General features: G+C 74.4%; 59 protein-coding genes and 1 riboswitch (1 of these 60 cut by a window edge). Of the genes, 31 read left to right on the top strand and 28 right to left on the bottom strand.

All coding sequences use genetic code 11. The annotated features are described in order from the left end of the window. The first annotated feature begins 100 nt into the window (after positions 1 to 100). The 5 genes from paaA (at position 101) to paaE (ending at position 4024) form a co-directional block, all read left to right on the top strand. The gene (paaA, locus tag HL189_RS18625; protein ID WP_369135216.1) at positions 101 to 1066 is read left to right on the top strand and encodes a 1,2-phenylacetyl-CoA epoxidase subunit PaaA; all 966 of its coding nucleotides are present in this window, start codon (positions 101 to 103) and stop codon (positions 1064 to 1066) included. Continuing rightward, positions 1063 to 1428: a 1,2-phenylacetyl-CoA epoxidase subunit PaaB gene (gene paaB / locus HL189_RS18630; protein ID WP_369135217.1), complete on the top strand. Its 366-nt coding sequence runs from the start codon at positions 1063 to 1065 to the stop codon at positions 1426 to 1428. The genes paaA and paaB overlap by 4 nt, the downstream gene beginning before the upstream one ends. Positions 1429 to 1533: 105 nt before the next feature. Then, on the top strand, positions 1534 to 2442 hold the full coding sequence (gene paaC / locus HL189_RS18635; RefSeq protein ID WP_369135218.1) for a 1,2-phenylacetyl-CoA epoxidase subunit PaaC: 909 nt from the start codon (positions 1534 to 1536) through the stop codon (positions 2440 to 2442). Positions 2443 to 2450: 8 nt separating this feature from the next. Continuing rightward, entirely contained in the window at positions 2451 to 2957 is a 507-nt protein-coding gene (gene paaD / locus HL189_RS18640) for a 1,2-phenylacetyl-CoA epoxidase subunit PaaD (RefSeq protein ID WP_369135219.1), read from the top strand. Then, positions 2957 to 4024 carry a 1,2-phenylacetyl-CoA epoxidase subunit PaaE gene (gene paaE / locus HL189_RS18645; RefSeq protein ID WP_369135220.1) on the top strand — a complete coding sequence of 356 codons (1068 nt, stop codon included), beginning with the start codon at positions 2957 to 2959 and terminating at the stop codon, positions 4022 to 4024. The genes paaD and paaE overlap by 1 nt, the downstream gene beginning before the upstream one ends. 24 nt (positions 4025 to 4048) lie before the next feature. On the opposite strand, the gene HL189_RS18650 is transcribed toward paaE, so the two are convergent. The 3 genes from HL189_RS18650 to HL189_RS18660 all read right to left on the bottom strand — a co-directional run bounded on the left by HL189_RS18650 (position 4049) and on the right by HL189_RS18660 (position 4983). Next, positions 4049 to 4276: a hypothetical protein gene (locus HL189_RS18650; RefSeq protein ID WP_369135221.1), complete on the bottom strand. Its 228-nt coding sequence runs from the start codon at positions 4274 to 4276 to the stop codon at positions 4049 to 4051. A 102-nt stretch (positions 4277 to 4378) separates the two neighbouring features. After that, a complete protein-coding gene (locus HL189_RS18655) occupies positions 4379 to 4651 on the bottom strand; it encodes a hypothetical protein (RefSeq protein WP_369135222.1) in 273 nt (90 codons plus the stop codon). Continuing rightward, positions 4648 to 4983: an STAS domain-containing protein gene (locus HL189_RS18660; RefSeq protein ID WP_369135223.1), complete on the bottom strand. Its 336-nt coding sequence runs from the start codon at positions 4981 to 4983 to the stop codon at positions 4648 to 4650. Before HL189_RS18660 ends, HL189_RS18655 begins: the two co-directional genes overlap by 4 nt. Positions 4984 to 5115: 132 nt before the next feature. Here HL189_RS18660 and HL189_RS18665 point away from each other — a divergent pair, with 132 nt between their 5' ends. Genes HL189_RS18665 through HL189_RS18675 form a run of 3 tightly spaced genes read left to right on the top strand, consistent with a single transcriptional unit; the run spans position 5116 to position 7810 of the window. Next, entirely contained in the window at positions 5116 to 5841 is a 726-nt protein-coding gene (locus tag HL189_RS18665) for a response regulator transcription factor (protein ID WP_369135224.1), read from the top strand. Next, positions 5838 to 7208: a sensor histidine kinase gene (locus HL189_RS18670; protein WP_369135225.1), complete on the top strand. Its 1371-nt coding sequence runs from the start codon at positions 5838 to 5840 to the stop codon at positions 7206 to 7208. The genes HL189_RS18665 and HL189_RS18670 overlap by 4 nt, the downstream gene beginning before the upstream one ends. Next, entirely contained in the window at positions 7205 to 7810 is a 606-nt protein-coding gene (locus HL189_RS18675; RefSeq protein WP_369135226.1) for a GerMN domain-containing protein, read from the top strand. The genes HL189_RS18670 and HL189_RS18675 overlap by 4 nt, the downstream gene beginning before the upstream one ends. On the opposite strand, the gene HL189_RS18680 is transcribed toward HL189_RS18675, so the two are convergent. Further along, entirely contained in the window at positions 7777 to 8052 is a 276-nt protein-coding gene (locus HL189_RS18680; RefSeq protein WP_369135227.1) for a hypothetical protein, read from the bottom strand. The genes HL189_RS18675 and HL189_RS18680 overlap by 34 nt on opposite strands. Before the next feature lie 183 nt (positions 8053 to 8235). On the opposite strand from HL189_RS18680, the gene HL189_RS18685 reads away from it, so the two are divergent. Next, complete coding sequence (locus HL189_RS18685; protein ID WP_369135340.1) at positions 8236 to 9795, top strand: cation:proton antiporter; 1560 nt, start codon at positions 8236 to 8238, stop codon at positions 9793 to 9795. Positions 9796 to 9798: 3 nt separating this feature from the next. Here the strand turns inward: HL189_RS18685 and chrA are convergent, their stop codons facing one another. The 6 genes from chrA to HL189_RS18715 form a co-directional block, all read right to left on the bottom strand. Continuing rightward, positions 9799 to 11184, bottom strand: a complete 1386-nt coding sequence (gene chrA / locus HL189_RS18690; RefSeq protein ID WP_369135228.1) for a chromate efflux transporter — start codon at positions 11182 to 11184, stop codon at positions 9799 to 9801. A 22-nt stretch (positions 11185 to 11206) separates the two neighbouring features. Then, the gene (locus tag HL189_RS18695) at positions 11207 to 11638 is read right to left on the bottom strand and encodes a chromate resistance protein ChrB domain-containing protein (RefSeq protein WP_369135229.1); all 432 of its coding nucleotides are present in this window, start codon (positions 11636 to 11638) and stop codon (positions 11207 to 11209) included. Then, the gene (locus HL189_RS18700) at positions 11635 to 12126 is read right to left on the bottom strand and encodes a Chromate resistance protein ChrB (protein WP_369135230.1); all 492 of its coding nucleotides are present in this window, start codon (positions 12124 to 12126) and stop codon (positions 11635 to 11637) included. The genes HL189_RS18695 and HL189_RS18700 overlap by 4 nt, the downstream gene beginning before the upstream one ends. 83 nt (positions 12127 to 12209) lie before the next feature. After that, positions 12210 to 12509 carry a DUF1905 domain-containing protein gene (locus HL189_RS18705; RefSeq protein ID WP_369135231.1) on the bottom strand — a complete coding sequence of 100 codons (300 nt, stop codon included), beginning with the start codon at positions 12507 to 12509 and terminating at the stop codon, positions 12210 to 12212. Positions 12510 to 12536: 27 nt separating this feature from the next. Next, positions 12537 to 13535, bottom strand: coding sequence for an SMP-30/gluconolactonase/LRE family protein (locus tag HL189_RS18710; RefSeq protein WP_369135232.1), 999 nt, complete (start codon positions 13533 to 13535; stop codon positions 12537 to 12539). Between the two features lie 65 nt (positions 13536 to 13600). Continuing rightward, the gene (locus HL189_RS18715; RefSeq protein ID WP_369135233.1) at positions 13601 to 14581 is read right to left on the bottom strand and encodes a sulfotransferase; all 981 of its coding nucleotides are present in this window, start codon (positions 14579 to 14581) and stop codon (positions 13601 to 13603) included. Positions 14582 to 14622: 41 nt separating this feature from the next. Between HL189_RS18715 and HL189_RS18720 the strand changes: the two genes are divergently transcribed. From HL189_RS18720 to fdhA, 5 genes are all read left to right on the top strand, one after another. Next, the gene (locus HL189_RS18720; RefSeq protein ID WP_369135234.1) at positions 14623 to 15546 is read left to right on the top strand and encodes a hypothetical protein; all 924 of its coding nucleotides are present in this window, start codon (positions 14623 to 14625) and stop codon (positions 15544 to 15546) included. A 520-nt stretch (positions 15547 to 16066) separates the two neighbouring features. Beyond that, a riboswitch (SAM riboswitch) is annotated at positions 16067 to 16178 on the bottom strand. Between the two features lie 80 nt (positions 16179 to 16258). Beyond that, the gene (locus HL189_RS18725; RefSeq protein WP_369135235.1) at positions 16259 to 16426 is read left to right on the top strand and encodes a hypothetical protein; all 168 of its coding nucleotides are present in this window, start codon (positions 16259 to 16261) and stop codon (positions 16424 to 16426) included. A 127-nt stretch (positions 16427 to 16553) separates the two neighbouring features. Further along, the gene (locus HL189_RS18730; protein ID WP_369135236.1) at positions 16554 to 16781 is read left to right on the top strand and encodes a DUF1918 domain-containing protein; all 228 of its coding nucleotides are present in this window, start codon (positions 16554 to 16556) and stop codon (positions 16779 to 16781) included. A 44-nt stretch (positions 16782 to 16825) separates the two neighbouring features. Next, complete coding sequence (locus HL189_RS18735; RefSeq protein ID WP_369135237.1) at positions 16826 to 17785, top strand: universal stress protein; 960 nt, start codon at positions 16826 to 16828, stop codon at positions 17783 to 17785. 159 nt (positions 17786 to 17944) lie between these two features. After that, positions 17945 to 19171, top strand: a complete 1227-nt coding sequence (fdhA, locus tag HL189_RS18740; protein WP_369135238.1) for a formaldehyde dehydrogenase, glutathione-independent — start codon at positions 17945 to 17947, stop codon at positions 19169 to 19171. A gap of 117 nt (positions 19172 to 19288) precedes the next feature. Here the strand turns inward: fdhA and HL189_RS18745 are convergent, their stop codons facing one another. Next, positions 19289 to 19687, bottom strand: coding sequence for a hypothetical protein (locus HL189_RS18745; RefSeq protein WP_369135239.1), 399 nt, complete (start codon positions 19685 to 19687; stop codon positions 19289 to 19291). Between the two features lie 114 nt (positions 19688 to 19801). On the opposite strand from HL189_RS18745, the gene pdxY reads away from it, so the two are divergent. Then, positions 19802 to 20671: a pyridoxal kinase PdxY gene (gene pdxY / locus HL189_RS18750; RefSeq protein ID WP_369135240.1), complete on the top strand. Its 870-nt coding sequence runs from the start codon at positions 19802 to 19804 to the stop codon at positions 20669 to 20671. Between the two features lie 2 nt (positions 20672 to 20673). Then, a complete protein-coding gene (locus tag HL189_RS18755; protein WP_369135241.1) occupies positions 20674 to 21153 on the top strand; it encodes a heme-degrading domain-containing protein in 480 nt (159 codons plus the stop codon). 34 nt (positions 21154 to 21187) lie between these two features. On the opposite strand, the gene HL189_RS18760 is transcribed toward HL189_RS18755, so the two are convergent. Together HL189_RS18760 and HL189_RS18765 are read right to left on the bottom strand one after the other, a co-directional pair. Further along, positions 21188 to 21322 (bottom strand): hypothetical protein, encoded by a 135-nt coding sequence (locus HL189_RS18760; RefSeq protein ID WP_369135242.1) that lies wholly within the window; start codon positions 21320 to 21322, stop codon positions 21188 to 21190. Positions 21323 to 21390: 68 nt separating this feature from the next. Next, a complete protein-coding gene (locus HL189_RS18765; protein ID WP_369135243.1) occupies positions 21391 to 22485 on the bottom strand; it encodes a ScyD/ScyE family protein in 1095 nt (364 codons plus the stop codon). A gap of 186 nt (positions 22486 to 22671) precedes the next feature. Here HL189_RS18765 and HL189_RS18770 point away from each other — a divergent pair, with 186 nt between their 5' ends. The 3 genes from HL189_RS18770 to HL189_RS18780 all read left to right on the top strand — a co-directional run bounded on the left by HL189_RS18770 (position 22672) and on the right by HL189_RS18780 (position 25066). Then, on the top strand, positions 22672 to 23502 hold the full coding sequence (locus HL189_RS18770; RefSeq protein ID WP_369135244.1) for a pentapeptide repeat-containing protein: 831 nt from the start codon (positions 22672 to 22674) through the stop codon (positions 23500 to 23502). Positions 23503 to 23546: 44 nt separating this feature from the next. After that, entirely contained in the window at positions 23547 to 24584 is a 1038-nt protein-coding gene (mgrA, locus tag HL189_RS18775; RefSeq protein ID WP_369135245.1) for an L-glyceraldehyde 3-phosphate reductase, read from the top strand. Between the two features lie 89 nt (positions 24585 to 24673). Further along, positions 24674 to 25066 carry a VOC family protein gene (locus HL189_RS18780; protein ID WP_369135246.1) on the top strand — a complete coding sequence of 131 codons (393 nt, stop codon included), beginning with the start codon at positions 24674 to 24676 and terminating at the stop codon, positions 25064 to 25066. A gap of 42 nt (positions 25067 to 25108) precedes the next feature. Here the strand turns inward: HL189_RS18780 and HL189_RS18785 are convergent, their stop codons facing one another. The 6 genes from HL189_RS18785 to HL189_RS18810 form a co-directional block, all read right to left on the bottom strand. Beyond that, a complete protein-coding gene (locus tag HL189_RS18785; RefSeq protein WP_369135247.1) occupies positions 25109 to 26056 on the bottom strand; it encodes a zinc-binding alcohol dehydrogenase family protein in 948 nt (315 codons plus the stop codon). Next, complete coding sequence (locus HL189_RS18790) at positions 26053 to 27477, bottom strand: NADP-dependent succinic semialdehyde dehydrogenase (RefSeq protein ID WP_369135248.1); 1425 nt, start codon at positions 27475 to 27477, stop codon at positions 26053 to 26055. The genes HL189_RS18785 and HL189_RS18790 overlap by 4 nt, the downstream gene beginning before the upstream one ends. Positions 27478 to 27828: 351 nt before the next feature. Next, positions 27829 to 28179, bottom strand: a complete 351-nt coding sequence (locus HL189_RS18795) for a hypothetical protein (RefSeq protein WP_369135249.1) — start codon at positions 28177 to 28179, stop codon at positions 27829 to 27831. A gap of 14 nt (positions 28180 to 28193) precedes the next feature. Then, entirely contained in the window at positions 28194 to 29189 is a 996-nt protein-coding gene (locus tag HL189_RS18800; protein ID WP_369135250.1) for a cytochrome d ubiquinol oxidase subunit II, read from the bottom strand. Continuing rightward, complete coding sequence (locus HL189_RS18805; protein WP_369135251.1) at positions 29186 to 30610, bottom strand: cytochrome ubiquinol oxidase subunit I; 1425 nt, start codon at positions 30608 to 30610, stop codon at positions 29186 to 29188. The genes HL189_RS18800 and HL189_RS18805 overlap by 4 nt, the downstream gene beginning before the upstream one ends. A 218-nt stretch (positions 30611 to 30828) precedes the next feature. Beyond that, positions 30829 to 31662, bottom strand: a complete 834-nt coding sequence (locus HL189_RS18810; protein WP_369135252.1) for a hypothetical protein — start codon at positions 31660 to 31662, stop codon at positions 30829 to 30831. A gap of 132 nt (positions 31663 to 31794) precedes the next feature. Between HL189_RS18810 and HL189_RS18815 the strand changes: the two genes are divergently transcribed. Further along, entirely contained in the window at positions 31795 to 33486 is a 1692-nt protein-coding gene (locus HL189_RS18815; protein ID WP_369135253.1) for an amidase, read from the top strand. A 33-nt stretch (positions 33487 to 33519) separates the two neighbouring features. On the opposite strand, the gene HL189_RS18820 is transcribed toward HL189_RS18815, so the two are convergent. Further along, complete coding sequence (locus HL189_RS18820) at positions 33520 to 34968, bottom strand: mannitol dehydrogenase family protein (protein ID WP_369135254.1); 1449 nt, start codon at positions 34966 to 34968, stop codon at positions 33520 to 33522. Positions 34969 to 35027: 59 nt separating this feature from the next. On the opposite strand from HL189_RS18820, the gene HL189_RS18825 reads away from it, so the two are divergent. Beyond that, positions 35028 to 35294 carry a hypothetical protein gene (locus tag HL189_RS18825; RefSeq protein ID WP_369135255.1) on the top strand — a complete coding sequence of 89 codons (267 nt, stop codon included), beginning with the start codon at positions 35028 to 35030 and terminating at the stop codon, positions 35292 to 35294. On the opposite strand, the gene HL189_RS18830 is transcribed toward HL189_RS18825, so the two are convergent. Beyond that, positions 35269 to 35685, bottom strand: coding sequence for a hypothetical protein (locus HL189_RS18830; protein WP_369135256.1), 417 nt, complete (start codon positions 35683 to 35685; stop codon positions 35269 to 35271). The two genes, HL189_RS18825 and HL189_RS18830, sit on opposite strands and share 26 nt — an antisense overlap. A 237-nt stretch (positions 35686 to 35922) precedes the next feature. Here HL189_RS18830 and HL189_RS18835 point away from each other — a divergent pair, with 237 nt between their 5' ends. Beyond that, complete coding sequence (locus HL189_RS18835; RefSeq protein WP_369135257.1) at positions 35923 to 37098, top strand: acyl-CoA dehydrogenase family protein; 1176 nt, start codon at positions 35923 to 35925, stop codon at positions 37096 to 37098. Between the two features lie 7 nt (positions 37099 to 37105). Beyond that, positions 37106 to 38239 carry an acyl-CoA dehydrogenase family protein gene (locus HL189_RS18840; protein ID WP_369135258.1) on the top strand — a complete coding sequence of 378 codons (1134 nt, stop codon included), beginning with the start codon at positions 37106 to 37108 and terminating at the stop codon, positions 38237 to 38239. 37 nt (positions 38240 to 38276) lie between these two features. On the opposite strand, the gene HL189_RS18845 is transcribed toward HL189_RS18840, so the two are convergent. Then, on the bottom strand, positions 38277 to 38567 hold the full coding sequence (locus HL189_RS18845; protein ID WP_369135259.1) for a hypothetical protein: 291 nt from the start codon (positions 38565 to 38567) through the stop codon (positions 38277 to 38279). Between the two features lie 230 nt (positions 38568 to 38797). Here HL189_RS18845 and HL189_RS18850 point away from each other — a divergent pair, with 230 nt between their 5' ends. The 6 genes from HL189_RS18850 to HL189_RS18875 all read left to right on the top strand — a co-directional run bounded on the left by HL189_RS18850 (position 38798) and on the right by HL189_RS18875 (position 43507). Continuing rightward, entirely contained in the window at positions 38798 to 39952 is a 1155-nt protein-coding gene (locus HL189_RS18850) for an LLM class flavin-dependent oxidoreductase (RefSeq protein WP_369135260.1), read from the top strand. Beyond that, positions 39949 to 40569, top strand: coding sequence for an FMN reductase (locus tag HL189_RS18855; RefSeq protein ID WP_369135261.1), 621 nt, complete (start codon positions 39949 to 39951; stop codon positions 40567 to 40569). The genes HL189_RS18850 and HL189_RS18855 overlap by 4 nt, the downstream gene beginning before the upstream one ends. Positions 40570 to 40705: 136 nt before the next feature. After that, on the top strand, positions 40706 to 41215 hold the full coding sequence (locus HL189_RS18860) for a hypothetical protein (RefSeq protein ID WP_369135262.1): 510 nt from the start codon (positions 40706 to 40708) through the stop codon (positions 41213 to 41215). Between the two features lie 60 nt (positions 41216 to 41275). Next, positions 41276 to 41785, top strand: coding sequence for a sigma-70 family RNA polymerase sigma factor (locus tag HL189_RS18865; RefSeq protein ID WP_369135263.1), 510 nt, complete (start codon positions 41276 to 41278; stop codon positions 41783 to 41785). Then, entirely contained in the window at positions 41782 to 42549 is a 768-nt protein-coding gene (locus HL189_RS18870) for an anti-sigma factor (RefSeq protein ID WP_369135264.1), read from the top strand. Before HL189_RS18865 ends, HL189_RS18870 begins: the two co-directional genes overlap by 4 nt. A 31-nt stretch (positions 42550 to 42580) precedes the next feature. After that, a complete protein-coding gene (locus tag HL189_RS18875; protein ID WP_369135265.1) occupies positions 42581 to 43507 on the top strand; it encodes a maleylpyruvate isomerase N-terminal domain-containing protein in 927 nt (308 codons plus the stop codon). A 251-nt stretch (positions 43508 to 43758) separates the two neighbouring features. Here HL189_RS18875 and HL189_RS18880 read toward each other — a convergent pair whose 3' ends face one another. Genes HL189_RS18880 through HL189_RS18890 form a run of 3 tightly spaced genes read right to left on the bottom strand, consistent with a single transcriptional unit; the run spans position 43759 to position 48748 of the window. Next, complete coding sequence (locus HL189_RS18880; RefSeq protein WP_369135266.1) at positions 43759 to 45972, bottom strand: thiamine pyrophosphate-dependent enzyme; 2214 nt, start codon at positions 45970 to 45972, stop codon at positions 43759 to 43761. Positions 45973 to 46028: 56 nt separating this feature from the next. Then, the gene (locus HL189_RS18885) at positions 46029 to 47558 is read right to left on the bottom strand and encodes an aldehyde dehydrogenase family protein (protein ID WP_369135267.1); all 1530 of its coding nucleotides are present in this window, start codon (positions 47556 to 47558) and stop codon (positions 46029 to 46031) included. 23 nt (positions 47559 to 47581) lie between these two features. Further along, positions 47582 to 48748, bottom strand: coding sequence for an NAD(P)/FAD-dependent oxidoreductase (locus HL189_RS18890; protein ID WP_369135268.1), 1167 nt, complete (start codon positions 48746 to 48748; stop codon positions 47582 to 47584). A gap of 106 nt (positions 48749 to 48854) precedes the next feature. On the opposite strand from HL189_RS18890, the gene HL189_RS18895 reads away from it, so the two are divergent. Beyond that, positions 48855 to 49769, top strand: coding sequence for a LysR family transcriptional regulator (locus tag HL189_RS18895; RefSeq protein ID WP_369135269.1), 915 nt, complete (start codon positions 48855 to 48857; stop codon positions 49767 to 49769). A 646-nt stretch (positions 49770 to 50415) separates the two neighbouring features. On the opposite strand, the gene HL189_RS18900 is transcribed toward HL189_RS18895, so the two are convergent. The 3 genes from HL189_RS18900 to HL189_RS18910 form a co-directional block, all read right to left on the bottom strand. Beyond that, positions 50416 to 51261, bottom strand: coding sequence for a metallophosphoesterase (locus tag HL189_RS18900; protein ID WP_369135270.1), 846 nt, complete (start codon positions 51259 to 51261; stop codon positions 50416 to 50418). 545 nt (positions 51262 to 51806) lie between these two features. Beyond that, entirely contained in the window at positions 51807 to 52223 is a 417-nt protein-coding gene (locus HL189_RS18905; protein WP_369135271.1) for a hotdog domain-containing protein, read from the bottom strand. Positions 52224 to 52260: 37 nt separating this feature from the next. Continuing rightward, positions 52261 to 54324 (bottom strand): acetate--CoA ligase family protein, encoded by a 2064-nt coding sequence (locus HL189_RS18910; RefSeq protein ID WP_369135272.1) that lies wholly within the window; start codon positions 54322 to 54324, stop codon positions 52261 to 52263. 118 nt (positions 54325 to 54442) lie between these two features. Between HL189_RS18910 and HL189_RS18915 the strand changes: the two genes are divergently transcribed. Further along, on the top strand, positions 54443 to 55323 hold the 5' portion of the coding sequence (locus HL189_RS18915) for an acryloyl-CoA reductase (protein ID WP_369135273.1). It continues 115 nt past the right edge of the window; 881 of the gene's 996 nt are visible here — the first part of the coding sequence; the start codon lies at positions 54443 to 54445; the stop codon falls past the right edge of the window.

Consider the following 55323-nt stretch of genomic DNA (forward strand, 5'->3'; position numbering starts at 1 on the left):
CGGGCCTGGGGAACACTATCAAGCGCGCCTTGCCCCGGCGCCGTCCCGCCCGGCACACTCGTTACTGACCGGACGGTCAGTCTCGATCGACGGAGGACCCGTGCCCGCACCCACCCTGGAGCGCACCGCACCGGACGAGGCCGCCCTGCAGGCCCACTTCGACGCGACCATCGCGGCCGACCACCGGGTCGAACCGCGCGACTGGATGCCGGAGGGCTACCGGAAGACCCTCATCCGGCAGATCGCGCAGCACGCGCACTCGGAGATCATCGGGATGCAGCCCGAGGGCGACTGGCTGCTGGCCGCGCCCAGCCTGCGGCGCAAGGCCATCCTGCTGGCGAAGGTGCAGGACGAGGCCGGGCACGGGCTCTACCTCTACTCGGCGGCGGAGACCCTCGGCGCCGACCGGGCCGACCTGACCGACAAGCTGATCGAGCGGAAGCAGAAGTACAGCTCCATCTTCAACTACCCGACGCTCAGCTACGCCGACGTCGGGGTGATCGGCTGGCTGGTCGACGGCGCGGCGATCTGCAACCAGGTGCCGCTGTGCCGGTCCAGCTACGGGCCCTACGCCCGGGCGATGATCCGGATCTGCAAGGAGGAGTCGTTCCACCAGCGGCAGGGCTACGAGCTGCTGCTGACGATGATGCGCGGCACCCCCGAGCAGCGGGCGATGGTGCAGGACGCCGTCGACCGGTGGTGGTGGCCCTCGCTGATGATGTTCGGCCCGCCGGACGCCGACAGCCCCAACTCGGCGCAGTCGATGGCCTGGGGGATCAAGCGGCACAGCAACGACGAGCTGCGCCAGCGGTTCGTGGACATGACCGTGCCGCAGGCGGAGGTGCTCGGCGTGACGCTGCCGGACCCCGAGCTGGCGCTGGACCCGGCCACCGGCCGGCACCGGTTCGGCGCGATCGACTGGGACGAGTTCAAGCGGGTGCTCGCCGGGGGCGGCCCCATGAACGACGAGCGGATCCGCCGCCGCCGCGCGGCCCGCGACGACAACGCCTGGGTCACCGAGGCCGCCACCGCCTACGCGGCCAAGCACGCGGGGACGGCGGCATGACCGACGTGACGGCCGAGGGCGGCCACGGCGCCGTCCCCACCGGACCTGAGGTGCCGGTGCAGACCCGGCGGTCGGCGGTGCGCCGGGACTGGCCGCTGTACGAGGTGTTCGTGCGCGGCAAGCGCGGCCTCAACCACGTGCACGTCGGCTCGCTGCACGCGCCCGACGCCGAGATGGCGGTCGACGCCGCCCGCGACCTCTACACCCGGCGCAACGAGGGCGTGAGCATCTGGGTCGTCCGGGCCGCGGACATCACCGCGTCCAGCCCGGACGAGAAGGACCCGCTGTTCGCCCCGAGCGGCGACAAGGTCTACCGCCACCCGACGTTCTACGAGATCCCGGACGACGTCCCCCACATGTAGGACCCCCAGAAGGACCCCCTCTCCCCCCACCCTCCTCGTACCTCGGAGGACGGGGCCCTGAGAGGGGGCCGCGGCTGGGCACGACTCATGAGAGGTTCCGCTGGCATGGGGCACGAGGAGACCGTCTACGAGGCGCTGGTGAACGCGCACGAGGAGGGGCACTGGGCCTTCGGGACCGGGTTCGACGACCCGCTGGCCGGTGTGGACACCACCGTGCCCGCCGGCGTCGACCCCGCCGACCTGGGCACCTACTGCCTGATGCTCGGTGACGACGCGCTCGTGCTGGCCCAACGGCTCACCCAGTGGATCACCCACGCGCCCGAGCTGGAGGAGGAGGTCGCGTTCGGCAACGTCGCCCTCGACCTGCTCGGCCAGGCCCGGCTGCTGCTGGCCCGCGCCGGGTCGGTGGGCGTGCTGGGCCGGTCCCGGCAGCACGCCACCGCGTCGATCCCGGACGAGGACGCCCTGGCCTACTTCCGCGACCCCGACGAGTTCCGCAGCACCGGCCTGGTCGAGGCGCCCGACGGCGACTTCGCGCAGACGGTCCTCCGCCTGCTGGTCGCGGCCACCGTGCGCCTGGCGGTGTTCGACCGGCTGCGCGGCTCCCGCGACCCGGTGCTCGCCGCGATCGCCGCCAAGGGCGTCAACGAGCTGACCTACCACCGCGACCACGCGGCCCGCTGGGTGCTCCGGCTGGGCGACGGCACCGCGGAGTCCCACCGCCGCGCGCAGTCCGGGGCGGACGCCGTCTGGCCGCTGATGGCCGACGTCTTCTCCCCCACCGACGTCGAGCGCCGGCTCACCGCGGCCGGGGTGGCCGTCGACCCCGCCGAGGTCCGCGACGAGGTCCGCGACGTGCTCACCACCGTGCTCGAGCGGGCCACCCTGCGGGTGCCGGCCTGGCCGGCCGACGCCGCCCCCCGCGGCCGGGCGGGCGAGCACGGCCCGGAGCTGACCGAGCTGCTGGCCGAGCTGCAGGGCCTCGCCCGCGCGCACCCGACGGCGACCTGGTGAGGGCGGAAGTGGCCACTTCCGCCCCGGTGGACCCGCGCGCCGTGGCCGCGACGGTCACCGACCCGGAGCTGCCCGCGCTGACCCTGGCCGACCTGGGCGTGCTCCGCGACGTCCGCGACGAGGACGGCGTCGTGGTCGTGGAGATCACCCCGACCTACAGCGGCTGCCCGGCGATGGGCGTGATGCGCGCGGACCTCCTGCACGCCCTGCACGCGGCGGGCTTCGACCGCGTCGAGGTCCGCACCGTCCTCGCCCCGGCGTGGAGCACCGACCGGATCACCGCGGAGGGCCGCCGGAAGCTCGCCGCGGCCGGCATCGCCCCGCCCGGGCCGGCGCCGGTGCGCAGACCCGGCCCGGTGCCGCTCGACCTGGGCCCGCCCCGCCGGGCGGCCGGCTGCCCGCTGTGCGGCTCGCCGGACACCGAGCAGGTGTCGGAGTTCGGCGCCACGGCCTGCAAGGCCCTGCGCCGCTGCCGCGCCTGCGGGGAGCCGTTCGAACACGTGAAGGAGATCTAGTGCGGGCACGTCCGCGCTTCCACCCGCTGCGGGTCGCCCGGGTGGACCCGCTCACCGACGACGCGGTCGCCGTGACCTTCGACGTCCCGGCCGCGCTGGCCGACGAGTACGCGTTCCGGCCCGGCCAGGCGCTGACCCTGCGCCGGCTGGACGACGACGGCCGCGACGAGCGCCGCTCCTACTCCATCTGCGCGCCCGTCGGCGCCCCGCCGCGGGTGGGGGTCCGCGAGGTGCCGGGCGGCTTCTTCTCCCGGTGGCTGGTGCGCGACGTGCGGCCCGGCGACGAGATCGAGGTGCTGCCGCCGTCCGGCACGTTCACCGCCGACCTGTCCACCCCCGGCGACCACGTGTTCGTCGTGGCCGGTTCCGGGATCACCCCGGCGCTGTCGCTGGCCGGCACGGTGCTGCGCGACGGCGAGTCGACGGTGACGGTGTTCTACGGCAACCGCCGCACCAACACGGTGATGTTCGCCGACGAGCTGGCCGACCTGAAGGACCGGCACGGTCCCCGGCTGAACCTCGTGCACGTGCTCTCCCGCGAAGCGCGGGACACCGAGCTCACCACCGGCCGGCTCGACGGTGAGCGGCTGCGCACCCTGGTGGACGCCTTCGTCGACCCGCCGGCGGTCGACCACTGGTGGCTGTGCGGCCCGCACGGCATGGTGACCGCGGCCCGCGAGGTGCTCGCCGGGCTCGGCGTGCCCGCCGAGCGGGTGCACCAGGAGCTGTTCTACGTCGACGACGTCCCGCCCGCGCCGGTCCGCGGGGACGACGCCGCGCTGGCGGGTCCCGGGGTGGAGGTCACCGTCGTCCTGGACGGGCGGACGACGACGCTCACCCTCCCGCGCGACGAGCCGGTGCTCGACTCGGCGCAGCGGGTGCGCAGCGACCTGCCGTTCGCCTGCAAGGGCGGGGTCTGCGGCACCTGCCGGGCCCGGGTCACCGCCGGCGAGGTGGCGATGCGGCGCAACTACGCGCTCGAGCCCGCCGAGGTGGCGGCGGGGTACGTGCTGACCTGCCAGTCCGTGCCGGTCACCGACGCGGTGACGGTCGACTTCGACGCCTGAGCGGTCGGCACCCCGCCGGAGGTCTCAGGCGGCGAGCTCGGCGCAGCGGTCGCAGACCCGCGGAGCCCGCGTCGAGGGCGGCCACAGCCCGGCGGTCGTGCCGGAGGCGACCTCCCGGTTGCACAGCGTGGCGGAGTCCGCGAGCGGCGCCGCGTGCAGCTCGTCGGGCAGCTCGGGGGTGTGCGGTGCGACGGTCACCCACGGGGTAGCCGGCCGCCAGGCGCGGACGATCACGTGCTCGGTGGTGGTCATGGGACCAGCCTGCCGTCCAGCTCCGGTACCGCCCGGTACCGCCCGGAGCGTGTCCGCGCTCACCCGTCACACGGGACCCGGCGGGAACACCGGCGCCGGTGGTCACGCGACGGCGACGCCCGGCGCGTGCAGGACCACGAGTTCCGCGGTCATCGACTCCTGCACCGACCGGAGGGCCCGCAGCCCCGCGTCGTCGACGGTGTCCACCCCCGCGAGGTCGAGGGTGATCCGGGCGTGACCACGGTCCTGGAGGGCGAGCGCGACGCCGCGGAGCAGGTCCACACCCTGCTCGGTCAGCTGCCCACCGGCCCCCACCGTCCCGGCTCCGCGGTCGACGACCTCCAGCCGGGCGACGGCTCCCTGCGCCGCGGTCATGCCACCCTCCGGCTCCGGCGCGGCTGGACCTCCAGGACGTGGGTCAGCCCGGTCCGCCGCAGCACGTCCTCGACCCGCCGGTCGGGGCTGCGCAGGACGACGGCCCCACCGCGCGCCCGGCAGATCCGGTGCGCCCACAGGAAGCTGGCCAGCGCCGGGCTCGCCAGCGAGGTCACCCGGCTCAGGTCCACGACGATGCGGCGCGAGCCGGCCAGCACGGCCTGGTGCAGCAGCCAGCGGACGTCGGCCAGGCCGTCGGCGAGCATCGGCTGGCTGAGCCGCACCACGCGCTCGTCGTCCACGGGATCGGCCACCAGGGTCGCGGTCGTCATCAGGGCTCCCTCCGGCGTCGACTCGGGCACGTCCAGCATCGGCGGCCCAGGTGACGGTCGGACGTGCCGTTGCTTTGCGATCTCGTGACGGGCAGGTGGCGGGCCGGGGACGGCGACCCGCCCGGTGGCAGCATGGGGTCCGTGCCGCCGCGCCTGCTGGTCGTCGAGGACGACGACCACATCCGCACGGCGCTGCGGTGGGCCCTGGAGGACGAGGGCTACCTGGTCGAGGAGGCCGTCGACGGCGAGGACGCGTGCCGCCAGGTGGCCGCCGCTCCGCCGGACCTGATGATCGTGGACCTGATGCTCGGCGGGGTGGACGGATTCGCCGTGGTGCGGGAGGTCCGTCTCCGCCACGACCTGCCGATCATCGTGGTCAGCGCCCGGGCGGACACCCACGACATCGTCGGCGCGCTGGAGGCCGGCGCGGACGACTACGTGACCAAGCCGTTCCAGGTCAAGGAGATCACCGCCCGGCTGCGGGCCCTGCGCCGGCGGGCCGGCGCCGGCTCCCGTGCCGGCGCCGGGCAGCCGGGTCCACGGGAGGTGGTGCTCGACCGGTCGGCCGAGGCCCCGCTGGTCCTGTGCGAGGAGCGTGGCACCGTGCACCGCGGGGACCGGCAGCTGCACCTGACGCTCACCGAGTTCCGGCTGCTCTGCGAGCTGGCGGCCGCCCCCGGACGGGTGCTCAGCCGGCAGGACCTGCTGCGCCGGGTGTGGGAGCACGGGTTCTTCGGGGACGAGCGGATCGTCGACGTCCACGTCCGCCGGCTGCGGACCAAGGTGGAGCGCGACGCCGGCGACCCGCGGATCGTCGTCACCGTCCGGGGGCTGGGGTACCGGCTGGACCCGCAGTGAGGTGGGGGCTCCGACCACGGGGCCTGCGGGCGCGGATCGTGCTGGGCTTCGCGGTGGGGGCCCTGCTGGTCTCCGCCGTCCTGGTGGTCACCACGTTCGTGCTCGCCCGCAACTACCTGCTCGACCAGCGGGAGCGCGCGGCGACCCGGCTCGCGTTCGTCGACGCGGCCCAGCTGGCGAGCCGGCTGTCCACGGCCGGGGTGGAGGTCGGTGACGTGCTCGGCGACCTGGTGCCCTCCAGCGGGTCGGACGTCGTCGTCCGCAGCGGCGACGCCTGGTACTCCTCGAGCCTGGACGTCGGCGCCCGCGACGTGCCCACCGCCCTCCAGGAGCTGGTGGCCGGCGGGGCGGCGGGCACCGCGCGGACGGACTCGCCGGCCGGGCCCCGGGTGGTCGTCGGCGTCCACCTGGCCGGCCCGGACGTCGACTTCTACGAGCTCTCGCCGCTCACCGAGCTCGAGCTCTCGCTGCGCACCCTGGCCGGCGTGCTGGGCCTGGGGGCCGCCACCGCCACGGCCGCCGGCGCCGCGTTCGGCGTGTGGGCGAGCCGCCGGGCGGTCCAGCCGCTGGAGCAGGTCGCCGTCGCCGCCACCCGGATCGCCGGCGGCGAGCTGACCACCCGGCTGCCCGGCACCGCGGACCCGGACCTGCTGGCCATCGTCGGCAGCTTCAACAGCATGGTGGACGCGCTCGCCGCCCGGATCGACCGGGACGCCCGCTTCGTGGGCGACGTCAGCCACGAGCTGCGGAGCCCGCTCACCAGCCTGATGACGAGCGTGGAGGTCCTCGGCAGCCGGCGGGAGGAGCTGTCGCCGCGCGGGCGGCGGGCCCTGGAGCTGGTCGAGTCGGAGCTCGACCGGTTCCGGCGGACCCTGGACGACCTGCTGGAGCTGGCCCGCCTGGACGACGCCCCGGACGACGCGCCGGACCCGGTGAGCGTCAGCGCGGTGGTGCGGGAGGTGCTGGCCCGCACCGGCCGCCCGGGCGGGCTGCTGTCCGCGGACCCGGACGCCGACACCGCGGTCCGGGCGGACAAGAACCGGCTGGAGCGGGCGGTGCGCAACCTCCTGGACAACGCCGACCGGCACGCCGGTGGGCCGTGCGCGGTGGAGGTGCTGTGCCGGGACGCGACCGTGGTGGTGCACGTCGACGACGCCGGCCCCGGGGTTCCCGCTGCCGACCGGGAACGGGTCTTCGAGCGGTTCGTCCGCGGCCCGCGCGCGGCTCGCGGCTCCTTGCCGGGTGCCGGCCTCGGGCTCGCGATCGTGGCCGAGTCGGCGGCCCAGCTCGGCGGCGCGGCCTGGTGCTCGGCGAGTCCGCAGGGCGGCGCCCGGTTCAGCCTGGCGCTGCCGCGGGAGACGAGGTGACCGGGCGACGGCCCGCGGCCGCCGTCCTGCTCGCCGCCCAGCTGGCCCTCACGGCGTGCGGCGTGCCGACCGGTGGCGCACCCGAGACGATCCCGGCCACGGAGGTCCCGGCCGCGCTGACCTCCACGAGCCCGCCGGGAGCGCCCACGGACACGGCGCCGCCGGGCCTGGACCAGCCCCGGCTGTTCTTCGTCGGGGCGGAGGAGGTCCTGGTGCCACGGGGGCGGGACGTCGCCGGCGCGACGCTCGCCGACCGGCTGGGGGCGCTGCTCGACGAGCTGGCGGCCGGGCCGACGCCGACCGAGCGCGGGAACCAGCTGGCGACGGCGCTCCCGCTGGACGTCCGGCTGTCGGTCGCGGACCTCAGCGACGGCACGGCGACGCTCGCGATCGCCGGCGACGACGACTCCCCCGGGGGGCGGGACAGCCGGCGCGCGGTGGCGCAGCTGGTGCTGACGGCGACGAGCCTGGCCGGCGTGGAACGGGTGCTGCTCACCCAGGACGGCTCGCCGGTGGAGGCGCCGCTCGCCTCGGGTGAGCTGACCTCCCGACCGTTGACCGCCGCGGACTACGCGGAGTTCCTGACCGCGCCGCCGTCCTGAGCCGGCGGCGGCACCTCCGCGACCGGCACCACCCAGGCCAGTCCGCGCCGCTCCCGGTAGTCGTACAGCTCGTCCCGCGGCGGGAGCGGATGGCCTGCCGGGCAGCGCAGCGTGCCGACCTCACCCACGTACACGGGTCCGGGACGGTGGTCGACGGCACAGCGGCCGGCCCGTTCCACCAGACGGCTGTGGCACCGGGGGCAGTGCAGGTTGTGCACGGACTGGATCCAGACGGTCACCATGGGTCCAGGGTGCCCAGGGCCTGCAGGCGCTGCGCGGCGATCGCACCGCGTGGGGCGATCCGTCACAGGATCGCAAAGGGGCCGGCCCGCTCGAGCCACCGTGGCCGACCGACAGCCCGCCTGCCGACCGTCGAGCGGCGGTCCGGGAGACCGGGTTCGACGGGTGCCGAGACGATCCTCCTGCTGGTCCTCGGCGCCGTCGCCGCGATCATCGCCGTGCACTGGGTGGCCGAGCGGACCGGTCTCCCGGCGGCCGCGCTGCTCACCCTGGTCGGCATCGCGTACGCGCTGCTGCCCGGCCCCAACGTGAGCCTCGACCCGGACCTGGCGCTCACCCTGATCCTGCCGCCGCTGCTGTACAGCGCGGCACTGCACTCCTCGCTGTCGGCGATCCGCCGCAGCCTGCGCACGGTGGTCAGCCTGTCGGTGCTGCTCGTGCTGGTCACCGCGCTGGTGATCGGCGTGGGCTTCGAGCTGTTCGTCGCCGGCGCGACGCTGGCGGCCGGGATCGCGCTGGGCGCCGCGGTGGCACCGCCGGACCCGGTGGCCGCGCTCGCCGTCGGCCGCAAGGTCGGACTGCCGCCCCGGCTGCTCACGCTCATCCAGGGCGAGGGGCTGCTCAACGACGCGACGGCGCTGACCATCCTCACCGTGGCCGTGGCGGCCGCCACCGGCGAGGGCTACTCCACCCCGGACGCCATCGGCGAGTTCGTGATGGCCGCGGTCGGCGGCGTGCTCGCCGGCGTCGCGGTCTCCTACGGCGTCCGGCCGCTCCGCCGGCTGCGCCACGACCCGCTGTCCGCCAACGCGATCTCGCTGGCCACGCCCTTCGTCGCCGGCCTGGTCATCGGGCACAACAACCCGAGCTGGGCGTCCGGCGCCGGCCGGCTGCAGACCGACGCCGTCTGGCGGCTGGTGGACTTCCTGCTCGAGGGGATCGTCTTCCTGCTCATCGGGCAGCAGCTGCCCCAGGTCGTGCGCGGCCTGGGCCAGTACGAGACCTCCACCGTGGTCATCGCGGTGGGCATCACCCTCGCCGGGGTGCTGGTGCTCCGCCCGCTGTGGCTGCTGCTCACCGAGTCCCTCCCCCGCTGGGCGCACAGCCGGCTGGGCGGCAGCGGGGACGGCGGCGGCACCGGCGGCGGCCGGCTCACCGGCCGGGAGATCATCGTCCTCAGCTGGTCGGGCACCCCCGGTGTGATCAGCCTGGCGGCGATCTTCAGCTTGCCGCTGGTCACCGACACCGGCGCGCCGTTCCCGGACCGCGACCTGCTGCTGTTCTGCGCCTTCGTCGCGGTCCTGGTCACCCTGGTCGGCCAGGGGCTGACCTTCGCCCCGCTGGTCCGGGCGCTGGGCTGCCGCGCCGACCAGGCCGACCAGGCCCGGCTGCGCAACGAGGCCCGGATCGCCGCGGCCGAGGCCGGGCTGGCCCGGCTGGACCAGATGCAGGCCGACGAGCACGACGACGTCGACGACCAGGTGCTGGCCGGGCTGCGCGCCCAGCTGGAGACCCGGCTGCGGCGCTACCGGCAGCGGCTGGACGTGCTCAGCACCGCGGCCGACGGCGAGATCCCGCTGTCCCCGCAGTACGAGGCGGCGGTGCGGCTGCGCCGGGCGGTGATCCTCTCGCAGCGGGAGGAGCTGCTGCACCTGCGGGACGTGGGCCGGCTCCCCGACGACGGGCTCCGGGTGCTGGAGCGCGAGCTGGACCACGAGGAGAACCTGCTGCCCAGCGCCCGCTGACGCTCACTTCACCGGCAGCCCGGCGAGCCCGGCGACCAGTCCGAGCGCGGCGCAGACCGCCAGGGTGCGCAGCACCGACCAGCGGAGCCGGAACAGCAGGACCGCGGCCACCAGCGCGATGACCAGGGGCACCGGCCGCAGCGTGGTGAGGTCGGGCAGTTCGAACGACAGGGGGCCGCTGTCGACGGCGACGGTGCCGGAGAAGAGCGTGTGGACGGCGAAGTAGACGCCGAGGTTGGCGATGACGCCGACGACGGCGGCGGTGATGCCGCTCAGCGCCGCCGACAGCGACCGGTTGCCGCGCAGGCGCTCCATGTACGGCGCACCGAGGAACACGAACAGGAAGCTGGGCACGAACGTCACCCAGGTGACCAGCAGCGAGGCCAGCACGGCTGCCGCCCACGGGTCGAGGGCGCCGGGGTTCCGGTAGGCGCCGAGGAAGGCGACGAACTGCACCACCATGATCAGCGGGCCGGGCGTCGTCTCGGCCAGCGCCAGACCGCGGACCATCTCCCGCGGGCCCAGCCAGCCGTGGACCTCGACGGCCTGCTGGGCGACGTAGGCGAGCACGGCGTAGGCGCCGCCGAAGGTGACCACCGCGGCGCCGGAGAAGAACAGGCCCTGCTCGGTGAAGACACTGCCCGCGCCGGTCAGCAGGGCGACCACCGCGACGGGCAGTCCCCAGACGAGCAGCCCGACCAGCAGCACCTTCAGGGTGCGGCCGGCGGTAGGGGCCTCGTGGTGCAGCACGTCGTCGGAGATGACCGGGGGCGGGCCGGCGTCAGGACCGTCGGCGGGCTTCTTGCGCGGCAGCGCGGACGGTCGCCAGCGGCCCAGCGCCCAGCCCGCGATGCCAGCGAGGGCCACCACGATGGGGAAGGGCACGCCGAACAGCGCCAGCGCGGCGAACGACGCCACTGCGAGAACGATCAGGCCCCGGCTGTCGAGCGCCTTCTTCGCCACCCGGATGACGGCCTGCACGACGATCGACAGCACCGCGGCGGCGAGCCCGGTGAACACCGCGGTGATCGCGGTGGTGCTGCCGAAGGCGACGTAGACCGCCGAGAGCGCCAGCAGGGCGACCACGCCAGGCAGGACGAACAGGCCGCCGGCAACCAGACCGCCGCGGGTGCCGTGCAGCAGCCAGCCGACGTAGGTGGCCAGCTGCTGGGCCTCCGGGCCGGGCAGCAGCGTGCAGTAGTTCAGCGCGTGCAGGAACCGGCGCTGGCCGATCCACCGCTTCTCGTCGACGAGGGTGCGCTGCATGACCGCGATCTGGCCGGCCGGTCCCCCGAAGGTCTGCAGCGAGATGAGGAACCAGGCCCGCACCGCCGTGCCGAACGGCACGGTCGTGACGGCGGGACCGGTCGGCGGGGCGTCGCTGCTCACGGGATCTCCCTCGGGCGCGGGGTCAGGCGGGCTCGCGGCCGAGCAGCAGCCGGCGGCGGCGGAACTCGTAGAGGCCGTCGAAGACCGCGGCGGAGACGACGAGGGTCTGCTCGTCGGTCCCGGTCATCGACAGGCCGCGCAGCACGACGTCCAGGCCGGGGGCCTCGGGGGCGTCGAACCGCTCGTCGTCCAGGTCGGCCTCGTGCACGATCTCGGCGATCTGCCACAGCACCGGGTCGGTCAGCTCGTACCGGCGCAGCACGGTCTCGAACGTGCAGTCCCCGCCGGAGTGGCCCAGCTCGACGCCGCGCATGTCGAACGGGGTCGCGTCCGCGGGCACGTCGGCCGGGTCGGCCACGAAGACGAACTCCGCCGCCGGGTCGATGAACCGGCGGATCAGCCAGGCGCAGGCCGCGCGGTCGATGTGCACACCGGCCCGGGTCGCCCACCTCATACCGGGGCCCCCGTGGCGTCCCGGTCGACGGCGGCGGCCAGCTCCCTCAGCACCGCGGCGGCCTCCTCGCGTTCGGCGGGCGGGAAGAAATCGCGCCGGCCGACCGCCCGCCACTCCGCCCGGCACCGCCGGAGCACCCGGGTCCGGCCCGCCGGGTCCCCGGCGAGCGCCTCCCGGCAGTCGACGACGAGGGCGCGGTACTCCTCGGCCCGCGCCGCGGCCATCCCGGCAGCCAGCTCCCGCTCCTGCGCCGCCGTCGCCGGCCGGGCGACCCACAGCCCGGCCGTGCCCGAGGCCTCGGTGACGTCGTCGGCGAGCCACTCCAGCTGCTCCCGGGTCCGGGCGTCGGCCGGCAGCGCCACCACGCCGTCGGCCAGCTGGGCGACCCCCAGACGCTTCAGCCGCCGCCACAGCGTCGTCCGGGGACCGGACGGCTCCCGGGGCAGCCGGTAGGACAGCAGCACCCACTCGCCGGGGGACGCGCTCATCAGGCAATGCAACCACGGTTGCATGGCCCAGTCCAGGGCTCAACTCACCGCGGCGTGCGTCCCGGACGTGCGGGCGCGGTAGGTCAGCGGCCGGCCGGGGCACCCACGGTCAGCCGCAGGGTGACCGGGTCGCCCGGCTCGATCTCCTCGGCCCGGCGGACGGCGTCCTTCACCGGCACGACGTACCGCCCGTCCTTGCGGAACAGCGAGGTCGTCCAGTCGGCGGAGCCGAACCGCGCCCGGACCGGGATCATCCCCCAGCCGTACGTCACCGACCGGGCGAGCGCGTGCAGCCGGGCGCTCTCCTCCTCGGGCACGGTGACGAAGTGGTAGGGCGCCGGGCCCCGCCACTGCCAGACGTCGCCGGTGAACTCCAGGTCCATCCCGTCAGCATGGCCGGGACCGGGCCGTCAGGGGCGGAGCGGCAGGACGACGACCTCGGAGTCCTGGGACGGCGGGTCCTCGTCGAACTGGCTGTCCACCAGCAGCAGCCGCCCGCGGACGACGTCCGCGGTGGTGAGCACCCGCTCCGGGTCGGTGCCGACCTCCGCGAGCAGCGCGGCCGACGTGGCGTCGTCGGCCAGCCGCAGGGAGGCCAGCACGTGCGCCCGGTTCCGCACCGCGACGAGGGTGTCGCCCCGCACGACCAGGCCGTCGGACTGGGTCAGCAGCGCCGAGCCGGTGTCGACCAGGGTCGGCGTGCCGGTCTCCAGGTCGAAGCGCCACAACTGCCCGGCCGTGCTGTGCGCGACGACCAGCGACTCCTCGTCGGGCGCCACCTCGATGCCGTTGAACCCGAACGTGCCCGGCTCCTGGGGCACCGCCGCGGTCGCGTCCGCCCAGAGCGTCGCCGTCCAGTCGCCGTCCTCGCGGGCGATCCGGAAGACCCGCGGGGTCACCGAGTCGGTGACGTAGGCGGCGCCGTCCGGCCCGACGACGACGTCGTTGAGGAACAGCCCGCCGTCGACGGGCATGCGCAGGGCCGCGAGCAGCTGCCCGTCGTCGTCGTAGACCCAGGAGTCGGGCGCGTCGGCGGGCGCGCCCTCCGCCGTGCGGTTGCCGCCACCGGCGACGAAGACGCGGCCGCGGCGGTCGGTGGCGATCCCGATCGCCGTGCGGCGGCCGTCGGCCAGCGCCGCGTCCTCGTCCAGCCACACCTCGGTCGCGGGGTCGTCGACCCGGCCGCGGTGGACCTCGCCGCCCGTGGTCTCGGTGACGTAGAAGGTGCGCCGGTCCGCGGCGATGCCCTCGAACTGCGAGCCGGCCGGATCACCGGACAACGTGAACGAGGCGGGGAGCCCGCCCCCGTCCCGGTCCCCGTCGGCTGCTGCGGCCGGGGTCGGGAGGGACGCGATCAGCGGCGCGAGCAGCAGGACGGCTGCGGCGGCGTGTCGGAGCGGACGGCGCATGAGGTCTCCCCGCGCACTCGGTGGGTCCCTGCCGTCCACACCGTGGCCCGGAGCCCCGGGATCCGCTACTCCCTCGTGCGCGGGTCCAGCACCTGCCGGGAGCGGAAGTCGCCGCGGCCGGTGTCGCCCTTCCAGTCGCCGAAGGACTCCCCGGTCAGCTCCTCCAGCAGCTCGATGTCCGGCAGCAGGGTGCCGAGCACCGCACGCCGCAGCTCCACCGGCATCGACGGCCGCGGCGCCCTCTGCGCGTGCAGCGCGGCCAGCAGCGGCCGGCTGACCTGCCGCCACACCTGCGGCGGCGCGAGCGCACCGGCCGCGGCGCCGACCCGGGCCAGCCGGGCGAGCAGCCGGTAGCGCGGGGTGTCGCCGACGTAGGGCTTCACGTTCTCCGGCGGCACGGTGTGCGCCAGCCCGCGGGCGACGCCGAGGAAGTCGCTGACCCGGTCCAGGGTCTCCCGCGGGGTGTCGACCAGATGTCGGTAGCGCAGCAGGAGCACCCGCTCCGGGGGCACGTGCCGGTGGAGGTCACGCAGCTGCTCGCCGTACCGCCCGAGCCCGCGGTAGTGCCAGAACGGCGCCCAGCCGGCGGCGACCCGGCCCTCCTCGGCGCGCACCGCGGCGGCGAAGTCGGCCTCCGGCTCCAGCCCGTCGGCGCGCAGGTGCACCCAGTTGGACCAGGCTCGGTCGACCGGGTCGCGGACCACGACGATCACCTTCACATCGGGCACGTCGGCGGCCAACCGGGCGTGCGCGGCCCGGTCGTAGAGGTAGAACGGTGTGCTCTCCCCGCGCACCGACCCGGCCGGGGCACCGGCGAACAGGGCCAGGTACTGGTCCCGGCGCCAGATCCACTCCTGTGCGCTGTGCGCGTCACCCGGACCGCGCTGGCTGACGCGGGGCGGCGGGCGGCCGTCGGTCAGGTAGTACTTCGGCTCCTTGACCGGCGACAGGTGCAGCTCGGGGTGGGTGGCCAGCGCCGCGTGCAGCGCCGTCGTCCCGGCCTTGGGTGCTCCCGCGATCACGAAGTGCGGCAGGCTGTCCGTCATCCCTGTCCTCTCGTCGTCCCCGCTCGCCCAGGAGCCGCCCGATGTCCTCCCGCGCCGAACTGCACCGGCTGCGTCCGCCGGCACCCGGCCCGTTCTGGGACGACGCGGAGGTCGTGCTCGAGCCGGAGGACCCGCGGCCGGGCTCCTGGGCGGGCGGACCGTCGGCGCTGCTGGTCGACGGCACCTGGTGGCTGGCCTACCGGCTTCGCCGGCCGGTCGGTGAGGGTCGCGGCTTCGCCAACGTGCTGGCCCGCTCGGACGACGGGGTGCGGTTCACGCCGGTCGCGGCGCTGGGCAGGGACGCGTTCGGCGCGGAGTCGCTGGAGCGGCCGGCCCTGGTGCGCACACCGGAGGGCCGCTGGCGGCTCTACGTCAGCTGCGCCACTCCGGGCACGAAGCACTGGCGGGTCGACCTGCTGGAGGCCGGCACCCCGGAGGGCCTGGCCACCGCCCCGGCCCGCACCGTGCTGCCCGGCAGCGACCTCACCGCGGTCAAGGACCCCGTGATCCGGCACGACGGCAGCCAGTGGCACCTGTGGGCCTCGGTGCACCCGCTCGACGATCCCGACGCCACCGACCGGATGACCACCGAGCACGCCACCAGCGACGACGGCGTCACCTGGACCTGGCGCGGCATCGCGCTGGCCGGGACGCCGGGCAGCTGGGACGCCCGCGGGGTCCGGTTCGCCACCGTGGTGCTGGCCGGCTCGCGGACCTGGGCGCTCTACGACGGGCGGGCCACCGCGGAGGAGAACTGGGAGGAGCGCACCGGGCTCGCGTTTCACGACGGCGAGCTGGGGTTCTCCGCCGCGGCGGGCGGGCCGCTGCTGCAGAGCCCGCACCCACCCTCCGGGCTGCGCTACGCCGACGTCGTCGCCCTGCCCGACGGCGGGGCGCGCTGGTTCTACGAGGCCACCCGCGCCGACGGGGCGCACGAGCTGCGGACGGTCCTGCTGCCCGGGTGAGCCGCGGCTCACACCACCGCCCCCGCGGGTCCGCAGCCGGCCGCGGCGGCGGTGCGCTCGGCGAGCAGCGCGGAGAGCGGCCGCGGGTCGTCCACCGGCTCCCAGCGACCGGCCACCAGGACGTACCCCGGCCCCGGGCAGGTCGAGCCCGTCGGTGGCGTCGCGCGTGATCACGCAGACGTCGCCGTCCCGGGCGCCGACGGAGCCCACGACGGTCGCCCGCGCGGACGCCTACAGGACGGTGGACAGCTGGGACGGGTAGCCGGCGCTGCGGTCCACGCCGGCGTCGACGGGGAGGGTGTCGGTGACCGCGGCGGTGACCGCCGTGAGGACCGGGTGCTGGCGGCGGCGTCGCGGTCGACGTAGCGGACGGTGCCGCCGGAGAGGACGAGCACCCCGGTGGGGGCGCCGGTCAGCGGCAGCAGCGGCGGCACACCCGGGCGGCTGGTGGTGACGGGCGGACAGAGGACGGCGCTGGTCATCGGTGTGCTCCTCGACGGGGCCGGGGACCCGGGGCACGGGTCCGCTCCTGCGGCTGCCGGGCGGCAGCCGCCAGGTCGTCACCCGGGGCACCCCATCGCGGAGGAGGGTTGCCGGCCAGCGAGCCGGGCTGTGCACTGGCACTCGTGACCTGCGGCAGACTCGCAGACCCGCCCGAATGCCGTCAAATCCGATCAACATGATGAGGTATGCATGGCGGGCACGACCGCTGGTGCCTGACCTGCTGCTCGAATCGAGCCGGTGCTCGTCGAACTGGGCGCGACCACCCACCCGGGGCTCCACCTGCTGGCGCGGAGGTGGACGCCCCCGGTTCCGGGACGACTGGCTGGCCGCGGCCCGGCTGCAGGTGGCCGCCGGCGGCACCGTCCGCGCCGGCTGAACGGCATGCGCGGAAGGCCCTGGACACCCGCCGCGCGGGCGCTCAGCATGGACCTGCCCGTGCACCGAGGAACCGCCGTGCAGGAGGTGGCTCGTGGACGACGTCCTTCCCCGACGACGCTCCGGGGGTGGTGACCGTGCAGGCTCGGCCCGGTGAGTGGCTGGTGGTCCACGGGCGCGTGACCGACGCGCCCGAGCGGGTCGGACAGATCGTCGAGGTCCCCCACCCCGACGGCTCGCCGCCCTACGTCGTCCGCTGGGTGGGTGACGAGCACACGTCCGTGGTCTTCCCCGGTCCGGACGCCGGCGTGGTGGCCGAGCAGCCGCACGGCACGTCGTTCCACGGCTCCACCTGACGCGTGCCCGCGCCGCCCGCACGGGGGGGGGATCGGAGCCGTCCATGGGGTCGTTGAGGTCCTCCGCCGTCGTCGCCGCGGTCGACGGCTCGCCCGCCGCCACGGAGGCGGCCCGCGCCGCCGCGCTGGAGGCCGACCGCCGGCAGGCGCGGCTGCGCCTGGTGCACGCCTTCGCCTGGCCCGCCGGGTCGTTGCCCGGCCTCCCCGACGTGGCCGGGGCCCGGGCCGCGGCGCGGCGCTGCGCCGTCGGCGACGTCGAGCGGCTGCGCGGCACGCTCACGCACCTGCTGCCCCCGGGCGCGGTGACCACGGCGGTCGTCGACGGCAGCCCGGAGGACGTGCTGCGCCGCGAGTCGGCCTCCGCCGCGCTGCTCGTCGTGGGTGCCGCGGGGCGCACCTGGGGTTCCGGGCCGGTGCCGGGGTCGGTGGCGGAGTCGGTCGTGGCCACCGCGGGGTGCCCGGTGCTGGTGCACCGCCGTCCGTCGGGTCCGGGGCGGCCGAGCGGGGTGGTCGCGGCGGTGGACGGTGCGGCGGGGACCGGGGACGTGCTGGCCGTCGCGGCCGCCGAGGCGCGGTTGCGCGGGGAGCCGCTGCACGTCGTCCACGCCTGGCGGCAGCTCACCGAGGACGCCGTCCACTGCCTCCGCTGGCGGCTGGACACCGACGTCAGCGCCCGTGCCGAGCGCGCGCTGGTGGAGGACCAGGTCGACGGGGTTCGGCGCGCCCACCCCGGGCTCCAGGTCCGGCTCAGCGTCCTGCCCGACCGGGCCGGCCACCTGCTGGTCCAGCTGGCCGAGGCCGCGGCGCTGCTCGTCGTGGGCCGGACCGCAGGGATGCCCAGCCGGCGCGGCGCCACCGTGCACGCGGCACTGCACCGCACCTCCGTGCCGCTCCTCGCGGTGCCGGTGGCGGCCCCGGTGGTGCCCGAGGCGGACGCGGCACCCCCCGGCGTGCCCGCGCCGGCCCAGCCGGTCGACGAGCGGGACACCCGCCCGGTCGGCTGACGGCGGGTGCACGCGGTGGCGCCGCACGGCGTGCCGGACTGCGACACGCCGGGGCCGGGCCGGCTCACCGGGGCGGGGCGTGTCCGGGCCGGTTGACCGGGCCATTCCGCCGGGCCACGGTGCCGGGTGTCCACTCTCAACGGCGAGGGAGTTCAACCGATGGCGAACAACCGCGGCATTGCCTACAAGGGGCCCGGGAAGGTCGAGGTCGTGGACCTCGAGTACCCGGAGCTGGTGCTCAAGGACGGCCCCGGGGTCAACCCGGCGAACGTGGGGCGGCAGGTACCGCACGGGGCGATCCTCAAGATCGTCACCACCAACATCTGCGGCAGCGACCAGCACATGGTCCGCGGCCGCACCACCGCGCCCGAGGGGATCATCCTGGGCCACGAGATCACCGGTGAGGTGGTGGAGGCCGGGCCGGGCGTGGAGTTCATCAAGGAGGGCGACATCTGCTCGGTGCCGTTCAACATCGCCTGCGGGCGGTGTCGCAACTGCAAGGAGCGGAAGACCGGCATCTGCCTCAACGTCAACCCCGACCGGCCCGGCTCGGCCTACGGGTACGTCGACATGGGCGGCTGGCAGGGTGGCCAGGCCGAGTACGTGATGATCCCCTACGCGGACTGGAACCTGCTGCGGTTCCCCGACCGGGACCAGGCGCTGGCGAAGATCCTGGACCTGACCATGCTGTCGGACATCTTCCCCACCGGTTACCACGGGTGCGTGTCCGCGGGCGTGACCACCGGGTCCACCGTCTACATCGCCGGCGCGGGACCGGTCGGGCTGGCGGCGGCCGCCTCGGCCCAGCTGCTCGGCGCCGCGGTGGTCATCGTCGGCGACCTCAACCAGGACCGGCTCAACCAGGCCCGGTCGTTCGGCTGCGAGACGATCGACGTCTCGCAGGGCGACCCGCAGGACCAGATCGAGCAGATCCTGGGCGAGCCGGAGGTCGACTGCGCCGTCGACGCGGTCGGCTTCGAGGCCCGCGGCCACGGCAAGGACGCGCAGGTCGAGCAGCCGGCCACGGTGCTGAACTCGCTGATGACCGTGACCCGCGCCGGCGGCGCGCTCGGCATCCCGGGGCTGTACGTGACCGGTGACCCGGGTGCCGCCGACGACGCCGCCAAGGTGGGGTCGCTGTCGATCCGGCTCGGCCTCGGCTGGGCCAAGTCGCACAGCTTCACCACCGGCCAGTGCCCGGTCATGAAGTACAACCGCCAGCTGATGATGGCGATCCTGCACGACCGGGTGCAGATCGCGAAGGCGGTCAACGCGACGGTGATCGGCCTGGACGACGCCCCGCGCGGCTACCGGGAGTTCGACCAGGGGGCCTCGCGGAAGTACGTGATCGACCCGCACAACGTGACCGGCAAGGTCGCCGCCTGACCGGTTCACCGGGCTCGGCGCCGCTCTTGCGGGGTTCCTCGTGCTGTTGCGCTCCTGCGGGACCGCAGGAGCGGGAGGACGACCGCAAGAGCGGCACCGGCGGGAACCGGCGCACGCTCACCGCCCCTCCAGCTCGCAGACGTAGGGCCGGTCCGGATGGGCCGTGCACGCCGCGGAGGTGATCCGCCACCCCTGCTGCGTCCGGGTGAGGAAGAACGTGTCGTCGGTCAGCAGCACCTGCGCCTCCCGGTCCCACACCGCGACCGAACGCACCGCCCCCGCACCGATCGGCAGCCCCGGCAGGGCGTCCGGGCAGGGCACGCCCTCGGCCAGCTGGAGGGCCGTCTCGGTGGCCGGCGCCAGCAGGTCGCAGCGATCGGCGGGGTCGCCGTCCGGGTCGGCGAACAGGGCGGCCACCCGCTCGACGTCGGGCAGCTCGCTGCTGGCACAGCCGGCGCCGAGCAGGGCCACCGCCAGACCGGTCACCAGAGCCTCGCCCGCCCGCGTCCGCACCACGTGACCCTCCTGGACCCGCACCCACCCCGACCCGACGATCATGACGGCCGCCACCCGTCGGCGGTGGCCGGACGGGCGCGACCGCGGCGGATCCCCTCTCGCGGGGGAACCGCGGTGTGCGAACGTTCCGGCATGGTCAACGTCCTGTCCATCCAGTCCCACGTGGCCTACGGGCACGCCGGCAACGCCTCCGCGGTCTTCCCGCTGCAGCGGCTGGGCATCGAGGTGTGGCCCGTGCACACCGTGCAGTTCTCCAACCACACCGGCTACGGCGCGTGGCAGGGGCGCGTGTTCGACGGCCCGGCCGTCGAGGAGGTCGTGCAGGGCATCGAGGAGCGCGGGGTGCTGGGCAGCTGCGACGCGGTCCTGTCCGGCTACCTGGGCTCGTCGGACGTCGGGCACGCCGTCGTCGGGTCGGTCGCCCGGGTGCGCGCCGCCAACCCGGACGCCGTCTACTGCTGCGACCCGGTCATCGGCGACATCGGACGCGGGGTCTTCGTCCGGCCCGGGATCCCCGAGCTGATGCGGGACGTCGCCGTCCCGGTGGCCGACGTGGTCACCCCCAACCACTTCGAGCTGGACTACCTCTCCGGGCACCGGACGACGTCGCTGGCGTCGGTGAAGGAGGCGGTGGCCGTCGTCCAGGGGCTCGGCCCGCGGGTGGTGCTGACCACCTCGCTGGTCGCCGACGACACCCCCGAGGACTCGGTCGACCTGCTCGCCTCGGAGGGCGGCCGGCACTTCCGGGTCCGCACCCCCCGGCTGGGGCTGTCGGTGAACGGCGCCGGCGACGCGATCGCCGCGCTGTTCCTGGCGCACTGGCTCGACACCCGGTCGGCCGGCGAGGCCCTCGGGCGGGCCGCGTCGTCGGTCTTCGGCCTGCTCCAGCGCACCGAGGACGCCGGGTCCCGCGAGATCCTGCTGGTCGAGGCCCAGGAGGAGTACGTCTCCCCCACCCGGACCTTCGACGTGAGCGAGGTCTGAGCGTGCCCGGCACCTTCCCGTCCCTCGCCGAGCTCGCCGCCCACGAGGAGGAGCTCCAGCTCACCCGGTTCACCAACGACGACGCGTGGGACCTGGGGACGGCGCTGGTGGCGCGGGCCCGGGAGCGGCAGCTGCCGGTGGCCGTCGACGTCTCCCGCAACGGCCAGCAGCTGTTCCACGCCGCGCTGCCGGGCACGTCGGCGGACAACGACGCGTGGATCCGCCGCAAGGCCGCGGTCGTGGACAGGTTCGGGCACAGCTCGCTCTACGTCGGCCAGCGCTCCCGGGAGGCCGGCACCACGTTCGAGGCGGAGTTCGGGCTGGACCCGGAGCGGTACGCCGCGCACGGCGGCGCCTTCCCGCTGCTGGTGCGCGACGTCGGCGCGGTCGGGGTCGTGGTGGTCTCCGGCCTGCCGCAGGTCGAGGACCACCGGCTGGTCGTCGCCGTCCTGCGCGAGCTGGTCGGCCGGCAACGCACCTGAGCCCCCCGGGGCCGGTGGGCTCCGGGGGGCGGGATCAGGAGGGCTTGGTCGGGTGGGTCAGCTTCTGCATGCCCGACGAGGTGTCGGTGGCCGCCTTCTTGACGGCCCGCTTCTGCTTGATGGTCATGCCGGACTTCTTGGACTGGTGTGCACGTGGCGACTTGTCCATGACGGCTCTCCCTCGTCCGGGACCGGAGAGGTCCCAGGCGGTCGACGCTACGCCTGGCGGCGCCCTGCTCAGCCGGCCGCGGCCGCGAAGGTGTCCGAGCCGACCTGCGCGACCTGCCCGGACCCGGCCGGCCCGCCGACGAAGGCCGCGGTGCTCCACGCCGACGCGTACAGCTCGCCGCCGTCCACGGCGAGCCCGGTCGGCATCGTCACCTGCGACCAGGTGCGCTCGCCGTTGCCGGCGACCCGCACGACCGCGCCGACCGTCGCCGGGTCGAAGCCGGGGGCCGGCTCGCCCTCCGGCGCGCCCTCGAGCAGGTACGAGGCGTAGACCACGCCGTCGCCGTCGACCGCGACGCCGACCAGCGAGGTGAGGCCGTGGTGCACGTCCTGGACGGCTCCGTCCTCGTCGAGCTCGTAGATGCGCGCGGCGCCGGGCGCCTCGGAGCCCAGCGTGCTCACGTAGATCTCGCCGTCCGGTCCCTCGGCCAGGCCGGTCGGCACCGGGTCGCAGCCGACGGTGCCGGGGTTGTTCATCCGCTCCCCGCAGACCGGGACGTCGGCCGGGCCGACCACCGGCGGCACGAAGAAGGTGCTCACCTCGCCGCTGTCCGGATCGACCGACAGGACGGCGTTGGCGCCGGCATCGGCCACCAGCACCCGGTCGCCCTGCGCCAGCACGGCGAACGGGTTGGACAGCGCGTCGACCGGGGCACCGTCGACGAACTGCACCTGGCCGTCGGGGTTCTCGGCGAGCTCGTGGGCGAGCAGGTCGATCGTCTGCAGCACGGTGCCGTCGCCGGGGTCCACGACCAGCAGCGACTCGGTGGCGGCACCCTCGGGCAGCGGCGGGCCGGGCTCGCCCGGCGGCGGTGCGCTGCCGACCGCGATGTACAGGTCGCCGTCGGCGTAGGCCACGCCCTGCGGGTTGAACAGCCCGCTGACCAGGGTCTGCACCTCGCCGGTGCCCGGGTCGACCGACGAGACCTCGCCGACGTCGGACTCGGCGACCACGAACAGCCCGTCCTCGTAGGCGCTGAGCTGGCGCGGGCCGTCGAGCCCGGTCGCCACCGTCGTGACCTGGGCAGCGGCCGCCGTGGCCGGCACCACCGCCAGGGCAGCCGCGCCGGTGAGGGCGACGGCGGTCTTCGTCAAGCGCTTCATCGGGCTCTCCGGGAACGGGTGCAGCGGGGAACGGGCAACGGTGGCGAGGGTCCTCGCGCACTTCTTCCAGGTTCGACGAACCTCCGACGGCAGCTCGACGCCCCCGGACGACGGAGCGCGAGCCGTGGCAGCCGGTGATGAACGACGTGACGGTCCGTGTCCGGTGACGGCGCCTACCCTGGTCCGGTGCCCGAGGAAGCGACGGCGGAGCTCACCGCGGCCCGGCGGGACCTCACCGCGGACTGCAGCCGCTGCGTCGGGCTGTGCTGCGTGGTCCCCGGGTTCACCGCCTCGGCGGACTTCGCCGTCGACAAGCCGGCCGGCACCCCGTGCGTGCACCTGCGGGCTGACGCCCGCTGCGGCATCCACGACGACCTGCGCGGCCGCGGGTTCCCCGGCTGCGTCGTCTTCGACTGCTTCGGGGCAGGACAGCAGCTGACCCAGGTCACCTTCGCCGGCAGCGACCCGCGCACCGACCGGCGCATCGGGCCGGCGTTCGCGGTGATGCGGCAGCTGGCCGAGCTGCGCTGGTACCTCGAGGAGGCCACGGCCCGGCTGCCCGCGGGCCGGCTGCGGCAGGAGGTGACCGACCTCGCCACCCGGTCCCGGGCGCTCGGCGAGGCAGGGCCGGACGAGCTGACCGCCGTCGACGCGGCCGCGCTGCGCGGCGAGGTGGGTGCCCTGCTCGGCCGGGTCAGCGAGACGCTGCGGGCCGACGTCCGCGGCCGGGCCCGCGACCGCCGGAATGCCGACCTGGTCGGCGCCCGGCTGCGCGGGGCGAGCCTGCGGGGAGCGAGCCTGCGCGGCGCCTACCTGATGGGGGCGGACCTGCGGGACGCCGACCTCCGGCAGGCCGACCTGCTCGGCACGGACCTGCGGGGCGCGGACCTGCGCGGCGCCGACCTCGACGGGGCGCTGTTCCTGACCCAGCCGCAACTGGAGGCCGCGCGCGGCGATGCGGCCACCCGGCTCCCGGACTGGCTGCGACGGCCGGCGCGCTGGGACCGCCGCGGCTGATCCCCGCCGGAGCGCCGTCCCGCGCGCCGCGAGAGGATCCGATCATGGCGTACACGGCGGACAGCACCCGCTACGACTCGATGACCTACCGGCGGACCGGCGTCAGCGGCCTGGACCTGCCGGCCGTGAGCCTCGGCCTGTGGCACAACTTCGGGGACGACGTGCCGTTCGACCGGCAGCGGCAGGTCCTGCGGCGGGCGTTCGACCTGGGCGTGACCCACTTCGACCTGGCCAACAACTACGGTCCGCCCTACGGCAGCGCGGAGACCAACTTCGGCCGGCACCTCGCCGACGACTTCCGCCCGTACCGCGACGAGCTGGTCATCTCCTCCAAGGCCGGGTGGGACATGTGGCCCGGGCCCTACGGCCAGGGCGGCGGCTCCCGCAAGTACGTGCTCGCCAGCCTGGACCAGTCGCTGAAGCGACTGGGCCTGGACTACGTGGACATCTTCTACAGCCACCGGCCCGACCCGACCACCCCGCTCGAGGAGACGATGGGGGCGCTGCACACGGCGGTGCAGTCCGGGAAGGCGCTGTACGCGGGCATCTCCTCCTACTCCCCGGAGGTGACGGCGGAGGCCGCGCGCATCCTGGCCGACCTCGGCACGCCACTGCTGATCCACCAGCCCTCGTACTCGATGCTCAACCGCTGGATCGAGACCACCGGCCTGCTGGACACGCTGGAGCGGGTCGGCGCCGGGTGCATCGCCTTCTCGCCGCTGGCCCAGGGGATGCTCACCGACAAGTACCTCGACGGCATCCCCGAGGGCTCCCGCGCCACCCAGGACAAGTCGCTGTCGACCGAGCTGCTCTCCGAGGAGGCGCTCGGGCACATCCGGGCGCTCAACGAGATCGCCCGGTCCCGCGGGCAGAGCCTGGCCCAGCTGGCGCTCGCCTGGGCGCTGCGGGACCAGCGGGTCACCTCGGTGCTCATCGGGGCGAGCAGCGTCCGGCAGCTGGAGCAGAACGTCGGCGCGGTGCGGCGGCTGGACTTCACCGCCGACGAGCTGACCGCCATCGACGAGCACGCCGTCGACACCGGCGTCGACCTGTGGGCCGGCGCCCGCGAGGGCCGCCTCTAGTCCCGCCCCCCGGGGGGGCCATGTTGGCCAACATGGCCGCACGGGGAGGTGCGCCCCCGTCGGGCCGACCGCTCGGCCAGGATGAGCCGATGGACATGAAGCTCGAGCTGGTGCCGATCCCGGTCAGCGACGTGGACCGGGCCAAGACCTTCTACACCGAGCAGCTCGGCTTCGTCGCCGACGTCGACGTGCGGCCGGCGGACGGCGTCCGGGTGGTGCAGCTGACCCCGCCGGGGTCGGCGTGCTCCATCGGGATGGGCACCGGCCTGGCCGCCTACGAGGGGACGCCGGGCTCGGTCCGGGCCCTGCACCTGGTGGTCGCCGACATCGACGCGGCCCGCGCGGAACTGCTGGGCCGCGGTGTCGAGGTCGGTCCGGTCGAGGACGTCGGCGGCGGGGTCAGGTACGCCGGGTTCAGCGACCCGGACGGCAACACCCTCACCCTGCAGGAGATGCCCTGGCGCACCGGGGACCGGTTCTAGGCCGACCCGGGGGGCAGAAGTGGCCACTTCTGCCCCCCGGGGTCAGGGGACGAGCACCAGCTTCCCGTGGGTGTGACCTGCCTGGCCGGCCCGGTGCGCGGCGGCGACGTCGGCCAGCGGGTAGCTGCCGGCGACGACCACCTCCAGCTTCCCCGACTCGGCCAGCCGGGTCAGCTCCAGCCGGGCGGCCGCCCGGATCTCGGTGCCCGGGTCGGCGCCCGGCCCGTTGCCCAGCAGCTTCACCCCGGCCTGCGGCCCGCGGGCGAAGTTCGCGATGGTGGCGATCCGCGCCCGGTCCGGGACCAGGGTCAGCGAGGTGTCCAGCGCCTCGTCGGTGCCCACGGTGTCCACCGCGGCGGTGACCCCCTCCGGGGCCAGCTGCCGCACCCGGTCGGCCAGCCCGTCGCCGTAGCGCACCGGCTCCCCACCGAACCGGCGGACCAGCTCCGCTCCGTCCCCGCCGACGGTGCCGATCACCCGGGCGCCGCGGGAACCGGCGAGCTGCACCAGCATGAGGCCGACGCCCCCGGCGGCGCCGTGCACCAGCACGGTGTCCCCGGTGCCGACCGCGGCGGCGGTGAGCGCGTGCACCGCCGTGACCCCGGCCAGCATGAGCCCGCCGGCCTGCTCCCAGCTGAGCTCGGCGGGCTTGGGGACGACCGAGCCCGCCGGCGCGACGACGTGCGACGCGTACGCCCCGGTCAGCCGGAACCCGATGACCTCGTCGCCGAGCGACAACGGACCGGCCGGACCCTCCGCTCCGTCGCCCACGGCGGCCACCACCCCGGCGGCCTCGAAGCCCAGCCGCATGGGCAGCTTCGCCGGGTCGGTGCCCCACGTGCCGGCGTAGGTCTTCCAGTCGGCGGGGTTGACGCCGGCCGCGCGGACCTCGAGCAGCACCTCCCCCGGCCCCGGGTCGGCCGTCGGCTCCTCGACGACGGAGAGCACCTCGGGGCCACCGAACGCGGTGGCGAGGACGACCTGGCTCACTCCGACGCCGCCCCCGCCGTGGAGCCCTCGCCCTGCTCGCTGCTCGGGCCGCCGATCCACACGGTCTTGGCGTTCATGAACTCGCGCATGCCGAGGTCGGTGAGCTCGCGGCCGTAGCCGCTCTGCTTCACCCCGCCGAAGGGCAGTTCCGGGTAGCTGGTGGTCATCCCGTTGATGAACGCCATGCCGGACTCGATGTCCCGGACGAACCGCGCCCGCTCCTCCTCGTCCTCGCTCCACAGGTTCGAGCCCAGGCCGTAGGGGTGGCTGTTCGCGATCTCGATCGCCTCGTCCAGGCCGTCCACGGTGTACAGCGCCGCGACCGGCCCGAACACCTCCTCGCCGTGCACCCGCATCTCCGGGGTGATCCCGGTGAGCAGCGTCGGCTCGTAGAACCAGCCCGGGCGGTCCGGCCGGCTGCCACCGACCACCACGGTGGCGCCCTTGTCGACGGCGTCCTGCACGTACTCCTCGACGTCGTCGCGGCCGGACTCGGTGGCCAGCGGGCCGACCTGGGTGTCGGGGTCCATCGGGTCGCCGACCGTGAGCGCGCCCAGCTTCTCGGCGAACAGCCGGGTGAACTCCTCGGCGACGTCCCGGTGGACGAAGAAGCGCTTGGCGGCGATGCAGCTCTGCCCGTTGTTCTGGCAGCGCGCGGTCACCGCCACCTCCGCGGCGCGGTCCAGGTGCGCCGAGGGCATGACGATGAACGGGTCGCTGCCGCCGAGCTCCAGGACCGTCGGCTTGAGCGCGTCCCCGGCGACCGACGCCACCGACTGCCCGGCCGGCGCGCTGCCGGTGAGGGTCGCGGCGGCCACCCGGTCGTCGCGCAGCACCCGCTCGACCGTCGACGACCCGATGAGCAGGGTCTGGAACACGTCCTCGGGGAAGCCGGCCCGGCGGAACAGCTCCTCCATGTAGAGGGCCGTCTGCGGCACGTTGCTGGCGTGCTTGAGCAGGCCGACGTTGCCGGCCATCAGCGCGGGGGCGGCGAACCGCATCGCCTGCCAGAGCGGGAAGTTCCACGGCATGATCGCCAGGACGACGCCGAGCGGCTGGTAGGTGACGTAGGCCCGCTCCGCCTTCACCGCGCCGGCCTCCTTCTCCTCCGGCTCGAGGAACGCCGGCCCGTGCTCGGCGTAGTACCGCAGCGCGGTGACGCACTTCGTGGCCTCCGCCTTCGCCGAGGCCAGCGTCTTGCCCATCTCGGTGGTCATGAGCTCGGCGACGGAGGCGACGTCGGCCTCCAGCGCGTCCGCTGCCGCGGTGAGCCACCCGACCCGCTGCTCCACCGTGGTCAGCCGGTAGCTCCGGTACGCGGCGGCCGCGCGGGCGATCCTGTCCTCCAGCGCCTCGTCGGACAGCGGCTCGTAGGTCTTCACCGTCTTCCCGGTGGTCGGGTTGATGGTCGCGATGGCCATGTGGACTCCCGTCGTGCGCTCATCGGGGTGGGCCGGGCGGCGCCGCCTGCATCGTGCACCTGCCCGTCGCCCAGCCGACGAAACCGCAGCGTCGTAGCGTCGGGGGCACACCGGCGCACCACGGTGCCGGGGCGAGGAGGACGCCATGCCCGGGTCCGGCCGCATCCGCAACGCAGACCTCGCCCGCCGGGTGGTGTCGGCCGACGAGGCCGCCGCGGTGATCCGTCCCGGGGACACGGTCGGGATGAGCGGGTCACCGGCGCCGGCTACCCGAAGGCGGTGCCCGAGGCGCTGGGCTGGCACACCCGCTACCTGGAGACGGGCACGATGCAGCCGGCCGCCTGACCCCGGTCAGGACCGCCGGGCGTCGAGCCGCTGCAGCAGCTCGTCGGCCGCCTGCTCGACCTGCGGGTGGTCGTTCTGGCCGGCCCGCTGCTTCGCGGCGATCAGGGCCGCCCGGTTGACCTTCTCGAAGTCGCCGTACGGGAAGCGGTAGCGGGCCTTGGTGGTCTCCCCGGCGTCCTCGTCGACCGCGAGGTACCAGCGGCTCCACTCCTCGCGGCCCTCCTCCTCGATCTCCTCGTTCCGCTCCTCGGTGGACGGCGCCGCCTCCGACCACTCGGTGCTGTCGTCGTAGCGGCCGGCGTCGATCAGCCGCCGGGCGTGCCGGACCCCGGCGTCGTTGACCCGGTAGGTGGGCATGACCCTCCCCTCGCTCAGTGGCTCTCCAGGCTGCCGCGCTGCGCGAGCACGAACAACAGGACCATCGAGGGGACGACGACCACCAGCGCCACCGCCGCGACCATGGTGAGGGCCCACAGCGTCGCCGCCGGCGCGGCCGCCTCGCTGATGGTCGTGTGCGGCACCAGGAGGTAGGGGTACTGCGCCGTCCCCCACCCGGCGATTATCGCCGCGACCGCGAGGACGGCGAGGCCCTGGACCAGCCGCGGCGCCAGCCGCCGCACGAACAGCAGCGCGGCCAGCCCGGACGCCGCCGAGAGCAGCACCAGCGGCAGGCCCCGGGTCAGCAGCGCGTCGAACAGCCAGGGCGAGTCCGCGCGCAGCACGGCGATGCCGGCCAGCGCCACCGCGCCGGTGACGCCCGCGATCACCTGCGACCGGCGCTGGAACCAGATCTCCAGCTCCGCGTCGTCCCGGCGGCGTGCCTCGGCGGTGAGGAAGACGGCTGCGACGAAGGCGCAGGTCAGCACGGCGAGTGTGCCGCCCAGCAGCGAGGTGGGGTTGACCCAGCTGGTGACCGGGTCGCCGTGCCCGTCGGCGGGGACCCGCCCCGAGGCGATGCCCCCGACCACCGTGCCGAGCATGAACGGCGCGAGCACCGAGGAGATGGCGAACGCCGCACCGGTGAGCCGCTGCTGCTCGGTGCGGACCAGCACCTTGCGGAACGCGAAGCCGGCCCCGCGCGCGACGACCCCGAGGGCGGCCAGCCCGAGGGGGATGTACAGGGTCGTCATGATCGCGGCGAACGCGGTGGGGAACCCGGTCCACAGCATCACCAGGCAGAAGATCAACCAGACGTGGTTGGCCTCCCAGACCGGCGCCAGGGACTCGTCGACCAGGTGCCGCGGGCGCCGGCCGCGCCGCGCGCCGCCGGCGGTGAGGTCCCAGAACCCCGCTCCGTAGTCGGCGCCGCCGAGGACGGCGTAGGCCAGCACCCCGGTGAACAGCACGGCGGCCGCGAAGGTGCTCACGGCCGGTCCGCCGTCCGTGCCTTCGACGGGCCGTAGGGCACGTCCGCCTCCCCGCCCGGGTCGCTCTCCGCGTCGGCCTCGGCCGCCCGCCAGCGCTCGCGGAGCAAGCGCAGCACGTAGAACGTGCCGAACGCTATCGCCGCGTACAGGACGACGGTGGCGCCGAAGAACGGCCACAGGTTCCCGGTCGTCGGGGCGGCGTCCGCGGTGCGCAGCAGCCCGACGACGGTCCACGGCTGCCGCCCGACCTCGGTGACCACCCACCCGGCCTCCAGCGCCACCACGGCGGCGACACCGCTGACCGCGGTGCAGGCGAGGAACAGCCGGTTCTCCGGGAGCCGGCGGTGCCGCCACCAGGAGAAGCCGCCCCAGGCGGCCAGCCCGAGCAGGGCGGTGCCGATCGCGACCATCACCTGGAAGGCGAGGTGCACGGTGTTGACCAGCCGGGCCGCCGGCCGCTCGTCGGGCGGGATGGCGTCCAGTCCCTGGATCTCGGTGTCCGGGTCGAACCCGGCCAGGATCGAGGCCATCAGCGGGATCTCGATGCCGTAGCGCACCTCGCCGTCGACGAGGACGCCGCCGAGCACTTCCGGCACCCGGGTGTCGGTCTCCGGCAGCGCGGCGATCATCGCGAACTTGGCCGGCTCGTTCTCGTGCACCTCGCGGGCGGCCACGTCGCCGACGACGACCTGGATCGGGGTCGCGATCGCCGCGACGGCGAACGGGATGGCCAGCCCCAGGCGGTGCAGGCGGTCCCGGCGCCCGCGAAGCATCCCGACCGCGTAGACGCCGGCGATCACGAAACCGGCCACCATGTACGCGGCCAGCAGCATGTGGACCGCCTCGTACCAGAAGGCCTCGGTGAAGAAGACCTCCAGCGGCCGGACGTCGACCACCCGGCCGTCCTCGACGGTGATCCCCGCGGGCATGTTCATCCAGGCGTTGGCGGCCACCACCGAGGAGGTCCCGCCGATGCCGGAGATGACGATCGGCACGCCGCTCCAGAAGTGCGGCCAGGGCCGCATCCGGTTCCAGCCGTAGATGTAGATCGCGACGAAGATCGCCTCGACGAAGAAGAACAGCCCCTCGACGGCGAAGGGGATGCCGAACGCCGCGCCGTAGCGCCCCATGAGCCCGGGCCACAGCAGGCCGAGCTCGAAGGAGAGCACGGTCCCGGACACCGCGCCGACCGCGAAGAGCACGCCGGCGACCAGGGACCAGCGGCGGGCCAGCCGCAGCGCCGTCTCGTCGCCGTGCCGGATCCCCCGGTAGTTGGCGATGAGCATGATCGCCGTGAAGGCGACCCCGAAGGGCACCAGGATGATGTGGAAGCCCAGCGTGAAGGCCATCATCTGGCGCGCGGGCAGCACCTGCGAGGAGTCCGCTGCCAACAGGGGGACGGCGTCGGCCAGTACTCCCATGGCGGCAGTGTGCTCCGGCTCGAGGTTCGCTCGCGCGCTCCCGGGCGCCGGGATCTCGACACGTCGACACGTCGACACGTCGACATGTCGTCGAGGCGTCGAGGCGTCGAGGCGTCGAGGCGTCAAGGCGTCAAGGCGTCAAGGCGTCAAGGCAACAAGGCGTCGAAGCCTCGAGGCAACAAGGCGGCAAGGCGGCAAGGCGTTCTGCCGCCTGCGGCTCAGCCGGGACCGAGCGCGGCCAGGGTGGCGCGCACCTCCGCGGCGGTCGCCGGCTCGACCGGCAGCGAGGCCAGGAGGGTGGGCACCTCCTCCGGGAGCACGCCCTCGGCGAGCAGCACGTCCAGCAGCTGGTCGGCCCGCTCCACGGGGACCGGGAGGGGCAGCCCGGAGGCACGCAGGGCGGCGTCGGCGAGGTACAGCGCGCCGGCCAGGTCGTCGCGGGCGGGGTCGGCGGCCGGGGGCGCGGGCGCCGCGGCCCGGGTGACCGCCTCGGCGGCCCGCACCAGGGACAGCGGCAGCCCCTCGGCCTCGACCTCCACCAGCGGGACGTGCCCCAGCGCGGCCAGCACCAGGTGCTCCGCGTCGATCCGCAGCGGCGCCTCCCACTCCCCCACCCGGACCACCTCGACCAGGTCGCTGCCGTCGTCCCCCAGCTCGTCGAGCAGCTCGGCCCACGCGCCGGCCCGGGAGTCCCGGAACCGGGTGACCGCCTGCACGCAGGTGTCCAGCACGAACGGCTCGAGCACCTCGCGGTCGAACCGCTCGGCGATCAGCGTGCCGTCGGCGGTCACCGTGTTCAGCGCGTCCTGGAAGCTGCCCGGCCGGGCGTCGCCCAGCTCGAGCCGGCCGTCCTCCTCGCCCGACAGCAGCTGTCCCGCGGCGGCGCGGGCGCCGATGGTGATGCCGGTGCCGACCACGCGGCCGCCGCGCCGCAGGTGGTGCGGCTGGTCGGAGAGCCCCACGGCCCACGCGCAGCTCTCGGCGATCAGCGCGGCCGCGCGCTCCCGGAGCACCTCGCGGGTCAGCAGGGCCAGCACGTCCTCGTCGAACACCCCACCACTGTGCCCCCCGGCGGGCCGGACGGCGCCGCACGGCCCGACCCCGGTCCTCACCCAGCGCGCCCGCTCCGCCGGTCATACCTTGCAACGGTCCGCTGCGCCCGCCCGAACTCCTCGGAGATGCCCATGCGCGCCGTTCCCCGCACCGCCCGCCGACCGCTGCGCCGCAGGGCCACGGTCGTCGTCGCGGCCGCCGTCGTCCTCGTGACCCCTCCCGGGGTCGCCGCGGCGGACCCCGCCGGCTCCGGCACCCTGCCGCTGCGCGGGCTGGACCTCGACGCCGCGACGATCCCCGACCTGCAGCAGCGGATGGACGACGGGGACCTGACGGCCGTGGAGCTCACCCAGGCCTACCTGGACCGGATCGACGACCTCAACGACGAGCTCGGCGCCGTGCTGGCCGTCAACCCCGGTGCGCTGGACGCGGCGGCCGCCAGCGACGAGGCGCGGGCGCAGGACGGGGTCCGCGGTCCGCTCGAGGGCATCCCGGTGCTGCTCAAGGACAACGTGGACACCGAGGACATGCCGACCACCGCCGGCTCCCGGGCGCTGCTGGCCAGCGAGCCGGACGACGCGACGATCACCCGGAAGCTGCGCGACGCGGGCGCGGTCATCATCGGCAAGGCCAACCTCTCCGAGTGGGCGAACTTCCGGGGGGCGTCGTCCACCAGCGGGTGGAGCGGCGTCGGCGGCCAGACCGCCAACCCGTACGTCCTCGACCGCAACCCCTGCGGCTCCTCCAGCGGCTCCGGCACCGCCATCGCCGCCGCGCTGGCCCAGGTGGCGATCGGCACCGAGACCGACGGCTCGATCGTCTGCCCCTCCGGCGCGACCGGCCTCGTCGGGCACAAGCCGACCCTGGGGCTGGTCAGCCGGGACGGCATCGTGCCGATCTCGGCCGAGCAGGACACCGCCGGCCCGATGGCCAGGCACGCGATCGACGCCGCGATCGTGCTGGCGGTCGTGGCCGGCACCGACGAGGCCGACGCCGCCACCGGTGAGATCCCCGCCGACCTCGGCGACCTCACCGACCTCGACCTGGACGCCCTGCAGGGCGCCCGGATCGGGGTCTGGACGCTGACCCCGGAGCAGTCCACCACGGTGGACGACGCCACGGAGGCGGTGTTCGCGGCGGCGGTCAAGCAGGTCGAGGCCGCCGGCGCCACGACGGTGCCGGTGCAGCTCGGCTACCAGGCGGAGATCGGCGCCGGGGAGACCCCGGCCCTGCTGGCGGAGTTCAAGCGGGACCTGAACGCCTACCTCGCCGCCACGCCCGGTGACCACCCGGCCGACATCGCCGGCCTCATCGAGTTCAACGCGCAGGACCCGGTGGAGCTGGCCTACTTCGGGCAGGAGCTGCTCGAGCAGGCGCAGGCCGCGACCGTCCCGGCGGAGGACCCGGCGATCCAGCAGACCCGGGACCGCATCAGGCAGCTCGCCCGCGCCTCGATCGACGAGGTGCTGGCCCAGGGGCCGGGCACCGAGGACGACCTCGACGCGATCGTGGGGCTGACCAACACCCACGGCTGGCAGACGAAGTACAAGAACCAGGACGGGCAGGGGGACGCGTTCGAGTACAGCACCTCGGGCCCGGCCGCGGTGGCCGGCTACCCGAACGTGACGGTGCCGGCCGGGTTCTCCGGGCCGCAGGAGGCGCTGCCGATCGGCGTCTCGTTCTTCGGGACCCGGTGGGCCGACGCGGCGCTGCTGGACATCGCCGCGGACTTCGAGGACCAGGCCGCCGCCCGCGAGGCGCCGGGCTTCCTGCCGACCGTCGGCGCCGACCCCCAGCCGGACAACCCGGAGCCGGGCACCTGACACCCGGCTCGACGGGCGGGGAAGGGTGGTCCTTCAGCCGAGGGAGCCGGCCAGCACCGCCTGCATCGTGGCGCGCGCCCCGCGGCTGCGCAGCGCGTCCAGCGCGGCCAGGTAGGGGCGGGTGAAGCGGGGGTCGTCGGCGAGGTCGCCGAACAGCTCCCGGTCGGCCACGAACGCCAGCGGGTCGGCCCGCTGCCGGCGTGCCGCGGCCCGGAGGGCGTCCGCGCGGGGGTCCACCAGGTCCAGCGGTCGGCCGGCGTCGTCCCGCCCCTCGACGCAGCGGGTCCACGCCGCCACCACCAGGGCCGACCTGCGGACGTCGCGCCCGGCGGCGAGGCGGTCCCGGACGACGGGCAGCAGGAACCGCGGGACGCGCACCGAGCCGTCGGCCCGCAGGCGGTGCAGGGTGTCCTCCACCGCCGGGTTCCCGAACCGGGCGATCAGCTCCACCTGGTAGCGCGCCAGGTCGGTGCCCGGCACCGGCGGCACCGTGGGCCGGGCCTCCTGTTCCATCCAGTCGGCCAGGAAGGCCCGCAGCAGCTCGTCCCGGCAGGCCTCGTGGGCGAAGGTCAGGCCGGTGAGGCTGCCGAGCTGGCCGAGCACCTGGTGGCCGGCGTTGAGCAGGCGCAGCTTCATCTGCTCGTAGGGCGCGACGTCGTCCACCAGCTGCACCCCGACCTCCTCCAGCGGCGGGCGGCCGCACCGGAAGTCGTCCTCCAGGACCCACTGCGCCCACGGCTCGCACCGCACCGGCCAGCCGTCGTCGACGCCGAACCGGCCGGCCACCTCCTCCCGGACCGCGGCGGTGGTCGCCGGGGTGATCCGGTCGACCATCGAGTTCGGGAACGGCACCTGCTCGTCGACCCAGGCGGCGAGCCCGGCGTCCAGCGCCGAGGCGAAGCCGGTCACCGACCGCCGGGCGATGTCCCCGTTGCCGGTCATGTTGTCGCAGGAGACCACGGCGAACGGCGGCTGCCCGCGCTCGCGGCGGCGGGCCAGGGCGGCGGTCACCAGCCCGAGCGCCGTGGCCGGGGCGACGGCCTCGGCCGGGTCGACGGCCGGCGGGACCTCGTACCCGCTCGCGGTGACCGTCATCGACACGATCCGGGTCGCCGGGTCGGCCATCCGGGCGACCACCGCGGCCGGGTCGTCCGGGGCGAACAGGTACTCGACCAGCGAGCCGACCACCCGCGCGTCCAGGCGCCCGTCGGGATGGGCGAGGACGAGCGTGTACAGCCCGTCCTGCGCGGTGAGGACGTCGGCCAGGGGACGGTCCCCGCGCAGCACGCCGACCCCGCAGATCCCCCAGTCCAGCGCCCGGCCGCGCTCCATCAGCCGGTCCAGGTACATCGCCTGGTGGGCACGGTGGAACCCGCCCACCCCCAGGTGCACGATGCCCGTGCGCACCGCGGCCCGGTCGTAGGAGGGCACGTCCACCGCCCCCCGCAGCGAGGACAGCGTGCTCGCGTCCAACCGGGTCATCCGCCCCGGTTGCCCCCACGGACGACCGCGGGAAACCTGCGCGTCGTCCCAGCAGCGCGGTGCGCAGCTCGTCGGCGTCGGCGCGCACCTGGGCGAGCACCGGGGTGATGTCGGCGTCCCGCAGCTGCCCGCAGCTGACCGCCTCCATCGGCATCTCCGCGTGGACGGGGTCGACGATCCGGCCGGCGACCTCGAACGCCGTGCGCAGCAGCGCACCGGGGAACGAGGACTGGACCTCGACCTGCTTCAGCGGCGTGATCATCCCCGGCGGGAAGCCCCACTGCTCCAGCGCGACCGCCGTCAGCCGCAGCGCCGAGATGCCGTAGTGCCGCACCCCGGCGTGGCGACCAGCCGGAGGGTCCAGCGCCGGTCCGACGGCGCGGGGACGGCGGTGATCGCGCACTCGAGCAGCTCCCCGCTGGCGCACCGCACCGGCAGCGTCATGCGCGCCACGCGCTCACGGCGCAGCAGGAGCCGCAGCTCGCTGGCGGGCAACGAGATCAGCAGCTGGGTGAGCGGCAGTGCGCGCAGGTCCTCGATCGCGTGGCCGAGCAGCTGCACCGCCACGTGGTTGGTCCAGCTGATGTGCGGGGCGCCGGCCAGCGACTCGACGACCATGACCGCCAGGGAGTCGCTGACCGTGACGCCGTGGAGGACCGTGGCCACCAGCTCGGGCGGCACCTGTTCACCGCTGGTCGCAGTGGACCTCGTGGGCACGCCCTTCCTCCTGGTCGACTCGGGGCGCCGAGAGCGCGCCCCGGGGGGAGACGTCGACCGGGGGCCGGGGTCGCTGGAGCCGGACGGGCCCGGCGTCCCCCGTTCGAGGCGGGTGACGCGCCCGCCCGACACGCTGCGCGACGATGCGGCCCCTGGAGTTACCCGGCAGTAGCTCGTGTGGGATGTTCGACACCACCACGTCGGAGACGGCGGAGCTGCCGCCGGGAATGAGGTCCCATGCGCTTGCACCTGTCGCCGGAGGACCACGCCTTCCGGGACGAGATGCGCACCTTCTTCACCACCGCGGTGCCGCAGTCGATCCGGGACGCGGTGGCCGCGCGCCGCGAGCTGACCAGGGAGCAGTTCGTCGAGACCCAGCAGGTCCTCAACGCCGCGGGGCTGGCCGTGCCGCACTGGCCGGTCGAGTGGGGTGGCCGGGCCTGGACGCCGCTGCAGCGCCACATCTGGCACGAGGAGATGATGGCCGCCTGCGTGCCACCGCCGCTGGCGTTCAACACCACCATGGTGGGCCCGGTGATCGCCACCTTCGGGTCGCAGGAGCAGAAGGAGCGCTTCCTCCCGCCCACGGCGAACCTCGACATCTGGTGGTGCCAGGGCTTCTCCGAGCCCGACGCCGGCTCGGACCTGGCGTCGCTGCGCACCACCGCCGTCCGGGACGGCGACGACTGGGTGGTCAACGGCCAGAAGACCTGGACGACGCTCGGCCAGCACGCCGACTGGATCTTCTGCCTGGTGCGCACCGACCCCGCCGCGCCCAAACGGCAGCGCGGCATCTCCTTCCTGCTCTTCCCGATGGACTCCCCCGGCGTCACCCTGCGCCCGATCGAGCTGATCGACGGCGGGCACGAGGTCAACGAGGTCTTCTTCGAGGACGTCCGGGTCCCGGCCGGGAACCTGGTCGGCGAGGAGAACCGCGGCTGGGACTACGCGAAGTTCCTGCTCGGCAACGAGCGGGTCGGCGTCGCGCCGGTCGCCTCGACCAAGCGGCTGCTCGCCCAGGCCAAGGAGCACGCCCGTGGGCTGGAGGTCGGCGGCCGGCCGCTGGCCGAGGACCCGCTGATGGCCGCGCGGATCGCGGAGCTGGAGAACGAGCTGCTGGCGCTGGAGCTGACCGCGATCCGGGTGGTCGCCAACTCCGCCGACGGCCGGCCGCACCCGGCCTCGTCGGTGCTCAAGCTGCGCGGCACCGAGCTGCAGCAGGCGGTCACCGAGCTGGTCGTGGACATCGCCGGGCCGGCCGCGGTCGCCTCCTCCGCCGAGGGCGACTCGACCGTCCCCGAGTGGGCGCGGCTCGCCACACCGGCCTACCTGAACTTCCGCAAGGCCTCCATCTACGGCGGCTCGAACGAAGTGCAGCGGCAGATCATCGCCGGCTCGATCCTGGGGTTGTGAGGTAACCGTGGAGTTCAGCTACGACAACGAGCAGGTCGCCCTCCGGGAGGCCGTGCACGGTCTCCTCACCCGGGCCTACGGCGGCGACCAGCGTCGCGCGGTCACCGCCAAGGACCCCGGCTTCGACGAGGACACCTGGGGCCGGCTGGCCGAGATGGGCGTCCTCGGGCTGCCCTTCGCCGAGGCCGACGGGGGCATGGGCGCGGGACCGGTCGAGGTGTCGATCGTCGCCGAGGAGGTCGGTCGGGTGCTGGCGCCCGAGCCGTTCGTGGCGGCCGTCGTCCTGGCCGGCGGGCTGGTGTCCGACGTCGGCACCGCCGCCCAGCGCAGCGAGGTGCTCGGCGCCCTCGCCGAGGGCACGCTCGTCCCGGCGTTCGCGCACCAGGAGCCGGGGTCGCGCTGGGAGCCGACGGCCCGGTCGGTCACCGCGACGGCGGACGGCGACGGGTGGCGGCTGACCGGGGTCAAGGAGCCCGTGCCGCACGGTGCGCGCGCCGACCTGCTGGTGGTCAGCGCCGCCGTCGAGGGCGCCACCCGGCTCTTCCTGGTCCGGGCCGACTCCGCGGGGCTGACCCGCACCGGCTACCGCACGCACGACGGCACCCGCGCGGCGAAGGTGGAGTTCGACGGCACCCCGGCCGAGCTCCTCGGCGCGGGGGACGCGGACCGCGCCGCGGCGGTCGAGAAGGCGCAGGCCCGCGCCCGGGTCGCCTACGCCCACGAGGCGCTGGGCGCGATGGAGACGGCGCTGACCACGACGGCGGAGTACCTCAGGACCCGCAAGCAGTTCGGGGTGACGCTGAACAAGTTCCAGGCCCTGACCTTCCGGGCCGCGGACATGTACGTGTCACTCGAGCTGGCGCGCAGCACGGTGCTGTGGGCGACGCTCGTGGTCGACGCCGACGGCGACGTGGTCGCCGCCGCCGACCGCGCCCGGCTGCAGGTCAGCCGCGCGAGCCGGCACCTGGGCAAGGAGGCGATCCAGCTGCACGGCGGGATCGGCATGACCGCCGAGTACAAGATCGGCCACTACACCAGCCGGCTCACCGCGATCGACCACCTGCTCGGTGACGGGGACTGGGCGCTGGCCCGGCTGGCCGCCACGGTCGGCGACCACGAGACGGTCGACCCGCTGAGCTAGCAACGGGTGGCCCCCCGCGAGGGGGGCCACCCGTTCCTCAGGCCTCGTGCCTGCCGCGCCGCTCGGCCGGCTCGTTCTGCCTCGTCGTCGACGGGGTGACGATCCAGGCCAGCAGGTCGGAGACGTGCGGGCGGGGGTCCGGCGGCGCGGGACGGCGCGGCTGCCGGTGTGGGACGTGCTCGACGGCCTTGTGCTTGCGGGCGTCCTCGCACCGGGTGTGCATGAGGTACTCCCCCACGGTGACCGAGCTGGGCCGGCGGCCACGGGCGGCGACGTCGTGCCGCGCCTCCCACTCGGCCATCAGCTTCTCTGCTTCGGAGAACGACACCGGCCCGGCGTTCCCCTCGGTCGTCGGACGGGCTGGTCCTCCAGGGCCAGGAGCGGTCATTGCTCCTCCTTTGAACGGGCGTGCCACCTCCCATGGTGATCCGACCCGGCCCGTGGGGGCAAGGCCGCTGGTCCGCGGAGCGGTACGTCCTCGGCCCCGCGGGGAATGCCCTGAGCCGGGCGGCGGTTCCATGAGACAGTAGTTGCACTCTCAACCACCTGGAGGACGAGATGCAGTTCGGGGTCTTCACGGTCAGTGACATCACGACCGACCCGACGACCGGCCGCACGCCCAGCGAGGGCGAGCGGATCAAGGCCGTCCTCACCATCGCGAAGAAGGCCGAGGAGGTCGGGCTGGACGTCTTCGCCCTCGGCGAGCACCACAACCCGCCCTTCTTCTCCTCCTCCCCCACCACCACGCTCGCCTACGTCGCGGCGCAGACCAGCACGCTGCAGCTGTCGACGGCCACGACGCTGATCACCACCAACGACCCGGTGAAGATCGCCGAGGACTACGCGATGCTGCAGCACCTGGCCGGCGGCCGGGTGGACCTGATGATGGGGCGGGGCAACACCGGCCCGGTCTACCCGTGGTTCGGCAAGGACATCCGCGACGGGATCCCGCTGGCGGTGGAGAACTACCAGCTGCTGCGCCGGCTGTGGCGCGAGGACGTCGTCAACTGGGAGGGGCAGTACCGCACGCCGCTGCAGGGCTTCACCTCCACGCCGCGGCCGCTGGACGGCGTCCCCCCGTTCGTCTGGCACGGCTCGATCCGCAGCCCGCAGATCGCCGAGCAGGCCGCCTACTACGGCGACGGCTTCTTCCACAACCACATCTTCTGGCCCAAGGAGCACACCCAGCGGATGGTCGAGTTCTACCGCCGCCGGTTCGAGCACTACGGCCACGGCGCCGCCGACCAGGCGATCGTCGGCCTGGGCGGGCAGGTGTTCATGCGGAAGAACTCGCAGGACGCGGTGCGGGAGTTCCGCCCCTACTTCGACAACGCCCCCGTCTACGGCCACGGCCCGTCGCTGGAGGACTTCAGCCGGGAGACCCCGCTGACCGTCGGCTCCCCGCAGCAGGTCATCGAGCGGACCCTCGGCTTCCGCGACTACGTCGGGGACTACCAGCGCCAGCTGTTCCTCATCGACCACGCCGGCCTGCCGCTGAAGACGGTGCTGGAGCAGCTGGACGTCCTGGGCGAGGAGGTCGTCCCGGTGCTGCGGCGGGAGTTCGCCGCGCTCAAGCCCGCGCACGTGCCCGACGCGCCCACCCACGCCTCGCTCGTCGCGGCGGCCGGCGGCACGAAGGACAGCACCGTCCACGCCGCGGCCGACTCTGTGACCGGGCAGGCCGGGCGCACCGTCGAGGAGGTCCAGGCATGACCACCCGCACCCTCGCCGTCGTCAGCGCCGGGCTGAGCACCCCCAGCTCCACCCGGCTGCTGGCCGACCGGCTCGCCGAGGCCACGGTCGCGGCGCTGCGCGCCCGCGGCGAGGACGCGACCGTGGAGGTCGTCGAGCTGCGCGGGCACGCCCGCGACCTGGCCGACCACCTGACCACCGGCTTCGCCAACGAGTCGCTGCGGGCCTCGATCGACACCGTGACCGGCGCGGACGCGGTGATCGCGGTGACCCCGGTGTTCTCGGCGTCCTACAGCGGGCTGTTCAAGACGTTCTTCGACGTCCTGGACAAGGACGCGCTGGTCGGCCGGCCGGTGCTGCTCGGCGCCACCGCCGGGACACCGCGGCACTCGCTGGCCGTGGAGTACGCGATGCGGCCGCTGTTCGCCTACCTGCGGGCCGTGCCGACGCCGACCGGCGTCTTCGCCGCCGGCGAGGACTGGGCCGGCGGCGGCACCGACGCGGCGCTGGCCGGCCGGATCGAGCGCGCCGCCGGCGAGCTCGCCGACCTCGTCACGGCCCGGCCGGTGGCCACCGGACCGGTCGACCCGTTCGCCGACCCGGTGACCTCCTTCGAGGACCTGCTCCGCGGCAGCTGAGCCGCCCCGCCGATGGCCCCCTCCCCCGCCCGGGAGGGGGCCATCGGCGTGTCCGGGGAGAAACTGCGGACGGGGTGAACCCGGCGGGCCCGCGTTCCGTACGTCCAGGTACGCACCCCGTCCCCTTGGAGGCACCGTGGTCGCGCCCCCGCGCCGATCTCGCTGGCTCGCCGCATCCGCCGCGCTGGCGATCGGCCTCGCCCTCGCCGGCTGCGGTGGCGAGGACGTCCCCGACGCCGCGGCCGACGCCGCCTCCTCCCTCGCCGACGTCGCGTCCTCGGCCGCCGAGCACGCGACCGGGTCGCACGCCGCACCGTCCAGCACCGCGGCGGACGCCGCCCCGGGACCGCTGCCCGGTGACACGGCCGGGACCCCGGTCACCGCGACGGAGTCCGACTTCGCGATCAGCCTGTCGATCAGCACGCTCCCGCCCGGCACGTACACCTTCACCGTGGAGAACACCGGCAAGGCCCCGCACTCGCTGGCCATCGCCGGACCCGGCCTCGCCATGACGGAGTCCGAGACCGTCCGGGGCGGCGGGACCACCACGATGACCGTGACCCTGCAGAGCGGTGAGTACGAGGTCTGGTGCCCGATCGGCGACCACCGGGCCATGGGGATGGAGACCACGATGACGGTGGGCTGACCGTGGCCGCGGCGCCCCGGCAGGCACCAGACTCCTCGTGCACGGGGGCGAGGAGGGGGCGTGACGAGCCGGGACGAGCACCTGGTGCGGGCGCTGTACGCCGAGCACGCGGCCGCGCTGTGGTCCTTCGTCGTCCCACTGGTGGACGGTGACCGGGCCCGGGCGCAGGACGTCGTGCAGGAGACGATGCTGCGCGCCTGGCGCCGGCCGGAGGTGCTCGGTCAGGCGCGCGGCTCGGTCCGGCCCTGGCTGTTCACCGTCGCCCGCCACCTGGTGATCGACGAGTGGCGGCGGCACCGCACCGACCGCGACGTCCCCCTGGACGCCGGTGCCGAGGTCGGTGCGGACGACGGCACCGACGCCGTGCTGGACAGCTGGATCGTCGGCGACGCGCTGGCCCGGCTCAGCCCGCAGCACCGGGCGGTGATCGAGCAGTGCTACTTCCAGGGCAGGACGACGGCCGACGCGGCGGCGGTGCTCGGGATCCCGGAGGGCACCGTGAAGTCCCGGGCCCACTACGCGCTGCGCGCGCTGCGCGTGGCCCTGCAGGAGATGGGGGTGACCGCGTGACCGGCGGACCGGACCCGTTCGAGCGCGAGGACGCCGCCTACGTGCTGGGCGCGCTGGGCGCCGAGGACCGGGCCGAGTTCGAGGACCACCTGCGGACCTGCACCCGCTGTGCCGCGTCGGTCGGCGAGCTCGCACCGCTCGCCGGGCTGCTGGCCCGGCTGCCCGGTCCGCCGCCGTCCGCCCTCGAACCCCCGCCGGACACCCTGCTCGCCGGGCTGCTCGCGGCGGTGCGCCGCGACCGTGCCCGCCGCCGCGCCGGGGTCGCGGCGGCCGGGGTGGCCGCCGCGGCAGCCCTCGTCGCGGGCACCGTGGTGGTGACCGGGCAGCTGCGGCCGCCGAGCGGGCCGGCACCGACCGCTCCCGCGCCGACCGCTCCCGCTCCGACCGCTCCCGCTCCGACCGCTCCCGCTCCGACCGCTTCCGCTCCGGCGACGGAGCCGGCCGGGGTGCCGGTCGCCCTCGTGGGCGCTCCCGACGTGCCGGTGGACGGCGACCTGCGGCTGGAGGACGTCGCCTGGGGCACCCGGATCACCATCGTCTGCCGGTACGACGGCCCGGCAGCGGCGCCGGAGGAGCCGGGCGGCGTCCTCCAGCTGGTCGTCTACCCGGCCGGGAACGGTGATCCGCAGAGCGTCGCGCGCTGGCTGACGCTGCCCGGCCGCGATGCCCGGGTCACCGGCGCGACAGACCTCGATCCGGACCAGATCGCCGAGGTGCGGCTGCTCGACGGCGCCGGCGCGGTGCTGCTGCAGGGCCAGCCGTGACCCGGGCGCGGATCGCGGGTAGGGGCCGCCGGTGACGACCTCCTCCGGTCCGCCCGCCCAGGGCATGGCCGACGCCGGGCGCGACGAGGTGGGCCGGCTGGTCCTCGGTGCCTGGGACGCCTTCCTCGAGCAGGCGGCCGCGGTCGACCTGGCCCGCGCCACCCGGCTGCGCGGATGGCGCGCGCACGAGGTGTGCGTCCACCTCGGCGTGTGGCCCGACCACGCGGCGCTGGCCGACCTGACCGCCGTCGCCCGGGCCGGCGGTCACGGCGTCCCGGCGGACCCCGACGCGGTGAACGCCCGGGTCACCGCGGCCCACCGGAACGCCTCGCGGGACGAGGTGCTCGCCGCGCTGCGCCGCGCCCGGGCAGCCACCGAGCGGTACCTGGCCGACGAGCCGGCCTGGGTCGACACCGCACCGACCGTCTCCACCGTCGGCCGGCTGCCGATGCTCAGCGTCGTGCTCGGCCAGGCCTACGAACTGGCCGTGCACGGCCTGGACCTGGTCTCCACCGGAGCCGCTCCGCCGCCGCCGGAGGTCCTCGGCGCGGGGCTGGCCGCCCTCGCCGACGTGACCGGTGCGCTCGCCGCGGCGAGCGGGATCGCGGGCGGGGCGACGCTGGCCACCCCGGCGGGCGGCTGGCGGTTCGCTGCGGCGGACGGCGGGTGGACCGTGGACGCCGTCGCGCCGGGTGCCGCGGCCGGTCCGGCGGTGGAGGCCCCGGCCGACCTGCTGCTCGATGCGGCGTCCGGCCGGGCCAACCCGGTGGTCGCGCTCGCCCGCCGCCAGTTGCAGGTGCAGGGCCTGCCCGGGCTGATGGCGCTGACGCCGATCGTGCAGGCCGCGCCGGGGATCCCGGGGGGACCGATCCTGCAGCTCGCGGCCCGCACCCTCAGCGGCGCCGGCGGCCTGCTCAGCACCGCCGGTGGCCTGCTGGGCCGGCGGCGCCGCGGCTGACCCCTGAGGCCTCGACGCTGGCCCGAGGCGCCGCCCTCCCCGGCCCTCCGCCGGTCACCCACCGGCGTAGGCGACCGCCTCGATCTCGATCTTGATCTCCGGGAACACCAACCGGTCGATGACGAGCAGCGTGTTCGGCGACAGCTCCCTGCCAACCAAACTCTCCAGTCATCCGAGCAATCCCGATACGAGCGGGTGCCGCGTGTTGATCGACGGGTCAGCGCTTGCTCGAGCGGGTGGGCAGATGAGCGTCACCGCGCGCTCGGCACCAGCCGTCGGGCAGCGCCCTCGATGTCGGCCTCAGAGACAAGGACGTGCAGTGCGGCATCCCCGAGTGGGATGAAGCTGTCGGCGCTGGTCACCCGGGCCATCCGGCCGGCGAACCCGGCGTCGACGAGGCCGGCGAGGACGCCCTCGGCGACCCCGCCGGACCGGCGGGTCTCGTCGACGACGAGCACCCGGCCGGTCGCCTCCGCCTCGCGCAGCAGGTCCTCCATCGGGAGGGGGGCGAGCCAACGCAGGTCCACCACGCGGCAACGGATGCCCTCCGCCTCGAGTCGCGCCGCGACACGCAGGCTCATGTAGAGGCCGTTGGCCCAGCTGACGAGCGTGAGGTCGCCGCCGTCGCCGTGGGTCCGCGCCCGGCCGATCGGCACGTGCAGGTCCGGCCAGCGCTCCGGTGCCGGGTAGGGCGCCGTCCAGCCCTGGTCGCCCTCCTCGTGCAGGTCACGCGTGTGGTAGAGCGCAATCGGTTCCAGGAAGGCGCAGACCGCGCCGTCCACCGCCGCGGCGGCCGCGCAGCTGCGGAGCATCGCGGCGGCGTCGTCCGGCCGCCCCGGGGAGGCGATCACCAGCCCCGGGACGTCGCGCAGCACGGCGACGGAGTCGTCGTTGTGGAAGTGCCCGCCGAAGCCCTTCTGGTACCCATATCCGGCGATGCGGACGACCATCGGGTTGCGGTACTGGCCGTTGGAGAAGAACTGCAGCGTCGCGGCCTCACCGCGCAGCTGGTCCTCGGCGTTGTGCAGGTACGCCAGGTACTGGATCTCCGGGATCGGCAGCAGCCCCGAGATCCCGGCGCCCAGACCGAGCCCCAGCACGGTTTGCTCGTCGAGGAGTGTGTCGAACACCCGGGCGGAGCCGGCCCTGCGCATCAGCCCGCGCGTCACCCCGTACACGCCGCCCTTTCCGGCGACGTCCTCGCCGAACACCATCGCTCCCCGGTGAAGCGCCAGGACGTCGAGCAGCGCACGGTTCAGCGACTGAGCCAGGGTGAGCGCAGGTTCGTGTTCGGGCAGGGTGGCCCCGAAGACCTGCGCCCGGCGTTCGGGCGGAGCGGCCGCGACGGCGATGCGGGCGACCTCGTCCGGCGTGGCCGGAGCCAGCGGCGCGATCACCTCCGCAGCCGACCTCAGCGGGCGGAGGTCGCAGACCTCCTCGGCGAGCGACAGCACCCGGGCGCGCACGGCCTCGTACCGGTCGAGCACCTCCCTCGCGCTCAGCACCCCGGAGTCGACGAGGAGCCGGGCCGTGCCCAGGAGCGGATCGCGCCGCAGGTCGGCGGCGATCTCCTCGGGAGGGCGGTAGGCGGTCTCGACGTCCGAGCCCGCGTGCCCCATCAGGCGCACGGTGCGCAGGTGGAGGAAGGCCGGGCGACGGTGCCGCCGGACCCAGTCCGCCGCCCGCCGGGAGGTCTCCACCGCGTCGGCGAGGTCGCTGCCGTCCGCGGCGAAGTACTCGAGGCCCGGCCGACCGCCGTAGGCGTGCGCCACCCAGCCGCTGGGGGTGGGGACGCTGATGCCGATGCCGTTGTCCTCGCACACCAGGAGGAGCGGCATCGGCAGGCCCCGGAACGCGACCTGGATGGCGGCGTTGATGGCTCCGGCAGCGGTCGAGTGGTTGGCGGAGGCGTCACCGAAGCTGCACACGGTGACGGCGTCGCGGGGCCATGCGCACTCGAGGCCGAGCTTGCGGGCACGGTCGATCGAGAAGGCGATCCCCAGCGCCCGCGGCAGGTGGGAGGCGATCGTGGAGGTCTGCGGGATCACGGCCAGGTCGCGCCGGCCGAACACCTTGTGGCGGCCTCCTGCGATGGGTTCGTCGACGGCGGCGACGATGCCGAGGAGCACGTCGCGCAGCGGGTCCGAGCCGGGCACCTGCCGGGCCCGCTCGACGAAGAACCCGCCGGAGCGGTAGTGCAGCAGCGCCGGGTCGGTGGGGCGCAGGGCCGCCGCCAGGGCCGCGTTCCCCTCGTGTCCGGACGAGCCGATCGTGTAGTAGCCCTGTCCGCGGGTTCGCAGCCAGCGCGCGGCCAGGTCCAGGTGTCGGCTGCCGGACTGCGACTCGAACAGACCGAGCGCCTGCTCGGCGCTCAGGCTGCCCGGCAGCTCCCGGCGCGGTTGGCGGCTGCCGAGACCGTCGAGCTCCTTGACCGCAGCGATGAAGTGCTCGTCGACCTGTTCCACCGCTTCACCATGGCCGCGCGGGGATCGATCGGTCCAGCTCATGACCAGGGAGCTCCTCAGACCGTGAACTCCACGCCCTGGGCCAGCGGCAGCTCACCGGAGTAGTTGATCGTGTTCGTGGCCCGGCGCATGTAGCTCCGCCACGCGTCCGAGCCCGACTCCCGGCCGCCTCCGGTCTGCTTCTCCCCGCCGAACGCGCCACCGATCTCCGCCCCCGACGTGCCGATGTTGACGTTGGCGATGCCGCAGTCCGACCCGTCCGCGGCGAGGAACCGCTCGGCCTCGGCCTGATCGGAGGTGAAGATGGACGACGAGAGGCCCTGCGGGACGTCGTTGTTCAGCGCGATGGCCTCGTCCAGCGTCCGGTAGGGCAGGACGTAGAGGATCGGCGCGAAGGTCTCCTGTCGGACGATGGCGGTCTGCTCGGGCATCCGCACGACCGCCGGCTCCACGTAGTACGCCTCCGGGGCCTCCTCCGCGAGGCGCCGGCCCCCGCCCACCACGACGTCGCCACCCTGCTGCCGCGCGGCGACCAGTGCGTCCTGCATCGCCTTGAACGCCGCGTCGTGGATGAGCGGACCGACCAGGGTGCCTTCGGCGATCGGCGAGCCGATGGGCAGTCGGCGGTAGGCGGCGGCGATCCGGTCGGTGAGCTCGTCGACGACGTCGACGTGGGCGATGACCCGGCGCAGCGTGGTGCACCGCTGGCCGGCCGTCCCGGCCGCCGAGAAGACGATGCCGCGGGTGGTGAGGTCCAGGTCGGCCGAGGGAGTGACGATGGCGGCGTTGTTGCCCCCGAGCTCGAGCAGTGAGCGGCCGAACCGGTCGGCGACCTGCGGCCCGACCGTCCGCCCCATCCGGGTCGAGCCGGTGGCGCTGAGCAGCGCGACGCCGGGGTGGGCGACGAGCGCGGCGCCGACGTCGGCGCCACCGACGACCACCTGGTTCAGCGCCGGCGGCGCTCCGGTCTCGGCGATGGCGCGGTCGAGCAGCGCGGCGGACGCGAGGGCGGACAGTGGCGCGAGCTCCGAGGGCTTCCAGACCACCGGGTCGCCGCAGACCAGGGCGATCGCGGTGTTCCACGACCACACCGCCACCGGGAAGTTGAACGCGCTGATCACCCCGACGACGCCGAGCGGGTGCCACGTCTCCATGAGCCGGTGACCGGGCCGCTCGGAGCTGATCGTCTTCCCGTACAGCTGGCGGGACAGACCGACGGCGAACTCGCAGATGTCGATCATCTCCTGCACCTCGCCGAGGGCCTCGGAGGTGATCTTGCCGACCTCGAGGCTGACCAGGGTGCCCAGGTCCTCCTTGTGCTCGCGGAGCAGCTCGCCGAGCCGGCGCACCAGCCCGCCGCGGACCGGCGCGGGCACCGTCCGCCACTGCCGGAACGCTTTTCCGGCGCGCGTCACGGCGGCGTCCACGGACGCCGCGTCCTGCCAGCGCACGGACGACAGGGACGCACCGTTGATCGGGGAGGTCACCGGGTTGTCCCCGGCGTAGGCGTCCAGGTCGGCGCCGCAGCGGCGAGCCGCGGCGAGCGCCTGGCTGCGCAGGTCTTCGGGGCTGGGGAGGGTGGTCACGAGCGGCTCCTCGTTGTGGTTCTTCAGACGATGTTCAGCTCGGGGCGGGCGGCCGCGGTGGCGAAGCGTGCGGCGTTGAGGCTGGAGACGTCGATGAACGGTTCCTCGCCGAGGTAGAGGTCGCGCACCACCTCACCGACGGCCGGCCCCATCAGGAAGCCGTGCCCGGAGAAGCCGGTCGCGTAGAGGAAGCCCTCCACGGTGTCCGCACGTCCGATGAGGGCGTTGTGGTCCGGCGTCATCTCGTACAGGCCGGCCCACCCGCCGGCGATGCCGAGCTCGCCGATCGTCGGAGCTCGCCGGCCGATCGCCTCGCCGAGGCGGGGCAGCCACGCGTCGGACCGGTGGAGCTTGAAACCGGGAGTCTCCTCCGGGTCGGACATGCCCAGCAGCAGGCCCCGTCCCTCCCCGTGGAAGTAGAAGGAGGTGTCGAAGTCGATGGTGAAGGGCGTGTGCGGGTCCAGGCCGGGCAGGGGTTCGGTGACCACGATCTGCCGGCGCAGGGGTGTCACCGGCAGGTCGACCCCGACCCACGCCCCGACCTCGGCCGACCAGGCGCCGGCGGCACAGACGACCGACTCGGTCCGGATGATCCCCGCCTCGGTGCGCACACCGCTGATCCGCCTGCCAGTCATGTCGATACCGGTGGCCGCGCAGTGCGGTACCAGCGTGACCCCGCTGCGGCGGGCGGCCGATGCGTAGCCCAGCACGACGGCCTCGGGGGTGCAATGGCCGTCGGTCGGTGACCAAGCTGCTGCGAGCAGTCCCTCGGTCGAGATGAGCGGCGAGAGCCGTTGCGCCTCGGCGACGCTGATCATCCGGCTGGGCACACCCACGGCGTTCTGCCGGGCGACGTTGACCTCGAACGCGGCGACCGCCTCCGGGGTGCTGAGCAGGAACAGGTAGCCGACCTCACGGAAGTCGATCTCCTGACCGAACCGCGCTGGGAAGTCGCGGAACGTGTCCAGGCTGCGGGCCCCCATCATGATGTTGACCGGGTCGGAGAACTGCGCCCGGACTCCCCCGGCCGCCCGGCAGGTCGAACCCGACCCCAGCGCGTCCTGGTCCAGCAGCACGACGTCGCGCACCCCGCTCCGCGCCAGGTGATAGGCCGAGCTGAGGCCGACCACTCCGCCACCGAGGACGACGACCGAGGCGGAGGCGGGCGGCCGGCGTCGGGCAGCAGTCATTCCGGTCCTCCGTGGACGTTCGGCGGCTGGCGCACGGGCCATCTTGCTGCGCCGCAGCCTGCAGCACCATCGAGGCTTGTCCGGCGGTTCCGTTCAGGTTTCCTTCATGGACGCCGCCCTCGATCTGACGAAGCTGCGCACGCTGGTCGAGATCCGGGCCGGCGGGAGCATGACCGCAGCAGCGGCAGCCCTCGGCTACACCACGGGTGCTGTGTCTCAGCAGATGGCCGCTCTGCAACGTTCGGTCCGGACCGAGCTGTTCATCCAGGTCGGGCGGCGGGTGCAGCTCACCGACGCCGGTCACCTCCTCGCCGACCACGCCGTGGACCTGCTCGCCCTGGCCCGGCGGACCGAGCAGGCGTTGGCGGGTCTCCCAGGACGGCCGCGCGGTCGGGTACTCGTCGGCGTCTTCGGTACTGCCGCAGCCGCGCTGCTCCCCCGGGCCGTCGCCCGGATCCGACAGCAGTCGCCCGGAGTCCGCTTGCACTCGGTCGAAGTCGACGTGGACGACGCCACGTCCAGCGTCGCGGTCGGGCGGGTCGATCTCGCCTTCGGCGTGGACTACCCGCAGGCTCCGGTGCCCCGGGCCGCCGACGTCGCGCTGGCCGTACTGGGCACCGAGTCCTTCTCCCTGGCCATCGGCGCCGGGCGGTCGGCGCCCCTGGGACGGGCTTCGCTGCAGGACTTCGCCGACGACGCGTGGATCCTGCCTCCCGAACACACCTCCTACGGCCGGGCCGTGCGGATGGCCTGCCGCCGGCTGGACTTCGAGCCCCGGGTGGAGCACACCGTGACCGACACCGCGTCGACGCTCGCCCTGGTCGCCGCCGGCCTGGGCGTCGCGCCGATCACAGACCTCATGCTGACCCTGCGCCGCGAGGGCCTGGTCACCGTGCCGCTGACCGACCGGATGGAACGGACCATGGTCCTCGCCCACCGCCGGCAACCGGCGCCGCAGCCCGCGGTGAAGGCGGTCATCGACGCCGTCCAGGACTCGATGGCGGTATCCGCCCCCGGGTGATCACCGTCCACCCCTTCAACCCCCACCGACGCAGGGCAGGTTCAGATGTGGCGCGTGGCGGCGCACCTGCGCCAGGGGCGACCGTGGGAGGCGATGGAGGCGTCCGGTGCGGCGGGACTTGCCGCCGGGTGCTCTGTGGTCGTGCAGCCTTCCGGACGAACCGAGGTGACTCAGGCGGTTGTCCCGTCCCTCGCCGTTCACCCCGGTACGTGGCCGTCCACGTCCCGTTCGGTGTGGGGGTTGCTGTAGGCGGCCACCTCCGTAGGGCCGAGGTGGCCGTCGATCATGCTGCTGTCCTCCGCCCGCCTTCCGCGGTGTCGCGCTCCAGCGCTGACCAGGCTCATCGGCGCCGCGCAAGACGTCGACGGCCGTACAGCCTCCAGCTTCGGTGAGCGACACCCCGCCCTCGTCCCACGGGCGACCGATCATCGAGCGGCGACTGGATCGACGAGGCATGGCTCGCGCACAAGGGGACAAGTCATCTCGCTCCCCGATGATGCTGCCCGGAGTGATCCTGCCGGACGCACCGGTGCACCACAGTGGCACCGGTGTACAGCGCGGGGGGCGAGAACTCCGCGGCAGCGCTCGGGCCGAACGCGCCTCCGATTGGATGAGATCAACACGCCTTGTGCACCTGCACAACGCTCTAGATGACTTGTGCCCCCTCGAGCACCAGAGCTCGCCATGGCACGTGGGGAACGGTGTCGTGACCGGGGTCTATCCCGATGAGTCGGGTGGCACCTATTCGTGCAGTCTCGTGAGCGGCGCTGAAGTCGAACGACATCGCGCTCGAGTACATGAACCCATCCGCCAGCTGCCTCGTGGACCAGTCGATCACCGATGAATGTCCATGGATCTGACTGAACGGCATCTTCGCACCCGCGTTCGCCCAACTGGGTATCAGTTCGAAGGCCGCCGACGCCCACAACGGACCGGCGCGCAGGCTGACCTTCCCTACGCCGAGCATGTGACCAGTGCGGAACAGGGACCCATCCCCCGTGCCGATCAACTCATTGAGGCGAACACCGGCCAGCTCGGCGGACCGGGGCGAGTGGAGGATCCTCCTCCAGAAGCCCTCAGTGATCCCGGCGTGGGTGACGACGAATTCCTCGTCCCCGGTGCGAATGGACGCGGCGGCTCGCATGAGGCCGAACGTCCACCACGACCGAACGAGCTCTGCCGCGGCTCCCGAGATCGTCTGATGCCACGTGAACACCGGGTCACTCACGTACTGTGCCTCGTGGTTCCCCAGTAGCTGGACCCAATTGTGGGGGTACTTCCGCAAGAACTTGTCCACCAGTTCGACAACTGCTTCGGAGTGGCTGCCGCGGTGGATCAGGTCACCGACCTGGATGACCTGGAGATCCGAGGGCATCTCCAGCGCATCTGGGTCGCAGCCGAGGCGGAACAGTTCAGCGCGAAGCTCCTCGATGTGCCCTCCGACGTCTCCGATGACCGCTACTCGCCCGACGGGCGAAGGCGTCCTAGTCATGCACCCGGCCGCTCCGTGACGTGGACAGGACCTCGTGGTCGGGGATGTCGGCGCGGATCATCCCGACGCCGGCGCTCGGCATGGGAACAGGCGAACGCCTGCTCTGGAGTCCCACGTCCCTCAACCATCCATACCGACCACGGTGGCAGTGACAAGCGCTCAGGTTCCTGTTCCCGGGGCGGGGGTCGTTGCGGCGTTGAGCACGCTCGTGGTCCCCGCGGCTAACGCCGCCGGCACCTTGCACCCGGCGATGCTCAACGGCGAGTTCCACGGCAGGACCGCCCCCCGCCACCCCCAGTGGCTCCTGCCAGGCGGCACCAGCCACGTCGGTGGCGAGGTGGCGCCGGTCGGCTGGGTCGGGAGGCTCGCGTCGGTCATGCAGTTCCCCGGTCGGGGGGGTGCGAGTCGTCGGGCGGCTGGGCGCTGGTGGCGATGTGCGCCTCCCGAGCGACGCCTCGAGATCGGCCCAGGGTGGCCGGCGCCGGGGCAGCCGACCGATCGGCCGTTCGATGCGCTCTGCCGGTCGGCGCTACAAGTCGGGGTGGTCAGCCCTTGCCGCGTGGCCCGCGACTGTGTGCCTTCGGGACGACCGTGGTGCCGACGGCCCGCACGACGACGACGGGCTCGTCCAGCACGTCGGCGCCGGAAGGGGTCTGGTCGTAGCGGGAGGAGATCACCTTGCGGGCCTCCAGTTGGACCGTGCGGCTGGTGGTGCCGATCCGCGTGACGGTCCCGGTGATCTCGAGGAAGTCGCCGGTGTAGACCGGCGCCAGGAACTCGACCTTGTCGTAGCCGACGAAGAGCCCTTCGTCGCCGTCGGTGATGATCGCGACCTCGGTGACGATGTCGCCGAAGAACTTGAGCACCCGCGCACCTTCGACGAGGTTGCCCCCGTAGTGGGCTTCCTCCTGGCCGATGCGCAGGCGCAAGGTGCTGATGATGGGGTCGGTCTGCTCGGTCATGGCTTCGGTCCTCCGGTAGTTGGTGGGACGGTGCGGGTCAGACGGTGCGGGTCAGCGCCGCGTCGACGGCAACTGCCCGAGTCCTGCTGACGATCACGGGGTTGATGTCGATGGCACTGATGTCGGCCGAGGAAGAGCCCAGCCGGCTGACCGCGCACAGGGCGCGGATGACCCCGTGGCGGTCGAGGGCGCCGCCTCGTGCGGCGGAGATCATGCGGCCGACCCGACTGCGGTCGAGGAAGCCGTTCGCGGTGCCTTCGTCCAGCTCACCGACGTGCACGTCGACGATGTCGAGGAACTCCGTCCACACGCCGCCAAGGCCGACCAGGCAGGTGGGCCCGAACACGGGATCGCGGTGGAAGCCGACGAGGACCTCCAGGTCTCCGCGGACCATCTCGGCTACGAGCAGGTCGAGCGGCAGCGCCTGCTCGGCCGCCCAGGTCAGCATGCGGTCGGCCTCGGTCCGGACCGTGTCAGGCGTGGCGATCCCGACGGCGACCAACCCCGCCTCCGTCTTGTGCAGCAGGCCTTCCGCGACTCCCTTGAGGACGACTGGACCGCCCAGTTCCGTGAACGCCGCCACGGCAGCGTCCGCGGTGGAGACGCGTACGGTGCGCGGCACGGTCAGGCCCAGCTCGGCAAGGGCAGCGAGCACCTCGTCCTCGGTGGACGGCAGCGGCCCGGTATGCCACGACACAGCTGGTCGGAGGGTCAGCGGGCTCGGAACTGCGCCCGCCTCCGCCCGACGACCGAGCGCGGCCAGGGCCGCCAGTGCGGGTCGGGCGCCGCGCAGCAACGGGATCTGCGCCTCCGCGCACAAGGCGGCGAGCTCCTCGGGCGGGTCCTGGCTGGCTGGGCTGAGGACCACGGGCACCGTCGTCGTCCCCGCGACAGCCTCCCGGAGCGCCGCTGCCAAGAAGAGCCCGAGGTCCTTCTCGTGGGTACCCGCGCTCTGCTGCTGGTCGATGCCCACGACGAGGAGGTCCCCGCCCTCGTCGGCGGCGACCCGCAGGGCCTGCGGGTAGATGGCCTGGTACTCGTCGGCGCCCCAGGGGTCCAGCGGGTTGCGCGGGGAGAACAACGGCCACCGCTCGGTCAGTGACCGGCGTGCGCGCTCGCTCAGGCGGGGCAGCTCCAGGCCGACGTCCGCGGCGATGTCGGCGAGCAGGTTGCCCTCCCCGCCGGAGTTGGTCACGAAGTGCGTCCGGCGACCGTTGATCGGCCGTCGGCTGCCGAGGATCTCACCCAGGGTCAGTAGCTCGTCGAGATCGGCAGCGAGGACGGCGCCAGCCTGGGCGAGGGCGGCCGCGGTGGTGCGCGCGGCGCCGGCCAGCCGACCCGAGTGGGCCTGCACGCCCTCCTGCGCCGTGGCCGAACGGCCCACGACGCATGCGGCGAGCGTCTTGCCCGCCTCGGCGAGCTCGCGGCAGGCGGCCAGCGTGTCCTCGCCGTCCCCGATCGCCTCCACGAAGGCCAGCACTGCCGTCGTCTCCGGGTCAGCAGCGAAGAACCGCAGGTGGTCGGCGAGCGACAGCACTGCCTCGCTTCCCGAGGAGACCACGGTCGAGAGGGGCACCCGCGGGCCTGCATTGACGAATGCCTCCGCGATGGCGCCACTCTGGGCGACGAGACCCACGGTTCCGCGCCGCAGTTGCGCACCGACGGTGCCGATGTAGGGGGCTGCACCGGTCACGAGGTCGAGCACGCCCATGCAGTTGGGGCCGACCACGGCGATCCCGTGTTCGTCGCGGAGCCGCTGGAGACCCTGCACCAGGTCGTGCGCCGCGGATCCGGAGTCGGTGTGGCCGGCTCCTGGGACGACGAATGTGCGGACGCCCGCGGCGAGGCCCTCCTCGACCACCCCGAGCACACGGTCGGCCCGGACCTGCACCAGGGCAAGGTCGACCGGTTCGTCGAGGTGCGCCAAGCTCGGCACCGTTGCGACCCCGCTGATCTCGCGGTGGCTGGGCGTGACGGCCACGAGCCGACCCGCGTACCCCAGCGCCCGGCTGTTCTCCAGCGCCACGCGGCCGACGAACCGCGACGGCGACGCACCGACGACCGCCAGGGACCGAGGCCTGTACCGCACATCCGGTGACATGGAACAAGGGTGGACGACTCAGCAGCCGGAGCGAGGGCGACAGTGTGCCGGGGACTGCGAGCTACGCCGGACGCTTCGTCGGGTCCTGATCCTGTTGTGACGCATGCAGCATCGGTGCATGTCTGATCTCCCCACTTCTGTCCGGGCTCTGGTCGCCGACGCCTCCGGAGCGGAATCCCGCCTGGAGTTCCGCTCACTGCCCATCGCCGACCTGGGTACCGGCGACGTCGTCATCGCCGTCGCCTGGTCGAGCGTCAACTTCAAGGACGGCCTCGCCTCCCGGAAGGACGGCAAGGTCGCGCGGATCGACCCGCTCGTGCCGGGCATCGACCTGGCCGGCACGGTCGCCGACCCCGGCAGCTCCGATCTGGTGGCAGGGCAGTCCGTCCTGGTGCACGGCTACGACCTCGGGGTCGCCCACCACGGCGGGTATGCCGAGTACGCCCGTGTCCCCGCCGACTGGGTGGTCCCGCTGCCCGACGGCCTGAGCGAGCGCCAGGCCATGACCGTGGGGACCGCAGGCTTCACCGCGGCTCTGAGCGTCGTCGCCCTCGAGGAGCACGGCCTGGCTCCCGGCACCCGTCCGGTCCTGGTGACCGGGGCCACCGGCGGGGTCGGCAGCGTCGCCCTGTCCATCCTCGCCGGGCGGGGGTTTGAGGTCACCGCGGTCACGGGCAAGGCCGAGGCCGCCGACTGGCTGCGCTCGCTCGGCGCGGCCGACGTCCTCGACCGTTCAGCGCTGGACGCCTCGCGCCCCCTCCAGCGGGAGAAGTGGGCCGGCGCGGTCGACTGCGTGGGCGGGGAGACGCTCGCCGCCGTCCTGGCCTCCCTGCGCTACGGCGCGGCCGTGGCCGCGTCCGGCAACACCGGCGGCGTCGCCGTCCCGACCACGGTCTTCCCCTTCATCCTGCGCGGCGTGAACCTGCTCGGCATCGACTCGGTCCAGTGTCCGATCGAGCGCCGTCGCGAGGTCTGGGCGCGACTGGCCAGTGACCTGCG

Origin of the sequence: Modestobacter sp. I12A-02662, assembly GCF_041028325.1 — a bacterium.
In the GTDB taxonomy this organism is placed as follows: domain Bacteria; phylum Actinomycetota; class Actinomycetes; order Mycobacteriales; family Geodermatophilaceae; genus Modestobacter.

Excerpts from the sequence above, each read along its gene's own strand:
- paaB (WP_369135217.1), top strand. The coding sequence starts at position 1,063 with ATGACCGACGTGACGGCCGAGGGCGGCCACGGCGCCGTCCCCACCGGA.
- paaC (WP_369135218.1), top strand. The coding sequence starts at position 1,534 with ATGGGGCACGAGGAGACCGTCTACGAGGCGCTGGTGAACGCGCACGAG.
- HL189_RS18650 (WP_369135221.1), bottom strand. The coding sequence starts at position 4,276 with ATGACCACCACCGAGCACGTGATCGTCCGCGCCTGGCGGCCGGCTACC.
- HL189_RS18655 (WP_369135222.1), bottom strand. The coding sequence starts at position 4,651 with ATGACCGCGGCGCAGGGAGCCGTCGCCCGGCTGGAGGTCGTCGACCGC.
- HL189_RS18660 (WP_369135223.1), bottom strand. The coding sequence starts at position 4,983 with ATGACGACCGCGACCCTGGTGGCCGATCCCGTGGACGACGAGCGCGTG.
- HL189_RS18665 (WP_369135224.1), top strand. The coding sequence starts at position 5,116 with ATGGGGTCCGTGCCGCCGCGCCTGCTGGTCGTCGAGGACGACGACCAC.
- HL189_RS18680 (WP_369135227.1), bottom strand. The coding sequence starts at position 8,052 with ATGGTGACCGTCTGGATCCAGTCCGTGCACAACCTGCACTGCCCCCGG.
- HL189_RS18695 (WP_369135229.1), bottom strand. The coding sequence starts at position 11,638 with ATGAGGTGGGCGACCCGGGCCGGTGTGCACATCGACCGCGCGGCCTGC.
- HL189_RS18700 (WP_369135230.1), bottom strand. The coding sequence starts at position 12,126 with ATGAGCGCGTCCCCCGGCGAGTGGGTGCTGCTGTCCTACCGGCTGCCC.
- HL189_RS18705 (WP_369135231.1), bottom strand. The coding sequence starts at position 12,509 with ATGGACCTGGAGTTCACCGGCGACGTCTGGCAGTGGCGGGGCCCGGCG.
- HL189_RS18710 (WP_369135232.1), bottom strand. The coding sequence starts at position 13,535 with ATGCGCCGTCCGCTCCGACACGCCGCCGCAGCCGTCCTGCTGCTCGCG.
- HL189_RS18715 (WP_369135233.1), bottom strand. The coding sequence starts at position 14,581 with ATGACGGACAGCCTGCCGCACTTCGTGATCGCGGGAGCACCCAAGGCC.
- HL189_RS18720 (WP_369135234.1), top strand. The coding sequence starts at position 14,623 with ATGTCCTCCCGCGCCGAACTGCACCGGCTGCGTCCGCCGGCACCCGGC.
- HL189_RS18735 (WP_369135237.1), top strand. The coding sequence starts at position 16,826 with ATGGGGTCGTTGAGGTCCTCCGCCGTCGTCGCCGCGGTCGACGGCTCG.
- fdhA (WP_369135238.1), top strand. The coding sequence starts at position 17,945 with ATGGCGAACAACCGCGGCATTGCCTACAAGGGGCCCGGGAAGGTCGAG.
- HL189_RS18760 (WP_369135242.1), bottom strand. The coding sequence starts at position 21,322 with ATGGACAAGTCGCCACGTGCACACCAGTCCAAGAAGTCCGGCATGACC.
- HL189_RS18765 (WP_369135243.1), bottom strand. The coding sequence starts at position 22,485 with ATGAAGCGCTTGACGAAGACCGCCGTCGCCCTCACCGGCGCGGCTGCC.
- mgrA (WP_369135245.1), top strand. The coding sequence starts at position 23,547 with ATGGCGTACACGGCGGACAGCACCCGCTACGACTCGATGACCTACCGG.
- HL189_RS18780 (WP_369135246.1), top strand. The coding sequence starts at position 24,674 with ATGGACATGAAGCTCGAGCTGGTGCCGATCCCGGTCAGCGACGTGGAC.
- HL189_RS18790 (WP_369135248.1), bottom strand. The coding sequence starts at position 27,477 with ATGGCCATCGCGACCATCAACCCGACCACCGGGAAGACGGTGAAGACC.
- HL189_RS18795 (WP_369135249.1), bottom strand. The coding sequence starts at position 28,179 with ATGCCCACCTACCGGGTCAACGACGCCGGGGTCCGGCACGCCCGGCGG.
- HL189_RS18805 (WP_369135251.1), bottom strand. The coding sequence starts at position 30,610 with ATGGGAGTACTGGCCGACGCCGTCCCCCTGTTGGCAGCGGACTCCTCG.
- HL189_RS18815 (WP_369135253.1), top strand. The coding sequence starts at position 31,795 with ATGCGCGCCGTTCCCCGCACCGCCCGCCGACCGCTGCGCCGCAGGGCC.
- HL189_RS18820 (WP_369135254.1), bottom strand. The coding sequence starts at position 34,968 with ATGACCCGGTTGGACGCGAGCACGCTGTCCTCGCTGCGGGGGGCGGTG.
- HL189_RS18835 (WP_369135257.1), top strand. The coding sequence starts at position 35,923 with ATGCGCTTGCACCTGTCGCCGGAGGACCACGCCTTCCGGGACGAGATG.
- HL189_RS18850 (WP_369135260.1), top strand. The coding sequence starts at position 38,798 with ATGCAGTTCGGGGTCTTCACGGTCAGTGACATCACGACCGACCCGACG.
- HL189_RS18855 (WP_369135261.1), top strand. The coding sequence starts at position 39,949 with ATGACCACCCGCACCCTCGCCGTCGTCAGCGCCGGGCTGAGCACCCCC.
- HL189_RS18890 (WP_369135268.1), bottom strand. The coding sequence starts at position 48,748 with ATGACTGCTGCCCGACGCCGGCCGCCCGCCTCCGCCTCGGTCGTCGTC.
- HL189_RS18895 (WP_369135269.1), top strand. The coding sequence starts at position 48,855 with ATGGACGCCGCCCTCGATCTGACGAAGCTGCGCACGCTGGTCGAGATC.
- HL189_RS18900 (WP_369135270.1), bottom strand. The coding sequence starts at position 51,261 with ATGACTAGGACGCCTTCGCCCGTCGGGCGAGTAGCGGTCATCGGAGAC.
- HL189_RS18905 (WP_369135271.1), bottom strand. The coding sequence starts at position 52,223 with ATGACCGAGCAGACCGACCCCATCATCAGCACCTTGCGCCTGCGCATC.
- HL189_RS18910 (WP_369135272.1), bottom strand. The coding sequence starts at position 54,324 with ATGTCACCGGATGTGCGGTACAGGCCTCGGTCCCTGGCGGTCGTCGGT.